This is a genomic window from bacterium (assembly GCA_036382775.1).
Taxonomy (GTDB): domain Bacteria; phylum Hydrothermota; class Tepidihabitantia; order SM23-42; family JAOAFX01; genus DASVHD01.
This window is the reverse complement of the sequence record DASVHD010000038.1, coordinates 1-57,671: the sequence shown is the minus strand read 5'-3', so window position 1 is coordinate 57,671 and position 57,671 is coordinate 1. Positions and strand designations below refer to the sequence as shown.

Here is a 57,671-nt window from a genome sequence, read left to right as displayed (position 1 = left end):
AAGGGTGATGAAGTACGCAAGATCGTGAACAAAATGAAGTTCCCGGATCAGGTCAAGATCAAAGAGATCCTGAGTTTATTCGGTAAACCTGATTATATTGTGATCTTTGAAGCCCCGGACGAGGAAACCGCAATGAGCTTCATCCTGAAATTCGTGCCGGTCGCGGTTCCCAAGACATCATTGGCTGTGCTGGTCGATGTGCCGGCGAGGTAATGAAAAGCGGGGATATGGAGATGAGGGGATGAAGGGATGAAGAGAAGCAGAGAAGCGGGGATGATGGGATGAAAAAGATGCGGGGATTAGGGGATAAGTGGATACGGGGATGATAAGCAAAACGGAAATGGCCCGGATCGCAAAGGCCGAATTCGTGTCGGTCCAGCACATTAAAAAAGGTCTGGCAAACGGCACCATCATTATTTTAAAAAATAGGAAACGCCGGATCGAGCCCGTCGCGATCGGCCAGGGACTTATCACCAAGGTCAATGCCAATATCGGCACATCACCGGATCTGGCCAAACCGTCCTATGAACTCAAAAAACTAAAAGCATGCGTGGCGGCCGGCGCGGACACGGTCATGGATCTTTCAACCGGCGGCAACACGCGCCAGATCAGAAAAGAGATCCTGAAGGATTCGCCGATACCGGTCGGGACCGTGCCTATCTATGAGGTCGCGCTTCACATGCGCAAAAGAAATAAACCGTTCACGCAGGCTTCGGTCGATGAAATATTCGACGTCATCGAGGAGCATCTCGATGACGGAGTGGATTTTGTCACAGTGCACTGCGGGGTCACGCGCCGCAGCGTCCAGGGCATGAACAGGCGCAAGCGCTTGTGCGGGGTCGTGAGCCGTGGCGGTTCCATGACAATCGAATGGATGGGATACAACCGCAGGGAAAACCCGCTTTTTGAGCATTATGACCGCCTGCTCGCATTGGCGAAAAAATACTCGGCCGCCCTGAGCCTGGGTGACGGGCTGCGTCCCGGCACGATCATTGACGCCACGGACGAATATCAGGTGAAGGAGCTGGTGGTGATCGGCGAACTGGTAAAGCGCGCGCGCGCCGCGGGCGTCGCCGCGATGGTCGAAGGGCCCGGGCATGTGCCCATCCATGAGATCGAGGCGAACATCATGCTGGAAAAGACCGTGTGCGACGGCGCGCCGTTCTACGTCCTTGGTCCGCTGGTGACCGATATCGGCGCCGGCTACGACCATATCGTAGCCGCGATCGGCGGCGCGATGGCGGCATATTATGGCGCGGATTTCTTGTGCTACGTGACACCGGCCGAGCACCTTGGTTTACCCAATGTCGAAGAAGTGAGGGAGGGCGTCATGGCGATGCGTCTTGCCGCCCATGCCGCGGATATCGGTAAGGGCGTGGGCAACGCACGTCAGCAGGACCTTGAGCTTTCTAAAGCCCGTTATAACCTGGATTGGCGAAAGATGCTCAAACTGTTGATCGATCCGGTTCGGGCGCGGAAAATTTTCAAACGCCGGCGTTCCAGAACTGCTTTCACGTGCACCATGTGTGGCGAGTTCTGCGCCATGAAAAAAACCAGAGAAGTATTTGAGAAAAATTAGTTCTGTTAAGGAGGAGCGATGGATCTGATAAAAGAACAGCGACTTAAGGGAATGGACTATTCATTGAAAGGCGCGATATCCACGATCGCCTTTTGCGTTGTGATCGAGGTCGTTTTTATACTGGGAAATATTTTTAAATTTCTCGCGGTTTCCTGGCAACCGCCGCTGATCGCGGGGATCGTGCTTGTATTCGGGGTCATCATTTACTTTTTGTGCCGGAAGAACGTCATCTCATGGGTGATGCCCTACTTGGTAACGACGACCACGACCCTGGCTCTGACCATTGCCCTGGGTTTTGTCAACCCGGTGATCCGGATCCCGTTCTTTCTGATCTATTTTTATATTGTTTTTCATCCAGCGGTCCTGCTGGGGATAAGTCAAGGGCTCTACGCGGTCATCCTGGTCGATGTTTCCTACTGCGTTATGATCTTCGCGACCCGGGGGTTGTACCCGGATATGAACATCGGACTGGAGCTTGTTAAACTGCTGTTCTTCACGTTCATCACGCTGATGCTGATCATGGATTTTGACAAGAATTTAAAAAGAATCCAGAATATCCGGCGCCTGATAGGCCTGGCCGAACAGGGTGACTATAGCGTGGTCGTCAAGGACACGGAAAGGGATGAGATCGCATTCCTTGGCGGCAGCGTCAACAAGCTGGTCGAATCTCAGACCGGTCTGATACGGCTGATAATCGAGACCACCAAGACCTTGTCCGACATGAGCGAGCAGATGGCAAGAACCGCCAACGAGATGTCGACGTCGATCACGAACATCGTCCAGACCACGCAAGGCATGACCCAGGGGACGACTGAGCAGTACAGCGAACTCGACCGCACGATCCAGGTTGGCAAGTCCCTGAGCGAGATCAGCTTTGAGGTCGTGAACAACGTGAAGAAGATCGAGGAATCGTCGCTCAACGTCTCCAAGCGTGCCTCGAGCGCGTTGAGCCAGAGCGACGTGGTCGTTCAGAATATCGAATTGATCGGCAACCGCTACTCGTCGCTGATCACCCTGATGAACAAACTGCAGAATATCTCTTCGACCATCAGCAAGATCGTGGAGACGATCAACGCCATTTCCGAGAAGATCAACATCCTGTCGCTCAATGCCTCGATCGAGGCCGCGCGCGCCGGCGAGTACGGACGCGGATTCTCCATCGTGGCCGACGAGGTCAAGAAACTGGCGGACAACACGCAGGCCTCGGCGAGCGAGATCAACTCGATAATCAACGAGATGACCGAATCGATAAGGATCGTCATGAAGAGCGGGGAAGAGGTCAACCGCGCCATTGCCAGCGGCAGTGTCGAGATCAAATCAACCACCGACTCCTTGCGCAACATCTCCAACCAGGTTCTGGAACTTAACACGGCGATCAAGAACATCAAGGAGATAATCTCGCGCGAGGAGAAAGAGATCACCAATATCATCGGGCAGGTCGAGCGGTCGCACACGATCTCCAAGGACAACTCGGCCGCGGCCGAGGAAGTGCTGACATCGCTCGAGGAACAGTCGGCCGCGACCCAGCAGTTCTCGGCGACAAGCGAGGAACTGGTGGCGGTCTCCAATAAACTCAAAGACACGGTCAAATCCATCAACCTGGGCGACCGCGGCAAGACCGATTGATCGCCAGGGGATTGACTTGATCAAAGGCAACAAATGTCTAATTTCACGTTTCCGGCATCCAAACCTTAGCCCCTGATAGCTATCATGTCCGACGTCTTGATCGTAGAGGACAAGCAGAGTTTCGGAGAGACTTTAAAGCTAAGCCTGGACGACGCGCGGATCACGGCTTTGCACGTGAAAACCGGCCGCGAAGCCCTGCAGGTTTTTAAAAAAGAACGGTTCGATGTCTGCCTGCTGGACCTGCGATTGCCCGACATCGACGGCATCGACTTACTGCGCGAGATGAAAAAGATCGATACGGAAAACGACACGAAATACGTCATGATGACCGCGTTCGGTTCGATCGAGCGCGCCGTGGAGGCGATGAAGCTCGGCGCCTGCGATTTCCTGACTAAACCTTTCGACGTGGAACAGCTGATCACCCTGCTGAACAAGCTGCTGGAGGAACAGCGGTGCCGCCACGAAAATATCCTTTTGAAGGACGCAATGAGCCGCGTACTGGGCATGCCTGAGATCGTCGGCCGGAGCGCGGCGATCAGAAAATCGCTGGAGCTTTTAAAGAAGGTGGCGGGGACCGATACCACGGTCTTGATTCTGGGTGATTCGGGCACGGGCAAGGAATTGTTCGCCCGAGCGTGCCACGAGCTCTCGCCGCGGAAACAGGAACCGTTCGTAGCCATCAACTGCGCGGCGATACCGCGCGAGCTCATCGAGAACGAGCTTTTCGGTTCGGAAAAGGGCGCGTTTACCGGCGCCGTTGCCAGAAAAATGGGGAAGTTCGAGCTGGCGCACCGGGGCACGATCTTTTTGGACGAGATCGGCGACCTGGACCTGGATCTGCAGGCGAAGATCCTGAGGGTCCTGCAGGAAAAGACCTTTGAACGCCTGGGCGGGACCGTTTCGATCAAGTCCGACGTGAGGATCATCGCCGCGAGCAACCAAAACTTGACCGGGCTCGTCAAAGAGAAAAGATTTCGCGAAGACCTGTACTACCGCCTGAGCGTGTTTCCGATCACACTGCCGCCGCTGCGCGAGCGGATAGACGACATCCCGGCGCTCGTGGACGCGGTCTTAAAAAAGATCGATGTCAGGCCGTCCGGGAAAAAACTGACGACTAAAGCCCTGGAAAAACTGGCAAGATACGACTGGCCCGGCAATATCCGCGAGCTGGAGAACACGATCGAGCGGGCCAATATCCTGGCCGGTACGAGTCCGGCGATCGGGCCCGAACACATACTTTTACCCGAATCAAAGACCGGCTTGTCCGGGAGTGACGTGACTGATTACCTCAAGCAGGATAAGGGATTGAAGAACGCCGGCGCTTTTGGACGGGAAATGGCCGAAGCCCAGCTGATCAAGAAAACGCTCGAGCAGACCAGCGGCAACAAGTCGGAAGCTGCCCGCCGGCTTGGCGTATCGTATAAAACGCTACTTGGCAGGATCACAAGATTTAAACAAAAGAATTTACTTTAAAACAGATAAAAGGATAAAAGATAGTTATTGAGTAATTGTGTAAATATGTAATTAACATAATTACGCTTTGTCATTCCCGCCCCTGCTTCCGCAGGGATAAACTGCAGCGGGAATCCAGTATTTTAGCAGGTATTATAATAGGTCAAAATTGAAGATTGAAGATTTGACCCCAATACTTCGCAAACGATAGGGGAGCGGCTAAATCAATCTCCTATTTTCTTATTAATTTAGCCTTCCTTTTTATTGGTATATCTTCTTTAGTTTTAAAATTTAAAATTGTATTATATAATACCTGTGCCCTTATATTTTCCGGGTCAGCGGCGATGGCTTTTTTAGCATATAATAAGCAAGTGTCCTTTGTGGCTCTTGGTAGATATTTGCTCTTTAGCAGGTCTCGCATTACAAATGCTTTTGTATACACCTGATATAGATCGCAGTTGAAGAAGTTATCGTTAGATTTAGGTGACAATGCTTGACGGTAGTCATTTATCGCTTCATCATATTTTTTTTGTACAAAACATATATTGCCTTTCAAATAAGGATAATGATAATCTCGGGGACGTATCCTTGATCCTTTATCAACTACCGCAAGTGCTTTATCATATTCCTTTCTATTGGTATACAATATTGCCAGATTGTTATAATCAAACCCACAGGGATCGATTTTCATGAGTTTTTGATAATACGTCTCAGCCAAAGCAGATTCATTCTTGTTTGTGTAAATAGCCGCCAGAGTATTTAATGCAAGCGCATGGTTAGTGCTTAACTGCTTTGCTCGCTCGCATTCCTTAATGGCATTATCATAATCGGCTTTTTTATAATATGCCCAGGCCAATTTACTGTGAGCATAAGCCCAGTCATCTTTCAACTGCAATGCTTCCTTGTATTTTTCGATCGCTACATCAATCAGAACTTGAGCGGTAAATTCATCCGCTAAATATACTAATGGAGCGGCAAGATGCATATTCTGCCAGCATTTGATGTTTTTCTTGAATCCCCAATCACTAACTTTTTTAAACCACTCCATTGCTTCTTTATTCTTTCCTTTTTTTGAATAAAACAAACCCAGGGTATAATACCCGCTGGCTTTATTAATAAGTTTGTCTATCGACTTAACATAGTATTCAACTTTTTTCTTCTCGTCGGATTCGTAGGAAGCAAGTCCGATGACAGCGTCACCCTCACCGGATTTCTCATAAAATTCTCTTGCTTTTGATGTATCATTTCTAATATCAAAAATATTTCCAATTTCACAATAAATCCGTGATTCTTTTAAGCCATGATTTAATGCTTGATTTAAATAAACCAATGACGAATCCAGCTCCCCGGACAATTTCAACGCGCACCCGTAAGCGAACGAATTGACCGGATTGTCTTTATTGTTATTGTAGATCTTCTCATAAGCCTTAACAATGGAATCGCCTTTTTCCAGCTGGAACCAGCATTCCATCATATTACTGTAAGCGGGCAGCAATGAGGGATTTGCTTCGATGGCTTCGTCGAAACAGGTGATCGCTTCCATGTATTTACTGTCGGTTTGGAGAAATATTCCTTTGGTCAATTCATTGGAACCCTTCTCTTTGCAGCCAACGAAAAATAAAAGCGATAATGCAATAATCAAATAGCATGTCTTGCCGGTTATGTTACGCATTTCTTCTCCTTTCTATTTGTCTATCTGTCTGATTACAAGTTTAGTCTTTTTTAATCTATTGTCAATTATGAAAATATCAGAGATGTATTGTTATTAAATACATAACAACTTATTTACTTAATAACTAACATTTTTAATGATCTCACTTTTCCGTCATTGCGAGTCCGCCAATCGATGTGGCGGGCGAAGTAAGCGCAGTCTCACGTTTGTCATTGCGAGCGATTTTCGTACGAAGCAATCTCAGTCTCCTTTACTATCATTTTCACCCTTGATTTCTTTGTGATATGACTTATAATGAATTGAGGAATAGTCATGAAGACGTACAATATCTTGAAATTAATTGTAGGCATGCTTCTACCACTCATCCTTCCTGCCCAAGCACCGGATACATTATGGACAAGAATCTACAATAAATCGGACTGGGATGAAGGCTATTCGATAAAACAAGCAAATGATGGTGGTTATGTAGTCTGCGGTGAGACGAATTTGTATGGTAACGATAACTATCAAATATACATAATAAAAACAGATGCTAACGGCGACACTGTATGGACAAGATGCTATGGTGGGAGTAATGACGAATTGGCTACAAGCGTTGAGAAAACATCAGATAATTGCTATGTTATAGTTGGCTGGACCACTTCATATGGCGCTGGCGGCCACGATATTTATTTACTTAAGATCAACCAACAGGGTGATGCACTATGGACCAGTACATATGGTGGCTTAGATTACGATTTTGCTTGGGATGTTGCGGAAGTCGCAGGTAATGGCTACATTATTGCTGGTGTTACCGAATCACTTAGTGATTCTTTCGGTGATGTCTACCTGATAAAAACAGATAATGTTGGAAGTATAGTTTGGTCAAAAACGTATGGAGGAGATAACGTAGATGTAGGTTCTCATGTGCAGCAAACTTATGATGGCGGATTTATGATTGCAGGTTGGACTATTTCGTCTGGAGCCGGGTCTGTTGATTTTTATCTTATAAAAACAGATTCTTTGGGCGATACGTTATGGACCAGAACCTATGGTGGAGACAGCATGGATGTATGCTATTCTGCACAACAGACCTTGGACAGTGGTTTTATAATGGTCGGATTAACAACATCATTCGGCGCGGGAGCCGGGGACGTTTATTTGGTTAAAACAAACTCCAACGGCGATACAACCTGGTCCAAGACATACGGTGGTTCTGCAAGCGAAGTAGGCTTTTCAGTTCAACAGACACAGGATAATGGATATATTATCTGCGGCGGAACTAATTCTTATGGTATGGGAAACACCGATGTATACTTAATAAGGGTTGATCCATGGGGGAATTTACTTTGGTCTGCAACATATGGCGAAGCGGATTTCATGGATGAAGGATATTGTGTTCAAACAACTTCGGATAATGGATACATAATCAGTGGATATAAAGAATCAGTCTATACTGGCGATAGAGATATTTACTTGGTAAGAACAGCGCCTGATGAAACTCATATAAGGGAAAATAATGTCATCTGCACTCCGCACAATAATAAGCTTCCAGCGATCTTCAGTGGTCCTCTGCAATTGCCAAAAGACAAAAAATGCAGGGTCTTTGACATCACTGGACGAATCGTAATGCCCAATATAATCAAACCCGGTGTCTATTTTATTCAGATAGATGGTAAAATGGTCAATAAGATCATAAAAGTCAAATGAATAATCGCTGGAATATTTGGGGTTTTATGCGGGTTTTTGCTGTCAGGCAAAGATCGACTTTTTTTGCAATAAGTGTGAAAAAAGTCTTGACTTTTTTCACATATTGTGTTAGAATAGTCCCATGAATGGCATAATCCTTCTACCCAGAGATATTCTCGGACCGATAAAGAAGTGGCTCGATAAACCCGAGATCATCGTGCTGCTCGGCGCCCGGCAGGTGGGTAAATCGAGCATCATGAAACTGCTGATGCGGGAAATGACCGACGACGAATGCATATACTTAGACCTTGAAGATACCTATAACCTGCAGATAGTGAGCGGCGTTGATAAATTCCTGGAGTATCTCAGCACGCAAAAACTGCATCCGAAGAAAAGAATCAAGGTTTTTATCGACGAGTTTCAATATCTGCCCGAGCCGGCTAAATTTCTGAAACTGATCCACGATCACCATCAGGAGATCAAATTGATAATTTCGGGTTCATCTTCTTTTGAAATTAGAAAGAAATTCACCGATGCCCTTACGGGCAGGAAGATTGTTTTCACGATCTATCCGTTAAGTTTTACCGAATATCTGGCATTCAAAAAAAGTCCATACCGGGAGAATAAAGAAAGTATCGATCTATTTAGGATATTGCGGCATTTTGATTTAGCCAAAGCCCAGCATCTCCTGACCCCTAAAATTCAGCCGGTTCTTGAGGATTTCATCATCTACGGCGGCTATCCTTTGCCTTCACTGACCAATGAAACCGAAGCCCGAATCCTGAGATTGAAAGAGATCCATAACACGTACGTGCAGAAAGACATCAAAGACCTGGCAAAACTGGAAAATATCCCTCAATTCAACCGTCTGATTATGTTTCTATCGGTGCAAAACGGCAGTCTGTTGAACCTTAACGAGGTCGGCAAAGAGACCGGCATTAAAAGACGTCATCTGGAGAAGTACTTATTCTTATTAGAAAAAACGTTTGTGATCAACACGTTGAGACCGTATTACCGCAACCGGCAGAAAGAAATTACAAAAATGCCCAAACTGTATTTCGGCGATACCGGCCTGCGGAACATAAACATAAATGACACGCGCTCTTTGGATAAAAGGGAAGACGCAGGATGTTTGGCCGAGACTTTTTTTTACAGCGAGTTTTTGAAGAAGAGAATGTCATTGACTGATATTAATTTCTGGAGGGATAAACAACAGCACGAAGTGGATTTTGTCCTGGTCGAAAATCGCGTGCCAATGCCGGTGGAAATAAAATTTCAACGATTTACCAAGCCTGACGTGCCGCCCTCTTTAAAAAATTTCATGGAAAAATTCAAACCTAAGAGGGCAGTGGTGATTACAAGGGATTACCTTGATAGAATTAAAATAAAAACTGAAATATATTTCATTCCGTTATGGATGATATGAAAAAAATAAGCGCCAATAGCGACCGTTGACCGGCGAACCAGGATTGGATATAATGTAGAAAATGGCACACTTTTGTCCCGTCTCATTTGTCATTAATATAAGAACGGGGGAAATGGCACAGGGCAATCTGGCGCATTCTCGCTGACGGGCAAAAAGTGATGAAATTACGAGCCGCCGGGATGATGGAATTGGTAGACATAGCGGACTTCGGAACGTCCCGAGTGTAGCATCGAGGGGAAAAAACGAAACCCTCAATCTTAGTATCTTTCGAAAACTCATTCAAAATCGCACGGATGCAGGACAGACCGTCATCTTCGGTGTTCTGATCTTTTCGGTAATTTCTGACCCATACCATTGATTTTGGCATATGCACCACACAAATACCACACAAAAAAGCAAAGGGGAGTGACCAAAATCACTCCCCTTGTTTCATAGAAATCCGACTGGGTTTAATTAATATACATTAAGTGGACATCCTTTAATCACCAGATTTTTTATGGTTATTAAGCAAATATCGTATTAATACGTATTTGTAGATAAGACCTAAGGCAAGCAGAAAGACTACCATTCTAATAAATATCCATAATGGTGATGTCGGGAATCTAATATTAAGGAAAAAGAATGCGATAATCAAAGTAATACAAAGAAAATAATAAAGAGTAAGAATAGTGCTTTCTTCCCTGGTTGGTGGACGACCTGATTGATTAGCAAAATCAATTTCAATAGAACTGGCTGGAGATATTTTTGAAATAAGAATTATTGTAAGAATGATCATTACAGGAACCAGAATAACGGTTCGCAAGAGAATGCTAATTATTATAGAAATAACTAACAAGGAAAGACAGATGATCGTTATTTTATCTTTCGCTCTTATCCTATCAACAATACTTCGTGACACCATAGCAAAATCCATAATTCCACTCATAAATAAGATCACCTTGAGAATGTCTCGTATGCATCTACTGAAAAATTGAAGAATTAGTTTATAGTTCATGGTCTAAGTTTTCTATTTTCGGATTGCATATTGAAATTTGACTTTCAGCATTTTTTAACTTACGCATCTTCAAACCTTTCACCGCAATACCAGCAGTACTGAGCATCTTCATTTGCAAATTCTCCGCATACATTACAGGTATATTTTGAATCCTTATTTTTAATATTAATATCTTTATTGCAATGGGGACATTTATTATTGCTACTCTGTGTCTGTTTTCCACAAAATGGACAATGTATTTGTATGGTTTTGTCCTTTATCTCAATATGTATATCAGCCAGTATCAGGTGCATTATATTTAGATGTTTTTTTGTATATGAAAATCCCTCGTTCTTTAATTCGTTTATTTTTATCTTGCTTTTATACCTCGGATCTAGAATAATCGCTTTTCTATAATACTCTTTGGCTTTATCTTTCTGACCGAGGATAAAATGCGATAGTGCTAAACCGATATATGAATCTTTGCTGTTTTCATCCAATGCTAAGGCATGATTAAATTCCGCGATGGCATTGTCATATTCCTTAAATTCTAAAAATAGATAACCGCGGGTGTCATAGAACAGACTATCTTTTGGCTCTGTTTTGTCAAGCTCAAATAGACGACCCTGCAGTACATTGCCAGCCAGTAATGCAAGATTTTGTTCGCTTACTTTATTGACAATGTGTTTATATATCAGCAAGCCATAAGCCCATCCATAAAGGCCAATTATGGAAACCGGGATCGAAAGAATATAACCTGTAAAATAGTTTTTACTTAACAAAACAGCGGAAGGTATACCGACTACAATGATCAAAAAACTAATAATCATATAATAATAAAATAAATATGATCCATATCGACTGGTTATTCTATTGGCAATTCTAATGGCCTTGAGACCATAATAATCACTGCACACTAAAAGATAAGGCAATAAAAACAAAGGCACAATCAACCAGAGAAATACAGCAATAGCAAGAAGCACGATTATAAGAAACGCAAAACCGACTGGTAACCCCAGCAGTCCAATTGGCAACCCTAAAATCATTGCTGCAATCCCAAATATCAAACCCAACAATATCACTGGAAGCAAAAATGTTACGATATATTTCAAGCTTTTCTTGTATGAAAATAGAAGCGTATCTTTTATATTAAAGTCGCCATGTTCATAAATTTGCGCCAATGCAATTATTGGCATAAGAAATAAAATTGCGCCAATAAAAATATTGGGTATAGTATATAAAAAGAACAACCATTTCAGCTGCAAAGATCTTCCAATGACGAATAACACCAAATTAATACACTGCAGTACGATTTGAAACTCGATTAAAGTCATCCCTTGAGTTTTAATGAGTCTGTATGAATTTAAAAATAATCCTTTTACAGTTAATATATCGCTATTTACGAAATCTTTAATTTTTTTCAGCTCTTCATCAATCGAATTTGCTGCGCTTTCCATCTCTATCTCCTAAATGAATTATTACAAACCATAATTTCTTTCTCTCCTGTCGTATAATTATACTATCTTGCCATCTAATGTCAACCGGCTTTTGTAAGGACTATTAGTCCGATCAACTAGTTTCAGTCAAAATCGGGAGATAATGCTTATTGACAATATTTTGGCCAACCATATAATAATTCATGCCAAACGATGTAGAAAAAAAGCAAAAATCTAAGAGAACAAGTAAAAGAGTAATAATTTTCGTTTTTATTGGTCTTGGGCTTCTTGTATTGATATGTACATATCCAGAATATATATCTATGCAACAAAGGGGATGGTCTCAAGAAAAATTACCTATGATTTTTTCTGATGTGAGTAAAAAATATACACGAGATAACCAGGGTATTATATTAACGGATCATTATATCAGCGAACTAGCACATCAATTTTATGAGTTAAAATACCGATATGGTTTTGATGATGCCAAAAAGATATTCATCCCGATCGTAGATAGTATTTTAAAAGAAGAAATTCATGCTGATAATGATAAAATTGATATTCCTTTGATTTTTTCAAAAATCGACAGTGCTGTGTCAAATACTAAGATTATTATTAAAAAACAATAATGACAACTAAAATGCGATCGATTTGAGTTGCCAGACAGCTCGCAAGTGTTGTATTATAGTTAAGATGTACATTATATAAGCTCTTATGCTGATCCGGGGCTATGATCCACACCCTCAAAATTTCCCCAATCATTTCACGAATTCAAAAACCACTATTTTATGGTAAATTTTGAATTTAACATCATGTTTCCCAAATCACTTTATCAGCTATCCAATACCATTTACCTTCTTTTTTAACGAATAAAGAAATAAAACCTGCTCCAGCCATAGTATCGCAGCCCCAGGAACAATAAACCAATGCATATGTTCTATCATCATTGAAACCAACCCTGGATAAATCGAATAATGAGTTCCATCTATGCTTTTTAGAATATTTTTTATGAAAATTCTTCCAGAAATGTTGTTTACCCAATTTTTTACAATCCTTCAGTGTAAGCAAGAAAATACTGTCAGTAACGGAAAAGCGATTTAAAAGTCTATATGATATTAAGTTTGCCACATAGAAGTTATTAAATAGAGATGAATCATTTATCCCGTTTTCCTCAATAAACGAGTTAATTGTTTCTTTTAAATGAAAGAATTCATAATAATCTTCGCCTAAACATGCGGTAATCTCGTCAATGACGATAATGCCGCTATTTTCTTCATCATAATATCCATTTAAAAGGACAGAATATATTTCATAATCATCATTATCACTTACTATATTATTTTCATATTGTGTATAATCAATATCCTCTTCTAAATTTTCATTCACAACATTTTTCATGCAGCAATCGATCATCGTTATCTGCATTAATAGAATTAATAATAGAAATTTCATTATAATATTATTCATACTTATTCAATGATAAATGATCTGTTTAAACTATTTTTTAATTTCATGTCTTTTAGCTTCCAAAAATTCTTGAATAAAATCAATGCTTTCAGCAAGGATTTTTGCATCCATGAGAGTTGGAAACCGTTTAACTTCACGCCACACATCATAAGATTTGATTTTATATTTTAAGCCTGATAACTCGACATCTACTGTTATATCCTCACCAGCATCGAGTCTTGCTGGTCTTCTTGGTGGATATGCCATCATTCCACTAAAGTAAGCCTCCAGACAACCAACTTTATATGGATAATATTCCTTTTCAATTATACTTTCGTTACTAACGTTAAACAAACCCATCTGATTTAACTTGTAAATAAAATCCTGCATTTCTTCTTTACTTATAAAACCATATTGGAATACTCCTTTTTTACCTTCAAAAATATAAAGAAATTCCAATTTACCATCGTTGTATAACATGTATGCAAGCCATGGATGACTATAACCACGACCAGCCTGTTCAAAATAAAATATTGGTATTGTATCTTTTCCATTGAATTTTGGAATTGAAAGTAAGCTTTCAGGCAATGGAGTTATTGTCTGATTCAACTGTTCTATCTCTTCCGGTGTCCGTTCCCTATAGTACGTCATACAGCTTATGCTGAGCATAATTGCTACAGCTGATATTTTTGATATGTATTTCAATCCGAGTTGATAAGGATTTTTGAAATCCATATGTCATCTCTCCAATACATTATATGTCTAGTATGCAAAAAATCAAGGCATTGGAATATATAGCGGATTGCTCGTAATTGTTGTATTTTCTCTTGACTTCCAATAGTATCTTCCCTATAATCTGTTGGAGAGAAAATGAAAAATCACATCCGCAAACATATATTAACGGCTTTTCTTATCCTTATAGCATTATCATGTTTTCATTACTCTGTCGATGAATTAATGTCCGCTCCTGTAAAGATCGAAATCAATGAACGTGAATATATATTAGATACTTATCTATATCGTGCAAGCACTTTTCCGGGCCCGTTATCTGGACTTGGTGGCGAAATTTATATTATTGCCATTGATTCACTTGAAATCCCTTCATCCCTGAATGCGCACCATTTATATGTGATAAATGGTAACGATGTCTGGGAATCACAATTGACAAACCCTGAAATACCAAATGGCCAAACATACATACTGAAAATGGATATTGAAGATGAGGGACCCGATTGGGGACCTGAAATATACGTAAATGTAGTGGTCGAAGTCGAAGACGATTTAGAAACGGAAAGCATCTGGTTATTGAGAGCAGATAGCCAGTATATTTCGGGGGTTTATTAGATTTTAAGTAGATAAATAGCACTGCCGATGTTTAATTCCAGTAGTAAACCCAGTATACCCATTTTGCCTTGCGGGAAGCACAGTTTTAGAAATATTTAAATTTGGATTCCCGCCGGCGCGGGAATGACATATAAGATACGTTGACAGATCATTAATGGTGGTTATAATGCAATTATTCTCCCCCTCACCCTTACCCTCTCCCACGAGGGGCGAGGAAGTGAAAGAAAGCCGGGATGATGGAATTGGTAGACATAGCAAAGAGACTTCCGTAGGACCCGATTCGTTAACGGGGCCGGAGGTCCCCGAGTGACGTATCGAGGGGAAAAATCCTATCGCCGAAAGGCGATAACGAACTTTGTAAGATGTGCGATGCATTATGTTTTGCCGGGATGATGGAATTGGTAGACATAGCGGACTTAAAATCCGCACAAATCGCTTTTTTCCAAAAAATTTAATATTTTAAAATCATATAGATGCAGTCCAGGCCGTCGTTTATACGATTATGGATTTTTTATGCGAATTTTCAATGTGCCAAAAAACATGGCACAACATGGCACATGTCAATTTAATCAATAAAGATTTTAGTATTTTAGACATCAATGAATTGGTCGCGTAGAACTATGGTTTCCTAAACCGATTACGACCTTTTCACAAACTTCTAATAATTCATCGAAAATCGCATAAACGCAGTCCAACACTGTGTCCGCACGATTCTTGCTGTTACCATCATTTCTGTCTGTTGCCATGGATTTCGGTAAAAAGTTGGCACGATTTTGGCACAAAGAAATAATTGTATCAGAATGAAGTGATTAACAAATAAAGCTGAATCTCTCGCAAAAACCAGTCCAACGTAAGTCCATTGGATAGTTATCTAGAGCGATAGGAGGAAATCTTACGCAAACGTGCAGACAAGAAGCACTTGACTTTGGAGCGCAGAGAGATATATAATATTGGGTTATGGAGAGAGCGTCATAACGTTGAACAACCCTGATCGGTCTCCAATTGGTTTAGCGGATTTTTCCAATTCTCGCTGAACGCTAACACGCTATGTTTAATCTATTATTTTTTTCATATTACCCCCTCCCTAAATCAACAATAAACTTTTCTATTATGATTCATCGTAAAAGGACTAATTTTTCAATCAAAGTTTGATTTTCACTCACCAGCCTAACAAAATAAATGCCTTGCGATAATTTACGTCCGATATTGTCACTGCCATTCCAGTTAATAACGACCTTTGAATCGGCTGCCTGTGATAGATCGAAAGTTTTCACGCACCTCCCGCAGATGTCATAGATTTTTAGAGTTGCTTGCGGTCGGCTATTTTCTGATCGCATCAAAGGTAATTGCATTCTTATTACGGCACTTCCCCTAAAAGGATTCGGATAAATGGCAAGTTTATAGAATGAAGTCATCGCTGTGAATACCCGGCTTTCTTCGATAGCATGCAATACTTCAAAATATTGCATGATTGAATCTAAAAGCGCCGCTCGGGTGGATACACCGGCGCTATCAACCAGATTACCGAGTTCAAAGGAAGTCCCAACGGTTCGATAATTTGCGTCGCTAAAGGCGACGCCGCAATAATAGTCATTATTTTCGTCACGTAATATGGAAGTGGATGAGGAAAAAATATGGTCCATATAATAATTCTCGCCGGCATACTGGAAACTCATTCCTTGAGTAAATTGGCCGATAAATCCACCTACGGGTCCCATGTCTCCATAACCGTCTTCCAAAGCGTTGATACCAAACAAAGCGTTAAAATTATAACCATCAAGATACAAAGGATCATAAAACCAGACGTCGCCGCCTTCGAGATAAACTCTACCGCCGGCGGTAAGGTAGTCAACCAGCGCAGTCGTTTTAGGATCAAATATTGACAATATAAAATTGTTCGGCCATACGCCAGCACATACAAAGACCACACGGTACATCGTGAGATTGTTGGGTAGTACAGTGGAATAGTCGCCGCTATATCCCAGAGACGACAGGATACTACTAATATTCAAACCGGAGCTTGGCGTGGGATCAGGATTCCAAACCAGATAATCTTTTTTGCCAATAATGAGGGATAATAGAATTGTGTCAACATATACACCGGATCTGATTTCCAATAAAAAGTCAGCAATTGTCCCAATCGGAGTGGAGTCACTCGCGGTAATAACGAAGGGATCGGATGAGTTATTCCCGGTACTGTCTGGGTGAATATTCCCATAATAACTCATAGAATCACTTACGGTTATATAGCTATTCAAACCGCGCAGAACGACCATTAAGCTCTCGGCCCGTTCGTTCCCTTCGTTTTTAAGATCGACCAGAAGATCGACGGTTTCCCCCGGTTCCAGCAGATTATTGCCATTACCGCCAATAATACTGTCATGCATAAAAACAATAATGGGTGCATAAACCGGCACGGAAAATTGTGATAACCAGTTATTATTAGAATCCGCGCAAAGTAATTCAAAAACGACATTGTGGTAACCAGGACAGCAAGTGTCAACATAAAACCGGAAATTAGGATTGGAAATTGCCGAATCACCGGGAAACAAACTGCCATAAGCGGCTGTGGTATCGATCATAGATGCATAGATATCCTGTGTTCTCAACATGCCGGTAACATTTAGTGCCGTGTCAGTACCCCAATTCTGCACCCACACGGGCAATGTAATAGTTTCCCCTGGATTGACCCGTAGGTTGTTGTTCCCGCCCGCTGAATCGTCAATTGTGCTCCGCAAATAACCGATATATGCGCCGGTTGTATTCACAAGAATGAATCCTTCATAAGGATAAATCGTATGACCGGTAACGGTCAGATAAATCGTATCAGAATAGTTCACCGTGAATGTCAGGTTGGCAATGCCGTTTGTATCGGTGGTACCGACGACGTAAATAACCGTATCTTTCTGCATTGCGCAGACCAAAGCGCTGGCGACTGGATCGCCGTCAGCCTGCACTGAGACGGAAATATTATTGAGACCCAGCGGCACGACCGGTGGATGATCGACTGATGGCGATAATGGCGTGCTTATCCAGAGGTTCATTTCCGGATCACCAACCGTAGTGAATCCGAGAAACTCATCCTCACCCAAAGAACCATATAAATCAAAGACCCGGCGACGGCCATTTTCACAGGCTTCACCAAAAGTTTTCATTTTATCGATGAACACGGCATCGGCAAAACCCTTTGCCACGGCGCTTCGCAGCTGAGCGCCGTTCATTATTGCCGTGGATGTGGCAAAATAACCGGCCGCGCCGCGCGGTTCAGTGGGCGTGCCGGTTAAAAACCACCTCTCTGCGACTGCCGGTGTCGGACCTGTGCCTAAGGTCGAGCAGGTTATCGACAACACAATGGGTAATTTAGTACCGTTGTTGGCCTGGTTGGGATTGCAATTAAAGGGAAAATCCCAGTTGTTACCACCCACACCCCGGTAAAGAAGATATCCACGACCGTTATTCACCGAATTCATAACATCATCAGCATTATGACCATAGATATCGGAAAAAGTATCAATGACGACATAACCATTATTAGCCATTAAAGCTGCATAGTATAGGATGTTTTCGAAATAAATCGAGTCATCCGGAGAATTATCCGTCCTGGCGATCAAACATCCTTTTTTAAACCATGTTGGGTCGGTGGCATCAGGATTTCTTTCATATAATAGGATCTTGTTAACAACGGTCTTGGCTTCCACGGTATCGTGACAGGTCAGCCGGCCAGAAAGAATTTCATTGTAGATATCCGCATCCATGTTCGTATAGTAGTTGTCTGAGTGAACGTTTGATACAATAGGAAAAGGTAAATAATTGGGCGCGCCAACCAGCAGCAAAAATTCGGGTTTTGTCTGCCAGGTGTTATATGCATCCACAACATAATCCCGGATCGCTGGTGCTGAAGAGCCGATTTCAGAAAGCTTGACGATTTTTGTCTTAATTCCCTTTTGATGCTTCCATCTCGCAAGGGGCAAAACCGCATCATAAAAATTATCATGGCTGATGATAAGATACTTTGCCCCGGGATCCTGGCCATGGCTGAAACTAATGAATAACAATAAACACAAAATGCCGAAAAAAACCAGGTGAGGTTTCTTTTCTGATGAATCGGATAAAAGCATCTTCAGCGGCATAGAACCACCTTTTGACATAATCTTTTACTATTGGCCTTAAGATAGACGTGATAGACGCCTGCTGGCAGTTGATTTCCTCGGCAGTCAGCACCATCCCAAATGACCTTGTTAGTTAATTGATGGTTATCTGACGGTATAGTGTATCTCCACACTTCCCTACCAGATACATCGTAAATCGCCAGGTTCGCGGTTGCGTTTTTTGTTTGAGCGTTTTCGTCGGTTACGCACCAAGTTATTTCGGTTTTTGTACTGAAAGGATTCATAAGTACCCGTAAAAATGAACTTTGTGGAGAATCGGCAGTGTATTCGGTTATTCCAGATTCTCTTTTTATAAAGAAAGACCGGGAGGCAAGTGAATCCTTTCGCCCCAGACCTTTCGCAACGAGCCAAAGCCTGAAATAACCCTGGGTGTCTGGAACCGCCCAGTCATAACATGAATCAATCGGTAATCCCTGAAATATTAACGAGGAGCCGCCAGTAGTACGACGCAGGTATAAATAAACAGAATCGAGTAAAAACGTGTCGTAAACTGCCCAATGCAGCGTTACCGTATCGAATGCAAAAAAAGTGTCAAGATGAGTAGGCTCAGGGAAAAACCACTCCATGTCCACGCCTTTTTCTAATATACGGGTCGTATTGTTTTGAGATATAATGATTTCGGACAAACCGTTATTGTCGAGGTCAAATACTCTGACGCAGGAACCGTGAAGCATCATATCGCCCGTGAGTGTGTCATTAATATAAAATGAATCATTGCCGGCAGATTTAATAATAAACACATTATAAAATGCTTCAAGAAGAATCTCCAGCGAGCCATCGTGATCGATGTCACCGGCATCGGAAAAACCGCCATATTCATCATAAAAATTTGATTTTAGGGCAAAAAACTTGATGAGATCATAAGTGGTGTCATTAGTTGCCTCGTAGATAAAAGCACTAATTCTGTATGCCGGATAAGGCACGAATCCTTTAATACCGAATTCCATCTTACCATCGCCGTCCGCATCCGGAACCGTGAAACAATCTCGAATGTTGAAGGTGGATAATTGATTTTGCTGCCGAAGCAGGTATGAATTGATACCCATACACTCCCATATTTGAACAACCCCTTCCGCATTACATATGACAAATTCATTGGCACCGTCGCGATCATAATCGCCAAAAGCGACACTGGAAGATACCTGATCCATCCCCGAACCCATAAAAACCGTGTCGTATTGATTATCGCTTACCACTTTATAGATACCGAAGGGATGGTATGTCGAGACTGTATCTGCCTTCCACCAATCCAATTTAATCAGCTCGGTGAGACTATCCCGGTCAATATCGAAGGCAGATATCGGCTGATATCTGTAGGGAAAGCCCACTGTATCGCGCCAGACTTCATTAGAAGGGTAGGATGATGAATCAGGTGACTCGAAAATCCTCATCAGGGGGAAGCCGTCGGTTTCACCATAAGTGATGATATCGGTTAACCCATCATTGTCAAAGTCGCCGACATCCCAGATAATAACCGAATCGAGCAGGATCGGCTGAATATCCCATGTATCCGGTGCTGTAAATTCGGCGATGTTACTCCATGATTGGTCCGTGTTTGATGAACTTGCGATCAATTCGATTTTGCCGTCGTGATCTGAGTCATAAATACAGACTCTGCCGACGCCTTGACTACAACCTATTGGGAGATACGCTTTTGTAATAAAATGACCGATTAGGAAAGTAGTGCAAAAAATTGATACCATCACTTTCATCCTCTCTATCTAGTTCTACCTAATTATTTATAATCACATTTTACTGGTTGTCAAGGTCCATTTGGGCTTGATTCTTACACGCTATAATTGTCAGTTAAAACTTAGTAAACGATCAATTAATGCTTTGACTTTTTCCGTAAGAAATAATGCCGCCGGTTACGTAAACAGCAGACATACCTTTTTTACCCTAAAAAACTTAATCTGAATTCGCATAAATGCAGTCCCATAATGCATCCGCGCTATTTTTGAGAAATTTCCAGATGTTGGCAAAATGTGCCAAATGTGCCATTTTTTGGACATTTCAGCACAGTTTTGCATAAAATTAATATATGGATTTCTACAGATATAATATAATACTTTTATTAAATCTAAATCTTAAAGAATAGATGCATGGTGATGAGTGGCTATCGAAGCAGCAATCTATATAGATGTCTTTAAATTCGCATTTGCTGTGGTCCTCGGTTTTTTAATTTGGCTCTGCCGCCCGACTAAAAAGACTTTCTGATAGTCCGCCGGAATTCCGAGAAAATAAAAAAATTCTGGCCTCTTGCCAATGACGTGTAATTTACCAAAATCTTGGCACTCTCCCTAAAAAACGATCCCGACTGGGACAAAAACGGGACCAAACATAAGAGAGGTTGGCACAAGCCAACCTCTCTATTTAGTTTTTGTATCAACTATCCGGCTAGTTTGACCATCTTTTTTGAATAACTAATCGCAATTTGCCAGAAACACAGTGCAACAAAACACTCGCAACTATAATACATTGTCGGACGATTCAGTGGGACTGTTTTATCGAATGTCGGCTGGCGATCTATGTCTTTTAATTTAGGACCGTATATGTTTCAATTCAGGACATTCAAGCTGGTGCCAAGACTTCAACCGCAAAGTTAGAAATTAATGCTGATGCCAATCCGTGCACGGCGCGGGGCGGAATTTAGAAAGGCCCAATACTGTGTATTAACATATCTGCACATTTCACGATTTGCACAATATTCTTCATACGGTGTGATAATGCCGTCGTGATTGAAGTCAATCGCCGGATGATAATAGGGAGAATCCAATGTCATAAAGTAATTATAATTTGAAACCGCCCCAGGTTGTATGATTGGAGAGTATGGGGCGTATTCATAACGGATATCAAGGAGATTCACGATCTCAGCCAATACCTTCACTGTGAAACTGCCGCGCTTAATCGGAGCAACTATGATACAGTCAATCTGCTTTTGCAGTGCTGAGCGTGGGGCATTAGTTATCTTCCCTTCGGTGCCTGGTGAAGCGTAAGGAAAGCCATAACCGATATAACCAAACACATGCAGTTTGGCGGCTAAGGGAAGGTTGAACGTACCCTGTGCTAATATCCTATGCCGTTGATCAAAGTCAAGATCGTATGCATCGGCTGAAGGAACATATGTGGTATCACGCCAATAATCATCATGTATTTCCCGTGCATATGAACTCGTGCCTTTTGCCCATGAAAGCGTATATGAAGCCTTACCGGTAAACAGGGAGTTCGAATAATCCAGGATCGTTTCGATTCCTTTGACATTGCTATATTCAACATTGAAATAAGATGAATAGGTGTGAGCTTCATAAACGATTATTCTTGTGCCGGTCAGATCCTGAATATCTTTATAAAACGCATTGCATGTGATATTCATATTTTTCCGGATTGTCCCCTGACAGCCAACCTCATAGTTTATCGTTTTTTCGGAACCTAAATTAGGGTTGCCGATCGGTGAGTTCCGGATCAGATACCATACCCACTCTGGGTAAGGCAGCCGTAAATAATAACTGTACATATAGTCGTATAAAGGCGGTTGGGTATATCGTCCGACATTTGTACGAAACAGGAACTTTTCGGTAACAAGAAAGGAAAATCCAAGGCGTGGTGAAATCATTGACTTCGGATCAACATTCGGTAACTTGCTGTTGAAATAGTCCCAGCGGCAGCCAACCTTGGCATACAATCCCTTGTAATCAATATTATCCTGCAGATAGGCGGCAAATTCATCAGGCTTATAGTTCCATTCATCCACAATCGGATTGATTGTGTCATTACTCACCCAATATGTAAAATTGTCCAGGATATTGTAGGTATATTCAAATCCGCCTTTGATTTCATGATATTCGTGAAGATTTAAAATAGTGCCGACATTGGCTTTTAAAACCTGTGACGTACGCTCGCGATATTCAGGATAATCGCAATCATATGGCTTGTATACTTTCGTGGTTCCAAAAGGATTATTCAGGCTGCCAGAAGCGAAGGAAAATTCCAAATTATGGTTGTCTTTGAATGCAAAGTCGTCGAATATGCCATAATCCTTGTATATTCTTACACCATAAATAAACCTGGAATACAAGCGACTCAGGGTCAGGTTTAGGAGCTTTCTTGAATCAGGTAAAAAATTCAGGTTGAAAGTTTGTAAATTCCCTTTTTTCAAGTCCGACCGGTAGCGATCAAGGTGGAAGAGCCACTTAAAACCGTCGTAGCGATCAAATTGCGAGTGAGATTGCGCGCCGCTCAAGCTTATACGCAGTTTACCGGAAGGCGCCATCAGCCACTTGCCGTACAATGCATAATCGTCACGCTGTTTGTGAGGTAATAGGACCAGCCGGGGATTCTGATCGTCCGTATGCATTATATCCAACGAAACGAGCGTCTTCGATTTAAAAAATTCCGGTAAGTGCATCGTTGCTTGTACGTTGTTGTATCCAAAATCATAATACATTGGCATAATCCGCTCGCTCTTGCCCGACGCCTCGGTACGGATTTTACCCGAAGGATTCTGTGTTATAACATTGACGACTCCAGACATAGCCCGACCATACTCGGCGTCAAAGCTGCCGGGTAGAAAGATGATCTCGTCGACGACGCTTTTGGATAGGTTGATTACTGGTTCGCCGGTTAAGGGATCAATGATCGAGACGTTGTCGATAAGGTAGGCTACTTCAGTGGGACGACCACCCCGTACGTGTAAAGTAGTGTCCATACGGGTGACCGATGGTTGGAACTGAATTAGTCCGGTTGTATAATCGATTGGCAGTGTGCGGATTTCTTCTTTACGGATGATATAAGTTGTGCTGGTCCAGTCCTTTTCCACAGCTTTTTGTTTATATATCACGCTCACCGGCGGCATCTCGATCAGCGCCAGCTGGAGACTTATCCCAAGACGCGCGCTTTTATCGATTTGCACTAAAACCTTTTTTATTTTTTGCGTTTCATATCCGATGCAGGATACTTCAACATCATACGAACCAGGTGGGAGATTTAATATCGCGAAATAGCCGTTGTCATCTGTGGCCGTGCCAATACCCGTACCGGTGATGATCACGTTCGCGCCTGTGATCGGAGCGCCGTTATCAGCATCGTTCACTGTTCCCTGGATCTTACCCGTGGTCCCGGCAAAAAGAATAAAGATAAGAATGTCGATCATTATCCTTCTTTTGAGATTATACTGTATTTGTATTGATTGTCAAGAAGACTCCATTTAATGAAAACAATCTTGAGGAAAAAACTTGAGACTTTAAAGATGAACGATGACATTATTCCCTTTGGATTACATCTTTTGTTTTAAACTAGTAATCGCATCATTAGTCAAGTGCAACATGGATGTATCGTGGTAATGTCGAGCAATTTCATTGCTATAATTGTAGTAACATAGAGCTAAATCATAGTTTTTCATCAAATGATATGTTTTGCCAATTTGGTACAATATACGGACCTTAATATCATGGATTCCAATCATTTCCGATATTTTTTGGCTTTTTTTTAAATAGAACAAACTTTTGTTAAAATTGTGCATCAGTTGATAATTAGAACCAATTTGATATAAAAAATGAGTTTCAATATTATAAAGTCCCGCCAACCGGACAGTTGTTAGACAATTTTTAAGACAAATTATTGCCTTGTCAAAACATTGATTTTTTTGAAAGATCAAACTAATCTGATATAATGTAAGTGCTTTTCCATATGGATTTTTGATTTTATTATTAATGGCAATGCTGCGACAGTAATAATCCATAGCTATATTAAAGTTGTTTCTGAGGTGGTAGATACGCCCAATTTGATGATAGCTTAAAGCGACACAATGGAAATCGTCGAGTTGTTTGGCAATATTAAGGGACGAGACGTAGTATTTGAGTGCAATAGAAAAATTATTCATTAGTTGATAAGCTACACCCAGACGGTGAAAAATACTATTTAAGGCATAAAGATTATTAAATTTGCGTTCAATTTTTTTGGATTTATTATAATATAATATGGATGTATCCAAACGGTTCATATATTCGAATACAAGACCCATTTTAAAAAATGCGATCGCAATACCTTGGTGGTTCTTCATCTCACGTTCAATTTTGATATTTTGGCTATAAGCTTCAATCGCTTCATGCAACTTGCCCGTATGAAATAATATATCTCCAATTTGAAGTAGACAAGATGCTTCAACATTTTTATTTTTCGTTATTCGTGCACAAACTCGAGCTTGATAGATAAGATGCATAGCATATTCATACTCATGCAGTGCTTTGTAATGCCTGCAAAGTTTATATTTATATTCTAGTGCTTTTTTATAGCTTTTTATCCTATATAAATAATTTGCTAGTAAAGTATCCCTTATTATTTTAGAAAACGGAAAGTTATTTGAAAATTGTAAAAAAGTGGCAGATCGGAGGTTAAAATTTTTATATATTTTATAAGGTATGTGGTGATCGCAATAAATGTACAAGAGTGGATGTACAATATCATAAAATTCATTTTTAAAAGATTTAAAAACACCACTTTTTTCGATTACTTTTTTTAACACATTTTTTTGCCGCTTTGTTGCTTTAATTAAATAAGAAATTTGTGTAATACTCAAAGGATGTTTTAACACAAGTGCGGCGTCTATAATTTTTCTTGTTAAGTCATTAAAATATGGGTATAAAAAACCTCTTGTATTTTTAATTCTTCCTGCTGCTTTGATGATATTATTATAAGTTGGTGTTAAATTTTCAAGATTTAAAATATTGAAAACTGTTATTACTTGAATTGGATAACCTATATGGATTGCTAGAAACATACAAATTTTTTGATGTAATACAAGAGATAATCGACATAGAATTAATTTCTCAATATCATTGGCGGTTAAATGCTGGAGGCGTAACTTTGTGCAATAATTCTCTGATGTTTTCTGTTGTAAAAACGGCCATTTTAAGGCTTGATTATTTTTTGTATCGTATGCCAATAAAAATCCAATTCTGGGTGGTGGTCTACAAATTACTCGCTGAAGTATATCGGACGCCATCTGGTTTGCCCACTGTACGTTATCAAAAAAAATAACGAGATTGCGATCACTTTCACACAATAAAAGACTCATGATATGTAATATTTCATGAAAGCATTTTAATAAATGGAAAAATGGTTGATTATATATCGAAATAGTTTTATCTGCTCTAGCAAAATCATAATCAATACCTGTCGGGATTAAATAATCGTTCGGGGACAATTGTTTCAATATACGAAATACGTGATTGAAGTAATTCTCAAGAGTATTTTTTATGACCTTATTATCGTTGAGAGATTCCCATGCATTTTTTAGATTCCCAAAAAAATCTATCAAAGTACTAAATGAATCATAATATAATTTTGAAAATGCATTATCGATTATTAGGGTTGAGTTATATATATATTTGTTAACTATATTATGACGCATCCAGTTTAAGAGTGATGTCTTTCCTGAACCGTAAATTCCATATATTACAATGGTTTTACCATGGTTTTTCATATTTGAAAATGTTGTAATAAGTATTTTCTTTTCATTTAGTCTACCTGTAAAATATTGTGGTTGGCAAACATCGTAAGATAATCTAATTAACGGTTTAGTTGGTTGTTTTTTTGACTTCAATTTCTGATGATAATTACAGAACTAATAATATTTGTTTGGTGATCTTTGGTCATAATCATGTTTTGGTCCCGCTAGTGTTAAAACAGATGGTATAATTTTAGGGGCTGCAATTCGAAGTAGTCCATATCCGATGCCAGCAAGACCAATCATTAAGCCGGGTGTTTCAACATATTGAAGAATTCCACATCGGAAACCATTATCATTAATGTCATTAAGAATCGCCAACGCAACACGATTTACATAATTTCGCAAAGATTCGTTTTCAAAAACCTCACTGGCTTGTATAAGTAATTCAAGATTACCAATATCCCCATGGCATAAGGAATGATTATAGCCGAATCCATTTGCTATCGTTGCTTTAATCGCGATGTTGATTTCGTCAATAAAAATATGGCTGTTGAGATAATGCAAACAATCCAATCTGGCTAATCCGATTCCAGGGGCACCATTACACCATGCGTTAGAAACTCTTTGAGTATTAGAAATTTCATTAGACTTCATACTAGATACAGAATTCCGTAAATCTTCCCAATTTTTCTTATTTGGCAGATAATGGTCACGTTCGTAAGCGATTGCTTTAAGTGCTGCATTTTTATATTTCTTACTTTGCAATATTGTAGCGAGTCTAAATAACGCCATTGCAATGCCTGCGTTACCATGTGAAAGTCCTGTTAATGGCTTTTCACTTAGGGTAGGATTTATCCAACCAATTCCCTTTTCCATGTTTTGTGCAGACTGTAACAATCTTTCACCACATTTTATGGCTTTTGCGACAACTAGTTTATTAGCACTGTATTGATACAAAGTTGTAAGAGAACATATGCATCCGGCAGATCCAGCCAAAATATCGAAGTGATTATCACCTTTAATATAATCGTCTGATAAATAATTCACATATTTGTTTGCTATATTTAGAATTGATGGACTATTCCATAGTATTCCCAGGTGAGTCAATGTATATATTAGTCCCCCTAAACCTGAAAAGGCTCCAATCATTGTAATGTCAGATTTGTTATTTTCCACAAATTCCAATAAAGTATTTAGCGTTAGTCTAGCGAGCGATGTAAAATGCTCACTATTTGTAATTTTACCAAGATATGCAAGAAATAAGATAATTCCTGGCAAACCTCCATATAGATCGTATGATAATGGAGCAAGAATATAATTGTTCTCATTCCCGAGAGTAACTCCTATCCACGATGCGCTTGTTTTATCTTTAAAAGCAAGAGATTCCAGCTTTACACCAATCAATTTTGCTGTGTGCACTAATCTCTTTTGGAGTTCCTGTTTATCGTAAAATTTTTTATTAATTGTAACTTTGTAATGTGTGGATTTCGTTTGGATGGAATGTGCAAAAACGGTAGAAAGTGATGATCGAATAAACCATTGTTGCTGAAGTAGCTTTTTATCATCCAGTTGTTTAATGCGCTCTTTTACAATATCATGTCCTGATTTGTTAATAAGTCCATTAATTTTTTTACCTGAACTACTCCAAACATTTCGTGAATTGACATGCGTCGTAAACATGGGAATGTCATTATTTTGTAAATCTTCTATTTCGAAAGGTATTAATTTTGAAAGATGTGGAATTCTATTGACACCAATCCAAAGTTTATTAAAAAAACGTTCACGATCAAGAGCGTTGTGTAATAAATCCGGATGAAAACTTTCATAAAGAAGTAAACCATATATTCTGCTTGGCCTAAAAATTATCCGTATTTCATCTTTGAAAAAATTTGCTAAAGGCCTTTCTTTTGATAAAAGTTCAGTTCTATTTTTTTTAAGCAATCGGTATGAATCAGTAAACCCATCAATTATATATTCAGAATAGTCAATAATATTTACTTCTCTTCCTTTAATTTTTGGATTATTTTTACCTCCAGGCATTTCATAATATTTTCTACTCAAGTGGATTTCATCTGTTTGGGCTTTTTCAACAAAATGTATGCGATCTGGCCAAAGTTGACCCTTTACTATGCTTGAACCACTAATATCAATGCCAGCATTGTTATGACTTATCCATTGACGCTGCGGTAGTATACCGATCCTTAATACTGAATGTTCCATAACCCGTATTGCTCTATATATATTTTGAGTTGTATAAAGCTGATCGGAATGCGGATGAAACAAGGATTCAAGATCAATAAGCATTGGATTTTCACCTGCTGCGATTACATTCTCGAAATGAAAATCGGTGGCTTCCAATATATACAACAGCGCCAAATATCCCCCAATACGCCTATAAAATCGGCGGATTTCCACAATAGACATGCAATCAGAAACGTTTATGTATTCTTCCCAGCCATATGACTTGCGACTGAGTATCTTCATAGTACGAAAGGGAGGATTTATTCCTTTATTGTTTAGCCATGATAAAAGTTCCTGAAAATGCTCCTCAATCATTAGTGGTTTCGGTTTGTAAACAATTTGGAAACCTGAAGAGAACTTTGCAATTATTACCGCTCTTCCCATACGATGAGAATCCCCAATATTTCCTGATACTTGAATTAGATGTCCTGGATTTTTTCCATTATTTAATTTTGTGATTATAGCAGACCAATCTTGACAGAGATTGTTTAGAAATTCTAAACAATAGTGAATCCAATTATTGAGTTGTAGATTTATTTGCCGCGCAAGTACTGGATACTCTCTTAGAAAATTAAGCAATACATTTGTTTTACGAAAATATCGTAAAAAGTTTTTATATTTGGTTATAGGTGTTCTGCCCTTTAATTTATTTTGTAGTCGTGCTACATTAAGTTCCAGAATTATTGTGCGACAAAGAATCATTTCTAATCTACTTGGCAAGTTGGCGAACAGAATCTCATTAATCGTGTTTGGACAAAACGGTAAATTTCTATACTTATTAGTTAATTCTTGTACTCCTATAGTTAAATGTGAAAAAGCTTGTATTATTAAAGGCGTCAAAGCTAATAATAAGTCTATTAGTTTGTTATTTTTCAATTGCTGCTTATTCTTGTTGAATAATTTAAACGAATGATATTGAGAGAAGGCTTCATCAAGATTTTTCAACCATTCTGGTAAAACGGTTCGTTGCTGTAATGCTTCAGCAGATTCTGCTAATATTGTAAGCAGTTCATTTTCATTTAAACCAACTGCTCCGAGTTGCTGTAAAAAATATTGAGGATTTTTGTCAAAGGGAGGCTGTGACCGCCATTCGTTGAGATATTGTTTGGCTTTTTTTAATCGTACATTGTTATAAGATTTATTGGTTTTTGCTAAGCTTAACGAAGTAATACGTTCCTTTAAAGTCAAAGCATTATACCATTCACTGCTTCTTAGAATTTTATTTTTCATTCATTTTTCCTTTCTAATACAATACATAATCATAAGATGAATGATGACTAGCTGGGCAGGAAAAGCACTGCCCAGCTAGATCCTTATCACTGATGGTTATTACTTAACGCAGCACATCTCGGCGCATGGACCAGTAAGAAGGCTGGTGCATGTCGTGCAATGTGTGCATGCTGTTGCTGTCCCACCGGAGATAGCGTCCAAGTTTTCATCAGTAAGTTCTATAAGACCTATGGGATTATCAGGAAGTAACGCTCGTCGCTTTTTGCTTAAGCTTTTCCGGTAGACAGGATCTTTCCATGCTCTGATTATGTCGTTGACTGACATGTTAATCACCTCCTTTCTTTTTACTCGCTTGTCAGCGCTGTTGTTTTAATTCCAAGCGGGTAAAATTTTGATGGATATTCAATGCTGATGGTTGACATATACCAATCGTGAGTTTTTTCCGTTATCAACATGAATATCCTGACTTTTTGCAATATCCCTATAGAAACCATCTTGCATGAAGAGCTGTTCATGTGTGCCGTGTTCGATTATTTCACCATTTCTGATGACTATTATCATATCAGCATCGCGAATTGTGCTTAGCCGGTGTGCGATCACGATTCGGGTGCAATACATGGCATTTAAATTCGCATCGATCTTCTTTTCCGTATACATGTCAATATGGCTCGTTGCTTCATCTAGCAATAAAATGCGTGGTTTCCTCACGACCGCGCGGGCAATTGACAGCCGCTGCCGTTGACCGCCAGATAATCCCTGCCCGCTTTCCAAAACTAGCGTTTCGAATCCCATCGGCATTTGCATGATTTCATCATGAATGGCTGCTATCTTCGCTGCTTCGATCACTTCTGACAAGGATGCATCAGCTGAGCATAAGGAAATGTTCTGTTTTATCGATCCATTGAAAAGAAAAGATTCCTGTAAGACCGCACCGAAATGACCCCGAAGGTATCGCAGGTCAAGTTCCTTTAAGGAATGCTCGTCAAAAAGAATCTCGCCTGAGGTGGGTATATGCAACCCCAATAACAGAAGGGCGAGAGTGGTCTTCCCGGATCCTGTTGGCCCGACAATCGCTACTTTTGTGCCAGCTGGGATAGAAAATGATAAGTTCTTTAAAACGAGGGGACTATTCTTGTCATAGCGGAAACTGACTCCTTTGAGCTGAATCGCACCGGTAAGTTTGGGCTTCTTGCGCTTAGGATCAACCGTCTGCTCGGGGGGGCATTCTACCACGTCGCGAATGCGCTTGATATGGGCTATGATCAATTGCAACTGTTGGAAATTAGACACCAGGGAACTCAGTGGAATCAAAAAAGCAATGGCGATTGAATTGTAGGCGAGCACAGCGCCGAGGCTCATGGCATGTGACAGAACCTTCAACCCTCCAAACCACAGTAATGCCATGGGAGCGAAGGTTCGCAGGGTCGTTAGTATGGAATCAATAATGGCCAGGGCATGGTTCTTGCGCAGGGTCAGGTTCAGATTCCGGCTGAAAAGATTGGACCAGTGATTGAACGCATGGTCCTCGGCGCCCGATGCCTTCAGAGTAGAAATTCCCCGCAGGGCTTCGACAATGTAGCTCTGGGAATCAGCGCCTGCCATGAGTTCCTGTTCCGTGATTTGCCGCAGCCAACGGCTCGATATTAGAAGAATAGCTACCTGTACAAGGCCGATGGCTGATGTGACAAAGGCAAACGTGGGCGCTTTGAGAACAAGTATTGTAAAATATCCCAGCAGCAAAGTCACATCAAGCATGGTGGAAATAACTTGATTGGTCAGGATCTGGCGTATAAAGACGTTGCTGCTCAATCGCATCAGTATGTCGCCGGTGCTCCGCTGCTGAAAGAATTTCAAGGGCAGGCTCAGCATGTGTTCAAAGAAATTGAACATTATCTGCGGATCAAGCCGGCCCTGTAAATACACAAGCAACGAACCGCGCAAATAGCTCATCACCATGTAGATCAGTACGATAAAGACAAGCCCGAGACCCATGGCAGGCATCAAGCTATGCATTTCATACGCAAAGATATGGTCAATCAAAACTTTTGTAAACAGGGGCAAAGCCAAGCCAAAGAGAAGCAACATAAAGGAGACAGCGATAATTTGAAACAATGTTGTTGACAACGACGGGAGTCGGAGTATGGGTCCAAGATAGGAAAACAATGAGGATCTTGATGAGTAATGTTTCTGCTTGAAACCAACCCCTGGTTCGAGTTGTAGGATGACGCCGGTAAAGCCCTGGTTGAAGACGTCCGGTTTGAGTTTTCTCCGACCATAAGCGGGATCAATGACATGAACTGCTTTTGAGCTCCAGTACTCGACAACCATATAGTGATTGAATTTCCAATGGATAATTGCTGGTAATTGGACATAGCGAATGTCTTTCGGTTCGACCGTGAAGGCTTTGACCCGTAAACCGAATTCTCGGGCAGTCTTTGCTATTGCAAGAGCGGTTAATCCATCACGACCAGGCCCGCAATGCCGGCTGCATTCGAAAAGGTCGATATCCAGACCATAATATTTGAAAACCATAGTCAGGCACGCCGCGCCACAATCCAGTGCGTTCATCTGGAGAACCACGGGTACATCACGTCTGCGTAGAACTTGCCACCATATACGAATGCTTTTTATTGTTCTTTTATATAGGTTTAGCCACAAACGCGCAAGCATCACTATTTATCCATAATGTGAATGTATTTATCAGTCTTGAAAAATTTCCCAAGAAAGGGAATCAGTGATATTAACCTTTGATGCCCGGTGATTATTTTAACCGATAAGATTGAGCCTGCTTGATCATCAACCGTATTTCCTGAGGGCCGTTTAATTGTCGCGTAAGCGATAGAAACAGGTTCATTGATGCGTATTCCAGCCTGATGGTATTTCCCAAATAGAGCATCTGCTTTCTTGGGATTGAGAATCGTTGAGTCTGTCATGGTTATAATGCATTTACTTAGTTCTGTTGAACCTGGAATCGTATAATACACCTGCTGGCCTTGGTGAATATCTGTGCGGTATGAAACGGGTAACAGAATCATTAAGAATGGTTCGGTTTGTAACGAATCTGATGGACTAGATTGAACAATGGCAGTTGCAGAAGTAAAAATCGGTATTTTGGTCCAACATGCAAAAAGCAAAACTACTAACATTATTCCTAATAGCACCCATGCCATAGCGAAAAATGGTGGTGCGAGATGGCGAGGTAGTATTGTTTGCTCCCTTTCCTGTATGTAGCGTTTGACCATCTCTGGTCTGAAGATCAAACGCAAAGGAGATTTCATCATATATTCTTACCTCCTTAAAAATCACGATAAAATAAAAATTCAAACATAGATAAATTCCTTCAATCTATACAATGTATGATACTATACTGGTTAAATAAATTTGTTCAACACCCAGTTTTTTTTTTAATTAACAAAAAATATTGATGAATTTAGAACAAATATGATGTCACATGTGGCCAAACCTGTTGAAAAATCATGCCTTTTCACACAGAATTAGATGTTCCCAGTTATCGTGATTGACTATAAAATACAGGAATTCTATTTAGAAAAGCGCTTTTAGGGAGTCAGGGTATATTTATTTTCAAATATTATTTGTAGTGATAATGAGGGAGGCGAGTTTCAACAGGTCAACTGTTATGAATATAAGAGTATATTAAATAATGTCAATATTCTACCGTATGTTGCAGTGTTGTAAAGTACTTTTTAATAGTTCGATCTATATTTAGTTAAGCTTTGCTGTTAACAAAGCCAGAGAAAAAAATAATTGATCAGTTAATAATAAAAAAAACATCTTATTGCATAAGAGCGACCGATTGTTATTCTATACACAATCAGGAGGTAATGAAATGACAAAAGCAAGAAGGACTACGCATCGGAGTATATCTGGGAAAAAACTGTATGCAGTGCGTGATAAAAAGGGCCGATTCAAGGATATTCAGACATACAAACGCGCCCATGGTCAGGACATCAAACGGAAGAGCAAAGAAGAGAAATAGATGTCATAATAATATGTCCCCAGTCATATTCGCATTGATTCTGTTGTATGCCGAAACAGGTGATTCTATATTATACCTCCGACTCAATTTCAATAAGGCATCATGTTCGGAAAAAGATTTATGGGAGCGTCAATTATGTACTCCAAATTGCTGGGCAGTAGAATCCAGCGCGACAACAAATGGCATCGATACTGTGAAAGGATTACAGAGAAATGTAAAGGTTGGTCTGGCGTTGTCCGGAGGCGGTGACTGTGGGATTGCCCATATCGGTGTGCTAAAAACTTTTGAAAGGAATAATATCCCCATCGATGTCATTGCCGGGACGAGTATGGGTGCGATCGTTGGCGGTCTTTATGCATGCGGGTATTCAGCCGACAGTCTTGAAACCCTGGTAAAAAAAGAAATCAACTGGGATAATGTTTTTTCGGATCGGCAGCTACGGCAAGCTTCACCTATATGTGAACGTCTGCGCGAAAAACCACGCGAACCAGGACTCGACGTGAGCTTACGATTGTCGTTTAAACCGTTCTTTCTTCATGATCTCGCTTACGATGCAGGAGCAGGACTCAGAAAAGCCCAGGGATTCATCCACGAAATCAGCAGGTATACATTAATGTACGATTATTGGGCTGGGTTTGATTTTGACAGCCTGCCTATTCCATTTGGAGCGATCGTTGTCAACATGAACACGCAAAAAACAGAATTAATACGAAAGGGTACTATCGCAACTACCTGCCGGGCAAGCGGCTCCCTGCCAATAGTATTTGAACCGATGGATATCCACGGCATGCAATATGTGGACGGCGGCGTGCTGGACGACTTACCGGTGGATGCATTTGCACACTTTGATACGATGCGGGTGCCGGATAATACCATCACAATTGCCGGCGATACGGTTGATTACATAATCGCCGTGTATGCTTTTAAGATCACCGGGAAAAAAGACCCCATCGGTTCGGCTGGAGTTTTGGGCATAGGTGCAAAATTTAAAACCGCCGACTGGGCGCGCAATGTTCACGTGCTAAACAGTTTAGCACGGGCTAATACAGGCATCGAAATCGACGTTAAAGGAAAATTCGATTTTTCGTTGGATAATCTGGAAGGCATGATTTCTAAGGGTTACGAGGCAGCTTGCACCACTATTGATAAAATAAAATACGATATTGCGGCAAGAGAAAAGTCGCTGCCAGGGTATACCGGTGATCAATGGCCCTACAGAATTCATACGCTTGGCATCATGCAAATAAAACAAATAGACGATACTGGCAACTCTATGCTTTTAGATGAGACCCGTGAGAAAGATATAGTCTGTAAAACCTTGCGGATAAGCCCGGGAAGCCATATTGACAAAATAGATGTCTGCGATGCCATGAGGAGAGTTTACGGTTTGGGAAACTATGAACAGGTCTCGGCGCGGATTGAGAATCTTGCATCAGATTTCTGGGACCTGACGTTTCTTTTGAAAAAGAAGCGCATCAGCAGCGACCGGATAGCAATTGATGTAACGAACTTACATCTAGAAGATTCCGTGATCGAGAACTATATTAAAAATATCGTAGATACAAATTTTGTGCAAAGCAAAAGAGCGCTGAATTTTGAAGAAGTGAAAAGAATCGTCGAATTCGCACTGATTGACAGCGGTTTCGTCAAACCACGTATCGATAGTGTAAGATTCGTGGAAGCATGTAGTAATTATGATTCGGACACGCTTTTCATATACGGCAATAAAGGATTTCAACTAAAAAGCGTCAATGATCTAGGCCTGGACAAAAGACACTTGGAAAGTGCTTTCAGAAAACCTCCCGGTGCTGCAGCGGTTATCGGTGACTTGAAATCCATTCACGAAGTATACGATCTCAAAACAATATCTGTTGAAGGGGCAGAAAAAGACATGTTGTTGGTTAGATCGACCAAAAAATCGTCCCATACGATCGAATTTCCTTCATTGACTTTTGAAAGGAATGAAGGGATCAATTTTTTTGCTGAAATCAGGGCGAGGCAGTGGTTCTGCTGGTCGCCCTATCTGAGCTATGCCCATAATTTTACGTTAAAGAATGCCCGGGAACTACCTCTAAGCACTAAATCGGAATTAGGACTTCAGGATTGCGATGCAAAATCGTTGACACCGGAAATGGTCGGATACTGGAAGAGACTGACATACCCGTCGAATCCAGGCAGCACCGAATATGACCAGCATATAGATAGGTTCAGCGGCATGTTTGACCTGCCGTTTTACATTGCCAATAAAATCGCCATGATCCCAGGTTTCGAGGGTACGGTGTCGAACACGCATATGAATGACGAACCGGTCGAGTGGCAGAGATTCCAGGTCATGGGCACGGCGCACGTGCACTGGGACAACCTGGACCGCATCGTCTTTCCACAGAACGGCCTTAAGGCAAGTTTGGCCATGAAAATGGGTTACCTTGACCGACAATGGTGGGAAAGAGTGAAGATAAAAGTATTATGGCCGTTTTGGAAACCCAGAATCCAGGATATTATTACCAGCATAATGACCCTGAATGTCTGCGGCAGCTGGTTCCGGAACAACACGCCGGAACAGGAACGGTTCAGCATGGGCGGATTCACTCCGCCGGGGACCTATCAGCTGCGGCGTCTGGATTACGAGGATTTACCCGGTTTCAACCGCGATGAGTTCATTGAGCCGATTATGTGGAAAATCGGTATTTCGGCACGTCTTCCACTACTTGAGATAAAGTTACTTGACATTAAATTCAACATTCATCTGCTCGGCGCTCTTAATATTGCAAAAGCCGCCTCCACGTGGGATATCGCTTTTGATGATCTGGAACATTGCCCGTCGCTTGGGCTCTACGCCGATTGCGGCTACTTGAACGCCGGCTTCGTTGTCAACGGCACACGGCATGATTTCTACAAACAAGTTGTTTGGTATGTAGTAATGTATGGTTTGGGATTCTAGATACATCGCGACTTAATTATGTCATAGCCAGTGGTAGGTTATATTATCTTTATTGAATAAAATCTACATTATCCTATTGTCAACTACAAATTAATAAGTAAAATATTGCAGAGATAGTTTACTAATAACAAGACTTGCTGGTAAGCTTATTTGTATTAGGAGCGGGCATGAAGAAATGTCACTTGTACGAAGTTACACTGGTTGATGGAAAGGTCTATTGCGGCGAAATTTTATCCAAAAACGGCAAGGTACTGTGGCTGAAACTGAAAAGCAGCGAGAAAATCCGTATCAACAACGAAGCGGTGATGGTGATGAAAGATCTCGGTTGGCAAAAAGTATATAAAAAATGAATTGACCTGCCATGGAAATACTACATTGCTGTCTATAATATATTCCAGCCGATAAGACGGTTTACGGTCTCCCTGACCGCAGCGATCGCGGAATTGATGGCGTGTTCGGCAAGAACCAGACTTATTCCCTCGCATGCCGTAAAGACCATTTTCATCGAACGCTGGTGCATTCTTATCAGTACTTGCGCCTGCTCCTCATCGATCTTTCCCTGCGCTTTCCAGGCGGCTATATCCGCAATATCTTGACCGAACTTCTTTGTTTCACTTTCCGCATAGATTTTCACCTCATTCCATTTAACGCCCAGCAGTGTTTTTATTTCTTTTAACATCTTCTCAATAAGATCTGTTATCTCTGTTTCAAACATAATGGAAACCTCCTTTTTAAATCCAAATCAAAACACATTATGATGTTTTGCGATGCCACTTCAAACAAAGCAGATATCTTGTAATCGCCCCGAATGACCGGTCAAATGCTCCCTGCATGCTGCCGATAATTTTTAGCGATAAATCCCGTTTGTGCGAATTCTCAAGATCGCCATATAATAACTGGAGATCATTGAACATGTCCGTAAGGGTAGATTTTTTCGTGCCCTCCTCAGAAATTTCACTCCGGGTAATTAAGATTCCCACCATACCCGCAACATCAGCATAGAAGTTTTTGTTATTTTCATAACTTCCTTCCGGACTATCCACATTGCGCTTTAGACCTGACAAATAAGAATTTGTATATTGCTGCAGTTCAGTGGTTGAATTGTCCAATATTTCATCATATTGCCCTACAAACCTGACGCCGATTGTGCAATGAGCTATAACTATAGCGAGTATCGGCAGCATTATTTTCAAACGGCCGGATTTTATAAACATTATTTACCTCCTTCAATTATTTCCGCTGCATGAATTACGTGCAACAAAAGATTTTACCTCCCTTAGAGTGATTTATATATGCGAATACTTTACACTTGATGAAGATCCATCGGTGCTGAAAGTCACGTGATAGTGCTGATCGGTCCGGTACGTGTGCATCTGTTTTGTCTGAAACAGGTCAATAACTTTCTGATCAGGATGGCTATAGGGTCGCACATGACTGCTAATGCCCAATTCCACGCCGGGTGGGCAGGCGCTAGCCCAAGGTGTGTTATTTAATTGATCAAAGGTCCCATTGATAGAACCGTGATGTGGAACTTTAAAGAATTGAGTTTCAATAGGTATTTGACTTGCAATTTTATCCCACACTCCAGCCTCGGCGTCACCGGTAAGCATAAATACACTGTTGTCTAGTTTTAATTTAATAACTACCGAGTTATTGTTTTCATTCGTGTCAATCGCATCTGCGCTAGGCCACAAGACGATCATCTTTACATCACCAAAATCCGGCAGAACTTTGGTTGTATCCAGCGATTCGTGGTGTTTCACATTTGTCGAGCGGTTGGCGTAATCAATAAGCGTCGCGAGACTGCTCCAGTTTAGTGATTTGGGATACCAGAAATTTTTTGTTCCGAAGTCTTTCATTATTGCCTTTAAACCCTGGCCATGGTCCGAGTGGGCGTGGGAAAGCAAGACAAATTCAAAAACCGGTTTGGCGTCTGGTATTTTTACGTTCTTTTTCTCGAAATATTTGTCGAGAAAGATATACGACGAGCGAAAATACATGGTATCATTTGAATCCACCATAGCATAGCGAGTAACATCATTGCTATCCATGGATTCAATCAGGATTGAATCCCCCCATCCCACATCGATCAACGTGACGCTCAGACTGCTCATTACCGCATATCCAGTTTATTCGGATCTTCCGATTTTTTAGACTTTTCTTCTTGCCATCTTAAGGCGAGTTCCCTGTTTTTCGGGTATATGTTTTTAGCCTTTTTGACAATTCCCTGTGCCCATGATGTAAAAGAGCTGGTTTCATCGTCAGAGTAAGTAAATCTACCCCTTAATTCCCGGCAGTTTTCAATAAACTGTTCCTTATGAATCCGGTTATACCGGTATTCGTATGCTTTGATGAATAGCTCTGTCGTAATCCGATAAACACATCCTCGTTTATGATAATTTCTCTTAAAAAGGCTGTTCGGCAGCCAGATATCATTGACCGTAACATACAAGTTAGTATTTGACTCGATTTCATCGAATAATGACTGAATGGTTTCAGACGTATTAAACCTATTTTCTACACCCAACGGTATCGAAATGATACCTGAAAGTCCCAATAGATAAAAAGGGAATTTAAATCTGCCCAATCCGAGTATCCAGCCCGGAGATGGTATATCTGATTCAATAATGAAATATGTGCAACGCGTCATTTCGAAGTCGGCATAATTCTTTATGTCGTCAACAATTATAGGAATCGAATTGTCAAATCTGTGTGCCGCACTTGCTACGGGTAATATGATGCTTTCCATAACTATTCTTCTAATAACCTCTCGTATAGTTTATATAACATCCATGCATTCTGCAAGAAGATGTTTTTTTTATTATTAACAGAATTATACCGGCTTTACGTGTTCAGCTATCTAATTCTATATAATCAGCGCTTACCCATTTATCATTCATACCAATCTTATACCAGCCATTGTCAGTATCGTAGATCGTTACTTCGGTACCTTTCGTGAGTTTTTCAATAACTCTTGCTCCCTGGCTTGGACCGGTTCTGACATTCAAAGACGTTTTAGCAGTAACTTTACCGGTTTTGATTTCTCTCAAATAATCCTCGGATACCCATTTATCAGCAGTGCTGATTTTACTCCATCCGACTGTTTTTTCGTAGATGTCTACAAACGTACCATAATTGAGTTCTCCAACTTTCTCACTGCCCCTATCGGGTCGTGAACGCACATTCAGTTTCGTTGCTGTAACGACGGCGCGACTGAGTTTTTTTTGACCTCCTGAAACCGGTATCGTACTCGATTTCGTTAGCTTCTGCAATTCCGCCGTAATCAATGGAATGAAATTCCGTTTTGCGCTGTCAACTGAATTGCCGCCAAAAAAATTCGTCCCCGGGCAGGATTTGGTAACGCCTGTGCCGTCCGTGTGTTTTCCTGTTTTAAGGTCGAACCAGTGATGGTATATTACAGTATTTATATCGGGAGTCAGATTAAACTTTAAACACAGAACTGCGTTGACGTGGACGATTGCATCTTTTTGTGCATCGGTCATAGCATCCTTGCCCTTATCGAAATTACCGAGATTTTCAATGCAGATACCGAAAGAATTCTGCCCCTTAAGCCCTGCAGGTGCTTTATCAAGATCCCGGCATATGGCGATCTTGCCGTCAGGAAATGTGGTAATATTCTGGGCAATATCGCCCCAGCCGTTGTTATTCATGTGATAATTTTTCATACCTGTAAGTAAGGTGAAGTGATTATTAATCTTAAAATGGCTCATGTCCGGTAGGTAGGTGTGATGATTTTGGATCACCTTGATGACCCGGTTGACGTTATCCCGCATTAGCCAATCTTTTATTTCGTTCCTGTCGAGCAATATGAAACCGCTTTTTTGCACCATCTAAGCCTCCTTACAGTTGCTAGAAGAAATCATAATCGTCAGCTTTCGTAGTTTCTATTTCAGTTGATCATCCATCCGCATTTTCACTCGATGATTTTCCCAGTTCCTTGACCGCGATTTTAATGTTTATGTTCGTGTCCTTTGAAACTGCCGTATCAGCAGTTGGATTTTGTTCGATTACTTTACCCAATACATCGGGACTGTCGCTCAGTATGAGTTCAATTTTTCCAAGATTCAGTTTTATTTCTTTTAGTATACTTTCGGCTTCTTCTTTAGTTTTTCCTGTCAAATCGGGAACTTGTACTTTAACGGTTTCCGTAATTTTGAGAAGTCTGTTGACTTGATCATCAAGCCAAACAAAAACCTTGTTTGAGCCGTAGCCTGCAAGTGCACCGATAGCAAATGCCGATAGTGCCTGTGTAGTTGTGCTGGAATTGGAACCGAAGTCGCCTGCGAATGCTACTATACCGCCACGAATGATAGCATATACGATCGCGGCAAGAACAATGCCAACTAAAGGCAACGAAACATATTTCCATACAAAGCGCCAACCAAACGCCTGCCTTTCAGAATGCCAGATGATGATGCTGCGCATACCATTGATAATTCCACCCAGACCTCCGCCGATGACCGTATACATGACAAGCTTGAAGAACGGGGAACTGATAACACCCTGGTTCTGCGGAAAAATTAGTCTTAGTAAGAAAATTTGTCCAACACAGAAGTCGAAAAGCAACCAACACAAGAACACGAGCATGCCTATCAGATATAGCATGCTGATTACAGCAGCAATAATATCTCGCTGCGATTCGGGGAAAAGTTTGAATGCCTTTCCCGTTTGTTCGTCTACCGCAATTTTTTCTGTCATAAAACCTCCTTTTGTTATTCCAATACTAATTATTTAACATAGATTCAGGTTTCACAATTTATCCTTGGCTATTATCACTGAGATATTTTTTAGGTCATTCCATAGGTAAATTACCTATGACACCAGGCGATGCCGATATAATACCTATAAGTATTTCACCTTTTTTGGCTGGTCTAATCTTTTCCCCATCCAGTAAAACAGAGATACCAGCATGGATTGCCTTACCATCAACAGATTCAAAATACTCGCCATAGTCCAAGGGTCTCAGTATAAGAGGTCAGACAACTGAAAAAAGGGCAGAAAAGTTCGCTCTTTTATACTCTGCTCAACGCTTACGGAAATTTTGTACCGCAAATCGTCAATCTCGTCCCATCGTATATATCTCTTTTGTGTCGTTTCAGATTGGTCCCTCTCCTGATTTGAAGATATCGCCCCAACTGCATCGTTAATTTCACCGTCGGTTATACAAAGACCGGCATGATCGTTATGCTTGGTTCTATAATCATTTCTAAATTGTATCAAACGCAGACTGATCAACATATTCAGTTTCAAAAGCTCATCTAACAAGTATTCACGGCCATTTTTATATACCGGCATCATTACTGTCTCATCTTCCATCTGTTTACCCTGAATATTAACACTCACACTATAATCCTCCCATACTGTTCATAGCATCAAATCTCCTGCCCATTGATCATTTATTATATATTATACTAAATTCGTTAACTTTTGGTGAATTGAGTTTTTTTTATTTTTAACAGCACAACAGTTACCCTGGTCGTCCGTTCTTCAAACAGCTGTCCTATTGACACAGATGTTGTCTTGTCTATAATTACTTGAGGATCGGAGATGAGTAAAATTGATATAAAAGGCTATGAAACTATTGAAATACTGAGAGAAACGTATCATTCACAAATATACCGAGTAAATAAAAATAACAAGTCCTTTATCTTGAAGATCAGTAAAACGCCTAACAGCGACCTAAACACCCTTATAAAGAGGGAGTTTACTATTCTTTCCCAATTTAAACATAAAAATATTGCCAGCGTATTCGACTACGGAATTTTAAAAGATGGACGTGCGTATTTTATTACTGAATACATCGATGGAAAGCCACTTAACAAAGCCTTCAGTGGTTTTTCATTTGATTTTATGGACGCTACACTCCAAATACTCGATGCGCTCGTTCAGTTTCATGACCGTGGATATTTTCATGGGGACCTTAAACCTGATAATATCTTATACGAACCAAAACAAAAAAGAGCGGTGTTGATCGATTTTGGTTTTGCATCCTCTAAAAACGATTGGATTTCGCCGCGGGGAACGTTAGGATATGTTGCACCCGAAATAATTAAAGGCCTGGATATCGACGAACGTACAGATCTTTTTTCATTAGGGGTAATCTTGCATGAAATACTGCATGGTATTGTCGTCGGCACTGAAAATGTCGTTCATCACGATTCAGGTCGGCCGGCTAAAGACAACGAAAATATACCCGAACCAATCAATAGAATTGTATCACGGTTGGTAGCCGTCGAGCCGGTATTTAGACCGACAGCTGGAGAGGTATTTCAAACACTCTCTCCCTACTCTCGAGAGAAGAGAAGGAAAAAACAACCGGCAAATGTCTCATTACCACCACTGCCTTTTACCGACACAAATGGCTTGATAAGAAAATTAAATAGTATCACAGGAATGGCCGGCAGCATGTATTTGGTTACGGGGGATAAAGGCTTTGGTAAAACAAGGATTCTCAATGAATTGAAATATCAGTACATGTTAGCCAATATCCCGTTATTACATTATTACCCCAGCAGCGGGATGCACTTTTTCACAAGTTTTACCGAGCGCGCTAAATACAAACCCGACAATGGAGCAAATAACAATAAGTTCCTTGTATTTGAAAAAGCAATCCGGAAATTCATAAAAAATTTAAAAACCAGCAAGCATCCAACCGCGATCATGATTGACGATTTACATGAACTGGATGGATTCGATCGATCTTTCGTTCGCTACCTGAAATATAGTATTGATCGCTCCAACATATTTATTGTGGCGACCAGCCAATTTGATTTTGAAATGGATAAACTAGGGGACAAAAAATTCGATTTAAGACCATTTTCCCTTGACGAAACCGCCGCTCTGATAAACAAAACTCTGACTGGCCTGGATAACAAAGAATTTTGCGAATGGATAAATTATGTCAGTTCCGGTAATCCCTTACTGATTGAAGAAATCATCAAACATATCCACGAGGCAAAAAAGCTATATTATAAAGACAACATATGGCACCTGGATAATGATTATGCAAAGCTGAAATATCCCAGAAAATTAAGTGATGTAATGAACTCTAAACTAGAAAGACTTGATTCATACGCAACGACTATAGTACAACTTCTTTCCCTTAGTTGTCAGCCACTTGAAGAAAATTTAATAGCAAATCTGGTTGACCAGGATCCACACCATTGGATCATGAGCCTGTTGAAACAAGGACTTGTAAAAGAAATCAGAAAAGATGAAAAAATATTCTACACCTTATCCACCAATGCAATCAAAAATATTGTATTGGGGAACTTAGGTAAATTAAAAAAGCAATCATTAGGTAGAAAAATGTTTGCGGTCACCGAGCGAATGCCACAAGGTAATGCCAAATATGCTCCGTTGCTTGCCGATCTTGCCGATCTTTTGAACGAACAAAACAAAATCTACAAGTATGCAAGAATGGCCGCTGAAGAAAAGGAAAAATTATCAGATCTTGAATCAGCGCTGGTATATTATAAAAAAGCGGCAGCAAGCATCAGTCCGGGTCTAAACAAAGAATTGATAATATTACTCAATAAAATCGGTGATATTGAAAGTCAAACAGGCGCCATTAACATGGCACTCGAAGATTATAAACAAGCATTACCAGTTTCTGAAAATGAAGAGGAAAGATCCACGATACACTACAAAATCGGCTCATTATATCAAAGGCAAGGACAATATCCTGAATCCATAAATTTCTTCAAAGAATCATTGAAATCGTCCGATCCAAAAAATATCCAATACGCAAAAATTCAAAACGGACTTTGTTACAGCCTGATTCACTTACAGCAATTTGATGAAGCTCAAAAACTGCTAACTAAATCATTGATGGCTGCTGATGTTAAAGTTCACTCCATACTGTATGCTGAAACCCTCTATCTCACCGTGGTGTTAGACTGGCAACGCAATCATTATGAAAACGGTATTAAAACAATCAAACAAATTTTGGATATGTCAAAGCGCAATAGTAACCCGTCCTTTACGGCCAAATGCTACAACCTTCTTGGTTCATTGTACCAGCAGCAAAACAAATACGAATTGTCTGAAAAGGCGTATATAAAAGCCATGGATCTCATCTCTCCACTGATTGACATCCAAACAATGGTCGTAATATTAAACAACCTCGCACTCATTAGTAAAAACCAGCTTAAATATGATAATGCAAATCATTATTTTAGTACTGCTCTTGCGAATGCAAAAAAGATCGGCAACAATAATATAATCGCAAGCGTATTATCAAATATTGCCAATATCTACGAGATTAAGGGTGAATTTGAAAAGGCGATTCAAACTAACCTGGAAGCAATATCCTATGATTCACATTTTTCTGTGAGTGCACAGAATCTCGCATTATTATACTGCAGGAAAGGGGATTATGTAAATGCAGAAAGAACTTTGAATGAAAACGCCCACGGCCCACCTAATCTCCCATACAACATGGCAAACGCCTTAATCCTTGCTTATCGTAATGAGAACGAAAAGGCGATATCGCTCGTAAAAAGTTTGTGCACCGGGTTTAAGGGTGCTGATATTGAAATATATGGAAAAATCGGTTGCTATCTCAAAGCATCTGAAATTTATTATAATACTCAGAACTACAGCGATTGCATGAACGTGGCAAGAGAAGGAATAAAAATTGTACCGTTTGATTCCAGAGAGCACGCTGTTTTTAAGGCAACCATCCAGCTCTGCGAATATATAAATGGCGAAATCCCCAAAATGGACATTGACCCTTACCTGGTCCCATTAAAAGAAACCGGGTGCATTTGTGATTGGCTTATGTTGAAAAGAATGGAAGCCGAGGCGAGATGTAAAAAACTCGGGACACAATATGACGCCAGTTTTTTTAATGAATTATCCGGTATTGAGGATTTATGTAAAAGTATTGGAGCCCTGACCGAACAAATGAGAATTCAAAAAATAAAGGAAATGATGTTAAAAAATAAATCACCGTCTTCCAAACCCGAACCGGATAACACGCAATATTTAGATGTTTTTTCAGAAATCAGTAATATTATCGTTGATCATATGGGAGATGAATTTTTTGTGAATAAACTTCTCGATGTCGTAATTCATGCTACCGGTGCGGAAAGAGGGGCGCTTTTTATTATTGAAAAATCGAAAATATCACTATTGGGCTGTAAGAATATAGACAACCAAACCATTAATGATGCTAAAACAATTTCGAGAAGTGTAATAAAAGAATCAGGAGGAACATGTAAAACAATAATGATCTCAGATGCGTTGAAAGATTTTGATTATAGAAATGTAAAAAGCGTCATACTCAATAAGATTCGTTCGATTCTTTGTGTACCCTTTGTCTTATCTGCAAGATATAAAGGAGCGATATATCTGGACAGCAGATTTACTCCCGGCCTTTTTTCGCAGGAAAACATGGGTTTCGTCAATACCGTGGCAAGACTCATGGCTGCAACGATTGAAAAATCGTGTAGTTTTAAGAATCTAACTGACGAGCACAGCATTTTGAAAACAGGCATTATGGCTGAATGGGCAAATGAATACCTGATTGGCGAATCCAAGTCGATTATCGAAATCAGAGAAATGATTGAGCGCATCGCCCAAAACGACTCAACCATCCTCATTACCGGTGAAACCGGTACTGGCAAAGGTGTCGTCGCAAGGTTGATTCATAAATCAGGCAATAGAAAGTTATTTAGGTTTGTACAGGTTAATTGCATTGGATTACCTGAAACACTCATTGAATCCGAGTTGTTCGGATACAAAAAGGGAGCTTTTACCGGTGCTTTTTGTGACAAGATCGGACTGTTTGAAGAAGCCCAGGGTGGTACACTTTTCCTTGATGAAATTGCTAATATGCCTTACGCCACACAGGGGAAACTCCTTGATGCAGTCGAGGAAAAGAGAATCAGACGCCTAGGTGAAACCAAAGAACGAACAATCGATACCAGAATGATATGTGCAACGAATTGCAATATCGAACAAACCTTGCAACAAAAGCTATTTAGAGAAGATTTATACTACCGGCTCAGTGTCCTGAATATACATATGCCGCCGCTCAGAGAACGTACTATCGACATACCCATTCTTGCTGACCATTTTTTAAGGAAGTATTCATTGGAATTAAAGCGTGAATTCAGGGGTTTTCATAAAGGGGCATTGAAAGCGATATTATCCTATGCCTGGCCAGGCAATGTCAGAGAACTGCAAAATACAATTGAGAGAGCAGTAATATTGGCAAAGAATCCTTATATACTGCCTGATGATTTGAAATTAAAGCATGAATTTTCCTCTACGTTTAATACTACTCGAGAAAAAATCTCAAAAGAGAGTATTGCCAATGCCATTAAACTAGCCAAGGGGAACATCTCCTTTGCAGCAAAAATACTTGGTATAACAAGACCAACGTTGTATAAATACAAAAAGTATCACAAGATTTAGCTCACGTCTAAAATATCAATGTAAAAATTTTTTCTTTTGTGTAAAATCATTTACATATTCCTTTTAATGGGATTGCAGTCTGGAACAGGCATAGTACGCCCAAGCAAATAATACTGTAAAACTCTTTACAGTTAATTTTCATATCAATAATCTTAACAGCAGAAAACACCTTGAATATCAATACTTTTTTCCATGTTATCTTGGCATGATTTTTGCTGTAATGTATATAAAGGAGGTTATATGAAAAAATTACTACAAATTCTTTCCATGGTAATGCTTGTTATGAGTATTTTGTTACCAACGACTGTATCAGCTTTCACGGACTCTAATTCTCCATTATACGGTGATGATACAATCCTTCCCCCGCCACCGCCGACACCACCTCCGCCACCACCCCCTGGTCCTTAACACAACCAGGTACTGACTCAACTTTTCTTTAAGCATATTACTCAAGCAGGGAGCTGCAAAAGAGTAACTTACCAAATGAAAAACGATCGTAGCAAATACATGAAAGACTACCGAGAGAACTACGGCGACAAAATGAAAGAACAAATCGCGCAATGGTGGAACATCCATCCTGAATATTATAGACAATGGTGCAAGGCGAATCCGGGGTATCATATAAAGTGGCACGAGAAACGTAAAAATCTCTACATGAAAACCTGGCGGCAAAAAAATCGAAAGGGATACAATGAGTATTTGAGAAATTACATGAAAAAATATCGTGAAAAGGATCGGTCAGCCATAGTACAATAAAAAATTAATGATGCGTCGAAAAACATCGTTTACAAATGGCATCAGAACGTTTTTATACAGTATTTTATAAATAATCAAATACCAATGTTTATAAAACCCATAGATTCTCGTTAATAATACCTTACTTCGTCGAATTTTGATTAAAACGTTGTACGGGGTTGTCAGTCCATTAAGTGCTATGTGGTATCCAAAATCGAAAAATAGTTTACCTTGAATATACTATTCTTCAGAACATCCTCCGACCGGCGGCGCATTATCATTATTAATGTCTCATTTCAGTGATTTATAAATCATTAAATATAAATAGTAATTTAACCGAATGAGGCTTGCGCATCTGTCGGAGGTGAACAGCAGGCTGATAGGGAAAGTGCAGCAATAGTCAGCCTGCTGTTCGTGTGCCGCTTGTTTATCCCCTCCAACAATTTTTATATTTTCATTATGAATAATTTTATATAAGCCATAATACTGACCTTACCCCAAGTGCGTGAAACGTTAAGTAGCCACATTATGCCCGCCCTATGGGTGTATGTTCAACAATTTTGGCCAGCACAGCGAAATGATGAGTACTGCAATCCAAATAAGCACGATCACCCTGGAAGTGTCTCGAATAACCAGACCATGGCTCCAGCGTCCAAGCTTTCTTGTCCCTAACTTTTGATAAATTCCACTATTGTTTGGGATTCCAGCCAGATCTTCGATCTCCTGCCCAGACTTAATGCAAATCTCGAAAAGCTCCCGCGTCCGTCTATCGAGCAAGTAAAGTACTACGACCGAGAGTATTCCGATTAATGTTATAAAGACAGCAACAATCTGACCCGGCTGTTCACGGAAGATGAAGTAAAACAGTGCCGCATTTACAGTAGCAAGATACGCAATCACTTTGAACCGAAATGAAACCAAAAAGCGATGCAGACTTTCTGTATGCTCGTACGACTTCAACAAGACATCCTTGCAGGCTGATAAATTCTCTGAGCTAGTCATTTTTCCTCCTATCTGCCATCACGCAAAACGGGCGGTTGCGCATATTGGTTTAAGTATATACGACGTTGCGAGCGAAGAGAGCGATGTCCTCGGCGAGGGTATTGGGATCATATGCCGGTCGGGGTCCATTTCTCATTTTAACACGGAATAGGTTCATCATTTCTCTTTCTTGCTCTTCCGCTTAATGTCCTGGCCATGAGCAGGTTTGTAGGTCTGGATGTCATTGAACCAACCCTTTTTGTCGTGCACGGCATAAAGTTTTTTACCTGACGTACTTCGGTGCGTTGTTTTTTTTGCCATGTCACAGCCTCTTTTTAATATAATAGAATAACCATTGTATCGCTCACACGCAATAAGATGTTTTTTTTATTATTAACAGAATCGATTGAACTTTATTTTAAAATAAATAACATGATGGAGATCATAGCGCGATAAATTGCGGACCTAACTGGTTAGTTCTGCGCTTCGGCCGGCCGCCGGCAGTGTAGTCCGCAGGCCGGATATTCTCAGTGGTTGAAATTACGGATTTTACAGACAATTACTGAAATATCATCCATCTTTTCGATGTAGAATGTAGAGATTCAACCCCCATTTGTTCCCAAATTTCAGGACCTAACTCCTGATTCGTGTACTAGAATTGGCTAAATAAATGGTGAAAACCATGTTGTCTGCTTATAGCCCGATGAGTATTCTGGATCATAAGAGGTCGGTATTGGATATGAAAGCCATGTGTTTTCTGAATAAATAGATAGCGACGAAAATGCAGATGCAAACACGAAAGGCTTAGGGCCAAAAGGGCAAAGGACGATACGAGAAGTTTTTTTCTTAGCGTTGCGACATACATCTTGAACTAAGTGCATTAGTGAATCTAAATTAGCAAGATTTAGTGTCTTCAGAGTAAACCCTTGCCTAATTCCATTTTGAATTTCAAAAAACAGCCAGGCGTTCTGAATGTCAGATACGGTGGCTAGTCGAGAAGGCATTGGTTCAAGTGGCAAGACTTTTATAACAAGCGCCCTGTTAGCTTCCACTTCATTGATTGCTAAACGGAGCCGATCGCCCTCATGGCCTAGTATGGCTATGAGTGTCGTAGAGTCAAAAGGATCGGTAGAATCTAGGTCGAGTCGCACAAGTAGGGTACTAAGCCACTTACCCTTTCCCCAAATGTTTCTTGATGGATTCCCGTAGTGTTCAGGTTGTGAGTAAGCCAAGGTTACTGGGAAGCTTTCCCTTCTGTTAATAAGCCAATATGCCAGCGCAATGGTATGTATTTTAGTTAGGCACGTGATATCGACTATTAGATGTATCAAAGAATGTGCATTCTCTAATTCAGTTGATAGTGTTTCTAGTTTCCCGATGAATTCTGCATACCTATAAGGGTGCACAATTTGTATTTCTCCTTTGTCCTTGACTAGATTTTCAAATTGATTTCGATTTATTGCACGACTTTCTTCTCCTTGACTTCTTGGCGATATATTGGTTGCATAATCAAAAGCGATTACTCGATGAAGATGGATATTTTCATTGAGCAGAGCTTCTATAGATCCATTGCATCTTGATTCGAAACTAATAGCACCAATCCAAACCAACATTGTATCATTGTCCGGTTTCGGCAAAATATCGGTGTATGCGTTAAAGAGTTTCATTTTGTTTTCTTGAGCACATCAAGTATGTATCGAGATCGTTTAGAAATCATCGATACTAAGCCACTGGTATTGGTGCAGCTTTCTGAACGTGGGTGTGATTCGAGTAGACCCGGGAAAACAAGGGACGACTTGTCGTTTGACATATTAATCAAATACATGGTTCGGTGGTATCTCTTGTTGTTGGCGGTATATCCAATCTGTTTTGTTGCGAAGATCCCTCCCCCAAGACAAGCAAGGTAATCATCTATTGTATAGTCAAATGCTAAGATAAGAGTGCCAGCAGACCTAACAAGTTTGATCATTTCCTCAAGATTGTCCAGATTAAAGGATGCCTGGTGGAACCGGAGATCAAGATTTGATTCTTTAGTTGTCGCCTTTATGCGTTCATGAAGTAATAAAGCACTGGCTGGGCCAATAAAAATCACGAGTTTTGGTTCTGGACTAGTTTCGAGATTTCTACCAGTGGAGTCTCGTTTCCAGCAACTCTTCGCATCAGGATTGTTTTCGAGCAGTGCTGCAATTGATGTTTCGAGTCGATACAGTTGTTCTTCTGTACCACTAAAGAATTGAAACTGGCGATTGGTTATCCATTTGGGGAGGCCAAATGCTTTTGTATTGTCGGCAAGGCATTGAATAACTGGAATATGCGTGCCGATCGCAACGCCATACTCTACAATGATGTCTCTTCGAGGTACTGAAAGATCACACAAAACCAAATCGACTGGGGAGATTTTTTCCATGATAGCAGGAGACCAGCGTGAAGAACCAGTCAACACACCTGTGGCCACTTCGATTGAACCCCCGAACTTTGTTGTAATCAAATCCCCCAAGGACACATGCTCTGTTTTTTCAGGGTCGCTCATCCAGTAGGATATGAATATTCTCTTGGCTGATCTCGTTGTCCGGCTGAAAGGTTTGCTCCATTTGTCTAATGTTTCTTCCGTGATCTCCAATTCAACGGGGTTGGGATCAAAGCGAGAGATATCTATATTCGGATCATTGACGAGCAGGAGAGGTGCAATCTCACAAACAGATGGAATAACTCCAGGTACATAATGTTCCGTAGGGCCCGTTAAGAGGATCCCTTTCTTGAGTGCGACTCTTATCATATGCTGTGCTTGTTTGCCTTTAACATCCTCAAACAAATCGCTCTTAGTAAATAATAGTAATGATCGACCAATTGATGTGGAATTCCTTCCTCTTTTTGCTGAAACCTTTCGGCGCCATTCCTTCACCATCGACTTAGGGTTTGCTGACCAAGCTCTGAGGCCATCTTGCACAATATCTTCATAGCTTCGAGCGACCTCATGAACAGATTGGAACCATGATTCATCGGGATTCTTATCTGCCGATCGAAGACGAATGTATTCGTGGATTGTACTGATCGCGAAGCGAAGAGAGGGCCACATCAAGTTTGCTATGAGCTGTGTTCGATCTTCAATTTCAGACTTGTAAGGTTCTATCAAAGGTAGCGCCTGAACGAACTGGTGCACAAATCCCGTCGGAGTCTCGCCTGTTGCACTTCTCCCGAGCTGGATTATACGATAAGAGTCTCCCGAGGTGATATCTGCAGAGATAGCTTCTGGTTCTGGTGCTGTTGGGCATGGCCTAGTTGCAAGGATTGAGACATAGTGACTTGATCTTCGCAGCAAACTAGCGATAGGCAAGAAGAAATTTGAGGATACTTGATCAATCTGATCGACGAGCAAGACGAGTAAAGCATTTTTCTCCTTACGAATGTCATTTCCGAGCGCATTGGCAACCGTGAACACTGTGGGTAAGGATTCGGGAAGTTGCAGCCCATTCTTTAGGGCATCCTTTATTCTCTTTCTTGACATACTCCTTATTTCATTGGGTTCAGTGGTGCGAAATGCTTCAGAAAAAAGTGACCAGGTTGAATGAAATTGATTGGGACTTTGAAATGCACCAACACTCTCACATAAACCAATAACAATGGCGAGTGCCATTGCATCCAGCATTACCATTCCACGAGGTGATAACCTTTCAGACCTGTAAGTTTCCGTTTCTCCGGCAATTTGTGAAGTCCATCTCAAGGTGTCGACGAATACTGGAATGACATTAGGTTTTGAGCTCAAGTTCGTGAAGAGTGTTTTAAGCATAATTGTCTTGCCTGAGCCAAGAGGGCCGACTATCAAGGTGTTGCGTTCGAGATGTGGCAATCCTTCTGGATGTTGGACATACAACGATGCAGCATCTTCATGGGAATAAAGACTGGCATCTGCTCGAACATCAGCGAACTGTCCAGAAAACTTTTGAGTCTTTATTATGCCATCAATGTCAAGCATTTTGTAGGCAACTTTATCCAGGTTGTATAGGCTATTGCACTTAATTCGTTCACAGACGAGCAGGTTCGTCTAGGGACCCAAATCTGTACGAAAGACGAAACTTGATCCCGATGGTTATCGGTATTTTGCTTATTTATCCTCATTTTTCTTTCTTGCACGTTCTTCTAATGTCCTGGTCATGAGCAGGTTTGTAGGTCTGGATGTCCTTGAACCGACCCTTTTTATCACGCATTGCGTAAAGTTTCCTACCGGTTGCACTCCGATGTGCAGTTCTTTTTGTCATATCCCAGTTTCCTTTTAATATAATAGAATAACCATTGCATCACTCCTATGCAACAAGATGTTTTTTTTATTATTAACAGAATCGATTGAGTCTTATTTTAATATGGTAATATTGTAAAGTTCATGGCACGACAGTTTTCGAACCCAATTGGTTAGATCTGTACTTCGGTCGACCGCCGGGTGTGTAGTCCGCAAACCGGTTATTTCATATAGTATCATATCGTGACATTATCCATTGGGATTACGGCGGTTTTATGGATGAAAATTTAACATTTTATAGTATTGCGGAATTCGTGCCGAGATTTAATGGGTTGCGATGTCCAAAAATAAAATGGTCTAACAATCCGCTATGTATACGTAGTTAGGCCTTTTTCTATACCTAATCAACAGCTAATATTTTTAAAAAAAAGCCAAACTCTACTAGATCCCTTCGAAAATTGCTATTATAGAAATATCTTCTGAGATTATGGTGGTTTTAAGGGCTATGATTCAACTTTTTATAGTTTTCGTTTAATCCCGTATGATGCATAGCGGGGCAGGGTGGAATTTGTTCCCACGATCTAATCGTTCAGTTTTATTAATGGTTTTGAAAAAGAATTGTTATCAGTTTTCACCACCAAGAAATATGTTCCAGCTGCGATGTTACTTAAATCCAGCATTACACTATGTATACCAGCGTTATTAAGTAGTAGCGACTTAGCCATAATCTTTCTTCCCATAACATCAAACAATTGGATTCTAGCAAAACCTGTCGTCGAAACAGCGAATAATAATTTGACCGTATTTTTAACTGGATTAGGAACGATATTCAAAAACATTGGGATATTTTTCTGTTCTTCCACCGCCGTCAACTGTTTTCTCCGGTAACAAACATATTTGTCACCCAACGTATCAGCAACCCAAATTATATGGAGAATATTGTTATCCAGTGCTAATCGTGCTGTTCCAAGACAAGTAACACTCTGTGATATAATATACGGAGTGCTCCATGTTGAATTTTGTCGGCATTGATATCCGATGCACCCCTGGGTAAGATTGCTGTCTGCATAATAACCATACGCAATGTGTATATTATTAAAAGAATCCACAATCATCGCACTGCAAATAATCATAAGCGCCAGGTTCAGATTTCCAGTCACGTCTTCGGAGTTTGACCAATTTGAATCATCATCAGAAAACGAATATAATATTTGTTCTGCTAATATATCATTATTCAAGTCCTCTGACCAACATACATGCTTTCTTAATTGATGATCAACCACTATCCTTGGCCAATATGACAGCGTATCGAGGTTATCACTATAATGAACCACGTAAGGACCAAACCAGGATCCACAGGTCGAATCAAGGTGATTATAATAAACATCATTATTGTGGTTGGGTAGGAGTGCATTCTGGTAGGTTAATCGGGTTATACTTAGGGAATCAATAATAAAATGAAAATCCGGACTACCATCGACGACCTCTGGACCATACCAAGTGTTACCAATTCGCCATATATGCCGAATCCTCTTGGTTGGATCAGGCGCTGTCTCATTGCCATACATGATATGTAAATTGCCAATAGTATCGCAGGAAATGTAGTACGATCCCTCGGAAATCGTGGCATTGCTTGCAATGTATTCAAAACTGCTCCAACTTGACCCATTCCAAAATGAATATGCCAGCTTGTCAACGCGTCCAATAAAACCAATGCTGTTTACACCCCAGATTATATGGACTATCCCATTTTGATCAACACATATACGGGGAGCTGAGCACTCAACATTAGATTCTGACAGGGTAACTGGATTGGTCCAAGTATTATTATTTTTTATGCTTACAAAAATATTGTCGGTATACATATTGTTGCTTGTATCCTGGTCCCAGGCGGCAATCAGACAAGAATCGTTTAAGCATACCAGATCAGTATTCATGATAAAACCACTACCGTGTTTAGGAAGTATTACCGCCGGTTCCCATGATTGCGCATTTGCACATGAATTCAGTATAATTAAAATAGGAATAAATAAAGATCTAATCATATAACACATTACCTCTCCAGGCGAGAATTAAAGCGGCTGACCTAAACGGCCAGCCGCTTGATAATCTAGTGAGTATGATAAGCATTCGTGTAGACAAAGCCACTGCCGTTGCAGCGGTGCTTTCCATATGACCACCAATCCTGTGTTTGACTCTTTGAGTACAGAAAGAGCCAAACAAAACACTTATAAACACAGGAAGTTTCGGAAGGGCCACCAACTTTTCTGAGTGTGTAGTTTTGAGCGCTATGAAGCTTGCTCCATATTTCCGTATAAAGATAAAGAGTAACATTTGGTGGAACCATTGGAACTTTTTTAGTACTCGCTCCACAATATTCAAGCTTCCAGAAAAGAGATCCCCACGATACTGCCCATGCTTTTGCAGACCAGCCATCGCTAGGCGATTCATCTTGATCCCCAAGCCCCGCATCATATAAAGAATCAATCTCCTCGTCCGATAATTCATGGAAATCGTATTGATACCATAATGACTCAGGGATTACTACTGGGGGACTCGGTTCGAGGTCGTCTATCCCTCTATTCGGTCCATTAGAATTATCGTTTTGTTCATCTATTACAGCATACTCATCATCTATGGCTTTGTCAATGCTTTGGCAGGACGTCATTAAAGCCATACATACAATGACGCCCAAATACAGACATGCTCGTCTAGACATTTTTACCTCCTTTTATTATTATCATGAATCCATTATGGAATCATGTTTTTCCCCTCGCATGCTTTTTAGCATTATAAAACAAATTATAACATCCACAAGGTGTGTGTTTTTTTTATTATTAACAGAATGGATCGAATATTGTATCGGATTGGATTATACTATATAGTCCATGGCGCTACTGTTTCCGGATCTAATTGGCTAGATCTGTGCTTCGATCGACCGCCGGGGGTGTCGTCCGCAGGCCGGGTACTCTACATCTTGGCTGAAATAACCGCTTTGACAAACAACTACTGAAATATCGTGGCTTTTATGCTATAAACTGTAAAAAACATGATTAGTCAGCTTCGTTTCGGATAGAAACTCACGCCAATAGGTCAAAAGGATAAATGAACTAGTCACGAATTGAGTTATCAGATCCGATTTTTCTGAAGAAATATGGGATTAACAATCCGCTATGTATTTCAGCCAATTTCAGGACCAAATCAACAGGCCATGCTTCAAAAGTATAATGAATTTTCAAGATTACTTCACACCAGAAAAATGTCCTAAAATATCGACAGTTTTATGGCATAAAAGATATAATAAAACGTTTGTCAATCGAAAGAAACTGATTATGCTTACGATAAAGGAGATAATATGAATTATGTTGGAATTGATTTGCACCGTAGGTTTTCGCAATTTTATGTGTACGACGACCAAACAAACACGGAGACTACGCAGCGGTTAAACAATGACAAGCCTGCCATTCAACAATTCTTTGAGCCGCTTAAGAATGACTGCAAAATTGCGGTTGAAGCGACCGGGAACTGGTATTGGTTAGTGGATTTACTGCAGGACTTAGATACCGAAGTATTGCTTGCTAATCCTTTGCAGACTAAGGTCATCGCCCATGCCCGGGTCAAGAATGATAAGGTTGATGCCCGGATGTTGGCCCATCTATTACGTGCCGATCTTCTCCCGACCTGCTGGATTCCGGAAAAAGAAGAACGCAACATGCGGGATCTCTTACGCATCCGGCTTCGTTTGTTGATGTTTCGGACCCAATTTAAGAATGTCATTCGTGCCATCCTGTCCAAATTCAACATTACTTCAGAGTGCCGGCAGATATGGTGCGGTGAAGGTCGCGATTCATTAATCGAAATTATCTCGCCTAAAGAAAAGGACGCACTGACGCAAATCTCCTTACCTTCACCTTATGCTGAAGCCATCAAACAGTGTCTGCGCCACATTGATTTTCTTTCGGACCAGATTGATTACTGGGAAAAAATCATCACCGAGAAAGCGGCATTATCTGCCGACGCCCAATTGCTCATGACCTTCCCCGGACTAGGGAAACTGTCCGCCTTCACGATTATCTATGAAACCGGCCCGATCACCCGATTCCCGGATGCCAAACGGTATGCGGCATATGTGGGGTTAATCCCTAAAACAAAAAGTAGTGCCGATAAGCAACACCATGGTCACCTCTGCAAACAAGCCAATATGTACTTAAAACGCATCTTTGTCGAAATTGCCCTGCACGCTTCACATACTAACCGCACTGATCACCGGCTGATTCAATATTATTACCGTTTAATGAAACGAAAAGGCAAAAGCGTTGCCCGAATTGCGTTGGCACGCAAAATTGCGGGCATCATCTATCATATGCTTAAAGACCAAATTGATTATCAAACCGCCATGCAGAAAAATATGATGGCTGGGTAAGCCTCATTTTATAGTTAATCATTGATAAAATGATTCCGTAAAAGATTAGGCAGCCCAACCATGCTCCGAATAGATACCATGTCCTATAATGGACGAATAGCAGTCTGGTTCTACCCGACTGGCATTATCAGGAGCACTTAATCATATCAAAGGGGGTGATTTAGAAAGAACTAATTTATATTGACAAACCTTTTATAGCACTATAAAA

At 40.7% G+C, this 57,671-nt stretch carries 40 protein-coding genes (1 of these 40 running past the window's edge); 14 read left to right on the top strand and 26 right to left on the bottom strand.

Translation table 11 applies throughout. The features are described from left to right. The 4 genes from VF399_10025 to VF399_10010 form a co-directional block, all read left to right on the top strand. A protein-coding gene (locus VF399_10025; GenBank protein HEX7320674.1) for a hypothetical protein crosses the window boundary here: on the top strand, window positions 1–213 show its 3' portion. It extends 36 nt beyond the left edge of the window; the window shows 213 of its 249 coding nt (coding positions 37–249); the start codon falls outside the window, past its left edge; its stop codon occupies window positions 211–213. 109 nt (window positions 214–322) lie between these two features. Further along, complete coding sequence (gene thiC / locus VF399_10020; protein ID HEX7320673.1) at window positions 323–1,579, top strand: phosphomethylpyrimidine synthase ThiC; 1,257 nt, start codon at window positions 323–325, stop codon at window positions 1,577–1,579. Window positions 1,580–1,597: 18 nt separating this feature from the next. Continuing rightward, on the top strand, window positions 1,598–3,205 hold the full coding sequence (locus tag VF399_10015; protein ID HEX7320672.1) for a HAMP domain-containing methyl-accepting chemotaxis protein: 1,608 nt from the start codon (window positions 1,598–1,600) through the stop codon (window positions 3,203–3,205). An 84-nt stretch (window positions 3,206–3,289) separates the two neighbouring features. Continuing rightward, the gene (locus tag VF399_10010) at window positions 3,290–4,678 is read left to right on the top strand and encodes a sigma-54 dependent transcriptional regulator (protein HEX7320671.1); all 1,389 of its coding nucleotides are present in this window, start codon (window positions 3,290–3,292) and stop codon (window positions 4,676–4,678) included. Window positions 4,679–4,889: 211 nt separating this feature from the next. On the opposite strand, the gene VF399_10005 is transcribed toward VF399_10010, so the two are convergent. After that, complete coding sequence (locus tag VF399_10005; protein ID HEX7320670.1) at window positions 4,890–6,329, bottom strand: tetratricopeptide repeat protein; 1,440 nt, start codon at window positions 6,327–6,329, stop codon at window positions 4,890–4,892. A gap of 312 nt (window positions 6,330–6,641) precedes the next feature. On the opposite strand from VF399_10005, the gene VF399_10000 reads away from it, so the two are divergent. Together VF399_10000 and VF399_09995 are read left to right on the top strand one after the other, a co-directional pair. Further along, complete coding sequence (locus tag VF399_10000; GenBank protein ID HEX7320669.1) at window positions 6,642–8,018, top strand: hypothetical protein; 1,377 nt, start codon at window positions 6,642–6,644, stop codon at window positions 8,016–8,018. 121 nt (window positions 8,019–8,139) lie between these two features. Then, window positions 8,140–9,423, top strand: coding sequence for an ATP-binding protein (locus VF399_09995; GenBank protein HEX7320668.1), 1,284 nt, complete (start codon window positions 8,140–8,142; stop codon window positions 9,421–9,423). Between the two features lie 1,053 nt (window positions 9,424–10,476). On the opposite strand, the gene VF399_09990 is transcribed toward VF399_09995, so the two are convergent. Next, the gene (locus VF399_09990; GenBank protein HEX7320667.1) at window positions 10,477–11,853 is read right to left on the bottom strand and encodes a tetratricopeptide repeat protein; all 1,377 of its coding nucleotides are present in this window, start codon (window positions 11,851–11,853) and stop codon (window positions 10,477–10,479) included. Window positions 11,854–12,035: 182 nt separating this feature from the next. Here VF399_09990 and VF399_09985 point away from each other — a divergent pair, with 182 nt between their 5' ends. Further along, window positions 12,036–12,461, top strand: coding sequence for a hypothetical protein (locus VF399_09985; GenBank protein HEX7320666.1), 426 nt, complete (start codon window positions 12,036–12,038; stop codon window positions 12,459–12,461). A gap of 181 nt (window positions 12,462–12,642) precedes the next feature. Here the strand turns inward: VF399_09985 and VF399_09980 are convergent, their stop codons facing one another. Next, window positions 12,643–13,230: a hypothetical protein gene (locus tag VF399_09980; protein ID HEX7320665.1), complete on the bottom strand. Its 588-nt coding sequence runs from the start codon at window positions 13,228–13,230 to the stop codon at window positions 12,643–12,645. Window positions 13,231–13,329: 99 nt separating this feature from the next. After that, window positions 13,330–14,013, bottom strand: coding sequence for a hypothetical protein (locus tag VF399_09975; protein HEX7320664.1), 684 nt, complete (start codon window positions 14,011–14,013; stop codon window positions 13,330–13,332). 135 nt (window positions 14,014–14,148) lie between these two features. On the opposite strand from VF399_09975, the gene VF399_09970 reads away from it, so the two are divergent. Then, window positions 14,149–14,622 (top strand): hypothetical protein, encoded by a 474-nt coding sequence (locus VF399_09970; protein ID HEX7320663.1) that lies wholly within the window; start codon window positions 14,149–14,151, stop codon window positions 14,620–14,622. A gap of 1,115 nt (window positions 14,623–15,737) precedes the next feature. Here VF399_09970 and VF399_09965 read toward each other — a convergent pair. From VF399_09965 to VF399_09930, 8 genes are all read right to left on the bottom strand, one after another. After that, a complete protein-coding gene (locus VF399_09965; GenBank protein ID HEX7320662.1) occupies window positions 15,738–18,752 on the bottom strand; it encodes a C25 family cysteine peptidase in 3,015 nt (1,004 codons plus the stop codon). Continuing rightward, window positions 18,743–20,494 (bottom strand): hypothetical protein, encoded by a 1,752-nt coding sequence (locus tag VF399_09960; protein HEX7320661.1) that lies wholly within the window; start codon window positions 20,492–20,494, stop codon window positions 18,743–18,745. The genes VF399_09965 and VF399_09960 overlap by 10 nt, the downstream gene beginning before the upstream one ends. An 899-nt stretch (window positions 20,495–21,393) precedes the next feature. Continuing rightward, a complete protein-coding gene (locus VF399_09955; protein HEX7320660.1) occupies window positions 21,394–23,940 on the bottom strand; it encodes a TonB-dependent receptor in 2,547 nt (848 codons plus the stop codon). A gap of 123 nt (window positions 23,941–24,063) precedes the next feature. Then, entirely contained in the window at window positions 24,064–26,391 is a 2,328-nt protein-coding gene (locus VF399_09950) for a tetratricopeptide repeat protein (protein ID HEX7320659.1), read from the bottom strand. A gap of 21 nt (window positions 26,392–26,412) precedes the next feature. Next, window positions 26,413–29,709 (bottom strand): type 2 lanthipeptide synthetase LanM family protein, encoded by a 3,297-nt coding sequence (locus VF399_09945; protein HEX7320658.1) that lies wholly within the window; start codon window positions 29,707–29,709, stop codon window positions 26,413–26,415. A gap of 99 nt (window positions 29,710–29,808) precedes the next feature. Next, window positions 29,809–30,033, bottom strand: a complete 225-nt coding sequence (locus VF399_09940) for a mersacidin/lichenicidin family type 2 lantibiotic (protein HEX7320657.1) — start codon at window positions 30,031–30,033, stop codon at window positions 29,809–29,811. A 78-nt stretch (window positions 30,034–30,111) separates the two neighbouring features. Further along, window positions 30,112–32,379, bottom strand: a complete 2,268-nt coding sequence (locus tag VF399_09935) for a peptidase domain-containing ABC transporter (protein HEX7320656.1) — start codon at window positions 32,377–32,379, stop codon at window positions 30,112–30,114. A 2-nt stretch (window positions 32,380–32,381) separates the two neighbouring features. Continuing rightward, window positions 32,382–32,990 carry a hypothetical protein gene (locus tag VF399_09930; GenBank protein ID HEX7320655.1) on the bottom strand — a complete coding sequence of 203 codons (609 nt, stop codon included), beginning with the start codon at window positions 32,988–32,990 and terminating at the stop codon, window positions 32,382–32,384. 566 nt (window positions 32,991–33,556) lie between these two features. Between VF399_09930 and VF399_09925 the strand changes: the two genes are divergently transcribed. The 3 genes from VF399_09925 to VF399_09915 all read left to right on the top strand — a co-directional run bounded on the left by VF399_09925 (window position 33,557) and on the right by VF399_09915 (window position 36,997). Next, complete coding sequence (locus VF399_09925) at window positions 33,557–33,706, top strand: hypothetical protein (protein HEX7320654.1); 150 nt, start codon at window positions 33,557–33,559, stop codon at window positions 33,704–33,706. 193 nt (window positions 33,707–33,899) lie between these two features. Next, on the top strand, window positions 33,900–36,647 hold the full coding sequence (locus VF399_09920) for a patatin-like phospholipase family protein (protein ID HEX7320653.1): 2,748 nt from the start codon (window positions 33,900–33,902) through the stop codon (window positions 36,645–36,647). Window positions 36,648–36,814: 167 nt separating this feature from the next. Next, window positions 36,815–36,997, top strand: a complete 183-nt coding sequence (locus tag VF399_09915; GenBank protein HEX7320652.1) for a hypothetical protein — start codon at window positions 36,815–36,817, stop codon at window positions 36,995–36,997. Window positions 36,998–37,029: 32 nt separating this feature from the next. On the opposite strand, the gene VF399_09910 is transcribed toward VF399_09915, so the two are convergent. The 8 genes from VF399_09910 to VF399_09875 form a co-directional block, all read right to left on the bottom strand. Beyond that, on the bottom strand, window positions 37,030–37,362 hold the full coding sequence (locus VF399_09910) for a hypothetical protein (GenBank protein HEX7320651.1): 333 nt from the start codon (window positions 37,360–37,362) through the stop codon (window positions 37,030–37,032). Window positions 37,363–37,399: 37 nt separating this feature from the next. Continuing rightward, a complete protein-coding gene (locus tag VF399_09905; protein ID HEX7320650.1) occupies window positions 37,400–37,861 on the bottom strand; it encodes a hypothetical protein in 462 nt (153 codons plus the stop codon). Window positions 37,862–37,933: 72 nt separating this feature from the next. Continuing rightward, window positions 37,934–38,761: a hypothetical protein gene (locus tag VF399_09900; GenBank protein ID HEX7320649.1), complete on the bottom strand. Its 828-nt coding sequence runs from the start codon at window positions 38,759–38,761 to the stop codon at window positions 37,934–37,936. After that, the gene (locus VF399_09895) at window positions 38,761–39,396 is read right to left on the bottom strand and encodes a hypothetical protein (GenBank protein ID HEX7320648.1); all 636 of its coding nucleotides are present in this window, start codon (window positions 39,394–39,396) and stop codon (window positions 38,761–38,763) included. Before VF399_09895 ends, VF399_09900 begins: the two co-directional genes overlap by 1 nt. A 103-nt stretch (window positions 39,397–39,499) precedes the next feature. Further along, a complete protein-coding gene (locus VF399_09890) occupies window positions 39,500–40,498 on the bottom strand; it encodes an SH3 domain-containing protein (GenBank protein ID HEX7320647.1) in 999 nt (332 codons plus the stop codon). Window positions 40,499–40,565: 67 nt separating this feature from the next. Then, the gene (locus VF399_09885) at window positions 40,566–41,366 is read right to left on the bottom strand and encodes a PASTA domain-containing protein (GenBank protein ID HEX7320646.1); all 801 of its coding nucleotides are present in this window, start codon (window positions 41,364–41,366) and stop codon (window positions 40,566–40,568) included. Window positions 41,367–41,460: 94 nt separating this feature from the next. After that, a complete protein-coding gene (locus VF399_09880; protein HEX7320645.1) occupies window positions 41,461–41,625 on the bottom strand; it encodes a peptidase G2 autoproteolytic cleavage domain-containing protein in 165 nt (54 codons plus the stop codon). 5 nt (window positions 41,626–41,630) lie between these two features. Beyond that, on the bottom strand, window positions 41,631–41,984 hold the full coding sequence (locus tag VF399_09875; GenBank protein ID HEX7320644.1) for a hypothetical protein: 354 nt from the start codon (window positions 41,982–41,984) through the stop codon (window positions 41,631–41,633). A gap of 231 nt (window positions 41,985–42,215) precedes the next feature. On the opposite strand from VF399_09875, the gene VF399_09870 reads away from it, so the two are divergent. Next, window positions 42,216–47,090, top strand: a complete 4,875-nt coding sequence (locus tag VF399_09870) for a sigma 54-interacting transcriptional regulator (GenBank protein ID HEX7320643.1) — start codon at window positions 42,216–42,218, stop codon at window positions 47,088–47,090. Between the two features lie 507 nt (window positions 47,091–47,597). Continuing rightward, the gene (locus VF399_09865; protein HEX7320642.1) at window positions 47,598–47,846 is read left to right on the top strand and encodes a hypothetical protein; all 249 of its coding nucleotides are present in this window, start codon (window positions 47,598–47,600) and stop codon (window positions 47,844–47,846) included. A 516-nt stretch (window positions 47,847–48,362) separates the two neighbouring features. Here the strand turns inward: VF399_09865 and VF399_09860 are convergent. The 6 genes from VF399_09860 to VF399_09835 all read right to left on the bottom strand — a co-directional run bounded on the left by VF399_09860 (window position 48,363) and on the right by VF399_09835 (window position 55,759). After that, window positions 48,363–48,827, bottom strand: a complete 465-nt coding sequence (locus VF399_09860; protein HEX7320641.1) for a hypothetical protein — start codon at window positions 48,825–48,827, stop codon at window positions 48,363–48,365. A gap of 156 nt (window positions 48,828–48,983) precedes the next feature. After that, window positions 48,984–49,127, bottom strand: coding sequence for a hypothetical protein (locus VF399_09855; protein HEX7320640.1), 144 nt, complete (start codon window positions 49,125–49,127; stop codon window positions 48,984–48,986). A gap of 341 nt (window positions 49,128–49,468) precedes the next feature. Further along, window positions 49,469–50,473 carry a hypothetical protein gene (locus VF399_09850; protein ID HEX7320639.1) on the bottom strand — a complete coding sequence of 335 codons (1,005 nt, stop codon included), beginning with the start codon at window positions 50,471–50,473 and terminating at the stop codon, window positions 49,469–49,471. Continuing rightward, window positions 50,470–52,779, bottom strand: a complete 2,310-nt coding sequence (locus VF399_09845; protein HEX7320638.1) for a hypothetical protein — start codon at window positions 52,777–52,779, stop codon at window positions 50,470–50,472. The genes VF399_09850 and VF399_09845 overlap by 4 nt, the downstream gene beginning before the upstream one ends. Window positions 52,780–53,621: 842 nt before the next feature. Further along, window positions 53,622–55,094, bottom strand: a complete 1,473-nt coding sequence (locus VF399_09840) for a T9SS type A sorting domain-containing protein (protein ID HEX7320637.1) — start codon at window positions 55,092–55,094, stop codon at window positions 53,622–53,624. A gap of 56 nt (window positions 55,095–55,150) precedes the next feature. Next, on the bottom strand, window positions 55,151–55,759 hold the full coding sequence (locus VF399_09835) for a hypothetical protein (GenBank protein HEX7320636.1): 609 nt from the start codon (window positions 55,757–55,759) through the stop codon (window positions 55,151–55,153). A gap of 636 nt (window positions 55,760–56,395) precedes the next feature. Here VF399_09835 and VF399_09830 point away from each other — a divergent pair. Further along, complete coding sequence (locus VF399_09830) at window positions 56,396–57,463, top strand: IS110 family transposase (protein HEX7320635.1); 1,068 nt, start codon at window positions 56,396–56,398, stop codon at window positions 57,461–57,463. Window positions 57,464–57,671: the final 208 nt, after the last annotated feature.

Coding starts and splice junctions, on each gene's coding strand:
- thiC (HEX7320673.1), top strand. CDS start 323: ATGATAAGCAAAACGGAAATGGCCCGGATCGCAAAGGCCGAATTCGTG.
- VF399_10015 (HEX7320672.1), top strand. CDS start 1,598: ATGGATCTGATAAAAGAACAGCGACTTAAGGGAATGGACTATTCATTG.
- VF399_10010 (HEX7320671.1), top strand. CDS start 3,290: ATGTCCGACGTCTTGATCGTAGAGGACAAGCAGAGTTTCGGAGAGACT.
- VF399_10005 (HEX7320670.1), bottom strand. CDS start 6,329: ATGCGTAACATAACCGGCAAGACATGCTATTTGATTATTGCATTATCG.
- VF399_10000 (HEX7320669.1), top strand. CDS start 6,642: ATGAAGACGTACAATATCTTGAAATTAATTGTAGGCATGCTTCTACCA.
- VF399_09995 (HEX7320668.1), top strand. CDS start 8,140: ATGAATGGCATAATCCTTCTACCCAGAGATATTCTCGGACCGATAAAG.
- VF399_09990 (HEX7320667.1), bottom strand. CDS start 11,853: ATGGAAAGCGCAGCAAATTCGATTGATGAAGAGCTGAAAAAAATTAAA.
- VF399_09985 (HEX7320666.1), top strand. CDS start 12,036: ATGCCAAACGATGTAGAAAAAAAGCAAAAATCTAAGAGAACAAGTAAA.
- VF399_09980 (HEX7320665.1), bottom strand. CDS start 13,230: ATGAAAAATGTTGTGAATGAAAATTTAGAAGAGGATATTGATTATACA.
- VF399_09975 (HEX7320664.1), bottom strand. CDS start 14,013: ATGGATTTCAAAAATCCTTATCAACTCGGATTGAAATACATATCAAAA.
- VF399_09970 (HEX7320663.1), top strand. CDS start 14,149: ATGAAAAATCACATCCGCAAACATATATTAACGGCTTTTCTTATCCTT.
- VF399_09965 (HEX7320662.1), bottom strand. CDS start 18,752: ATGCCGCTGAAGATGCTTTTATCCGATTCATCAGAAAAGAAACCTCAC.
- VF399_09960 (HEX7320661.1), bottom strand. CDS start 20,494: ATGGTATCAATTTTTTGCACTACTTTCCTAATCGGTCATTTTATTACA.
- VF399_09955 (HEX7320660.1), bottom strand. CDS start 23,940: ATGATCGACATTCTTATCTTTATTCTTTTTGCCGGGACCACGGGTAAG.
- VF399_09945 (HEX7320658.1), bottom strand. CDS start 29,709: ATGAAAAATAAAATTCTAAGAAGCAGTGAATGGTATAATGCTTTGACT.
- VF399_09940 (HEX7320657.1), bottom strand. CDS start 30,033: ATGTCAGTCAACGACATAATCAGAGCATGGAAAGATCCTGTCTACCGG.
- VF399_09935 (HEX7320656.1), bottom strand. CDS start 32,379: ATGCTTGCGCGTTTGTGGCTAAACCTATATAAAAGAACAATAAAAAGC.
- VF399_09930 (HEX7320655.1), bottom strand. CDS start 32,990: ATGATGAAATCTCCTTTGCGTTTGATCTTCAGACCAGAGATGGTCAAA.
- VF399_09925 (HEX7320654.1), top strand. CDS start 33,557: ATGACAAAAGCAAGAAGGACTACGCATCGGAGTATATCTGGGAAAAAA.
- VF399_09915 (HEX7320652.1), top strand. CDS start 36,815: ATGAAGAAATGTCACTTGTACGAAGTTACACTGGTTGATGGAAAGGTC.
- VF399_09910 (HEX7320651.1), bottom strand. CDS start 37,362: ATGTTTGAAACAGAGATAACAGATCTTATTGAGAAGATGTTAAAAGAA.
- VF399_09905 (HEX7320650.1), bottom strand. CDS start 37,861: ATGTTTATAAAATCCGGCCGTTTGAAAATAATGCTGCCGATACTCGCT.
- VF399_09900 (HEX7320649.1), bottom strand. CDS start 38,761: ATGAGCAGTCTGAGCGTCACGTTGATCGATGTGGGATGGGGGGATTCA.
- VF399_09895 (HEX7320648.1), bottom strand. CDS start 39,396: ATGGAAAGCATCATATTACCCGTAGCAAGTGCGGCACACAGATTTGAC.
- VF399_09890 (HEX7320647.1), bottom strand. CDS start 40,498: ATGGTGCAAAAAAGCGGTTTCATATTGCTCGACAGGAACGAAATAAAA.
- VF399_09885 (HEX7320646.1), bottom strand. CDS start 41,366: ATGACAGAAAAAATTGCGGTAGACGAACAAACGGGAAAGGCATTCAAA.
- VF399_09875 (HEX7320644.1), bottom strand. CDS start 41,984: ATGGAAGATGAGACAGTAATGATGCCGGTATATAAAAATGGCCGTGAA.
- VF399_09870 (HEX7320643.1), top strand. CDS start 42,216: ATGAGTAAAATTGATATAAAAGGCTATGAAACTATTGAAATACTGAGA.
- VF399_09865 (HEX7320642.1), top strand. CDS start 47,598: ATGAAAGACTACCGAGAGAACTACGGCGACAAAATGAAAGAACAAATC.
- VF399_09860 (HEX7320641.1), bottom strand. CDS start 48,827: ATGACTAGCTCAGAGAATTTATCAGCCTGCAAGGATGTCTTGTTGAAG.
- VF399_09855 (HEX7320640.1), bottom strand. CDS start 49,127: ATGGCAAAAAAAACAACGCACCGAAGTACGTCAGGTAAAAAACTTTAT.
- VF399_09850 (HEX7320639.1), bottom strand. CDS start 50,473: ATGAAACTCTTTAACGCATACACCGATATTTTGCCGAAACCGGACAAT.
- VF399_09845 (HEX7320638.1), bottom strand. CDS start 52,779: ATGCTTGACATTGATGGCATAATAAAGACTCAAAAGTTTTCTGGACAG.
- VF399_09840 (HEX7320637.1), bottom strand. CDS start 55,094: ATGTGTTATATGATTAGATCTTTATTTATTCCTATTTTAATTATACTG.
- VF399_09835 (HEX7320636.1), bottom strand. CDS start 55,759: ATGTCTAGACGAGCATGTCTGTATTTGGGCGTCATTGTATGTATGGCT.
- VF399_09830 (HEX7320635.1), top strand. CDS start 56,396: ATGAATTATGTTGGAATTGATTTGCACCGTAGGTTTTCGCAATTTTAT.